Annotated in this window: 59 protein-coding genes, 1 pseudogene, 1 riboswitch and 1 other annotated feature (1 of these 62 running past the window's edge); of the genes and pseudogenes, 18 read left to right on the top strand and 42 right to left on the bottom strand. The window is 34.1% G+C overall.

Annotation, left to right across the window (positions count from 1 at the left end; genetic code table 11):
• Positions 1-121 precede the first annotated feature (121 nt).
• Positions 122-532, top strand: coding sequence for a CotY/CotZ family spore coat protein (locus tag JOC75_RS09845; RefSeq protein WP_204953883.1), 411 nt, complete (start codon positions 122-124; stop codon positions 530-532).
• Positions 533-702: 170 nt separating this feature from the next.
• Here JOC75_RS09845 and JOC75_RS09850 read toward each other — a convergent pair whose 3' ends face one another.
• A complete protein-coding gene (locus tag JOC75_RS09850) occupies positions 703-1,263 on the bottom strand; it encodes a CotO family spore coat protein (RefSeq protein ID WP_204953884.1) in 561 nt (186 codons plus the stop codon).
• Between the two features lie 276 nt (positions 1,264-1,539).
• Here JOC75_RS09850 and JOC75_RS09855 point away from each other — a divergent pair, with 276 nt between their 5' ends.
• Positions 1,540-2,487 carry an EAL domain-containing protein gene (locus JOC75_RS09855; protein WP_204953885.1) on the top strand — a complete coding sequence of 316 codons (948 nt, stop codon included), beginning with the start codon at positions 1,540-1,542 and terminating at the stop codon, positions 2,485-2,487.
• A 123-nt stretch (positions 2,488-2,610) separates the two neighbouring features.
• Here JOC75_RS09855 and fabI read toward each other — a convergent pair whose 3' ends face one another.
• The 7 genes from fabI to tenI form a co-directional block, all read right to left on the bottom strand.
• Positions 2,611-3,384: an enoyl-ACP reductase FabI gene (fabI, locus tag JOC75_RS09860; protein ID WP_204953886.1), complete on the bottom strand. Its 774-nt coding sequence runs from the start codon at positions 3,382-3,384 to the stop codon at positions 2,611-2,613.
• A 526-nt stretch (positions 3,385-3,910) separates the two neighbouring features.
• Positions 3,911-4,717 carry a bifunctional hydroxymethylpyrimidine kinase/phosphomethylpyrimidine kinase gene (thiD, locus tag JOC75_RS09865; RefSeq protein WP_204953887.1) on the bottom strand — a complete coding sequence of 269 codons (807 nt, stop codon included), beginning with the start codon at positions 4,715-4,717 and terminating at the stop codon, positions 3,911-3,913.
• A 17-nt stretch (positions 4,718-4,734) separates the two neighbouring features.
• Positions 4,735-5,751 carry a thiazole biosynthesis adenylyltransferase ThiF gene (locus JOC75_RS09870; RefSeq protein WP_204953888.1) on the bottom strand — a complete coding sequence of 339 codons (1,017 nt, stop codon included), beginning with the start codon at positions 5,749-5,751 and terminating at the stop codon, positions 4,735-4,737.
• Positions 5,751-6,524: a thiazole synthase gene (locus tag JOC75_RS09875; RefSeq protein WP_204954219.1), complete on the bottom strand. Its 774-nt coding sequence runs from the start codon at positions 6,522-6,524 to the stop codon at positions 5,751-5,753. The genes JOC75_RS09870 and JOC75_RS09875 overlap by 1 nt, the downstream gene beginning before the upstream one ends.
• Positions 6,521-6,721: a sulfur carrier protein ThiS gene (thiS, locus tag JOC75_RS09880; protein ID WP_204953889.1), complete on the bottom strand. Its 201-nt coding sequence runs from the start codon at positions 6,719-6,721 to the stop codon at positions 6,521-6,523. Before thiS ends, JOC75_RS09875 begins: the two co-directional genes overlap by 4 nt.
• A gap of 4 nt (positions 6,722-6,725) precedes the next feature.
• Positions 6,726-7,844 carry a glycine oxidase ThiO gene (gene thiO / locus JOC75_RS09885; RefSeq protein WP_204953890.1) on the bottom strand — a complete coding sequence of 373 codons (1,119 nt, stop codon included), beginning with the start codon at positions 7,842-7,844 and terminating at the stop codon, positions 6,726-6,728.
• 6 nt (positions 7,845-7,850) lie between these two features.
• The gene (tenI, locus tag JOC75_RS09890) at positions 7,851-8,450 is read right to left on the bottom strand and encodes a thiazole tautomerase TenI (protein ID WP_204953891.1); all 600 of its coding nucleotides are present in this window, start codon (positions 8,448-8,450) and stop codon (positions 7,851-7,853) included.
• A 157-nt stretch (positions 8,451-8,607) separates the two neighbouring features.
• Positions 8,608-8,719, bottom strand: a riboswitch (TPP riboswitch).
• A 163-nt stretch (positions 8,720-8,882) separates the two neighbouring features.
• Here tenI and JOC75_RS09895 point away from each other — a divergent pair.
• Positions 8,883-9,068, top strand: a pseudogene (locus tag JOC75_RS09895) (IS4 family transposase); the annotation flags it as partial.
• A gap of 133 nt (positions 9,069-9,201) precedes the next feature.
• Here the strand turns inward: JOC75_RS09895 and JOC75_RS09900 are convergent.
• Entirely contained in the window at positions 9,202-9,366 is a 165-nt protein-coding gene (locus tag JOC75_RS09900) for a hypothetical protein (protein ID WP_204953892.1), read from the bottom strand.
• A gap of 180 nt (positions 9,367-9,546) precedes the next feature.
• Here JOC75_RS09900 and JOC75_RS09905 point away from each other — a divergent pair, with 180 nt between their 5' ends.
• Positions 9,547-10,458: a collagen-like protein gene (locus tag JOC75_RS09905; RefSeq protein WP_239589393.1), complete on the top strand. Its 912-nt coding sequence runs from the start codon at positions 9,547-9,549 to the stop codon at positions 10,456-10,458.
• Between the two features lie 549 nt (positions 10,459-11,007).
• Here the strand turns inward: JOC75_RS09905 and JOC75_RS09910 are convergent.
• Together JOC75_RS09910 and JOC75_RS24245 are read right to left on the bottom strand one after the other, a co-directional pair.
• Positions 11,008-11,223: a DNA cytosine methyltransferase gene (locus JOC75_RS09910; protein WP_239589394.1), complete on the bottom strand. Its 216-nt coding sequence runs from the start codon at positions 11,221-11,223 to the stop codon at positions 11,008-11,010.
• A 15-nt stretch (positions 11,224-11,238) separates the two neighbouring features.
• Positions 11,239-11,364 (bottom strand): hypothetical protein, encoded by a 126-nt coding sequence (locus JOC75_RS24245; RefSeq protein ID WP_275580291.1) that lies wholly within the window; start codon positions 11,362-11,364, stop codon positions 11,239-11,241.
• Positions 11,365-11,757: 393 nt separating this feature from the next.
• Between JOC75_RS24245 and JOC75_RS09915 the strand changes: the two genes are divergently transcribed.
• Positions 11,758-12,246 carry a CBO0543 family protein gene (locus tag JOC75_RS09915; protein WP_204953895.1) on the top strand — a complete coding sequence of 163 codons (489 nt, stop codon included), beginning with the start codon at positions 11,758-11,760 and terminating at the stop codon, positions 12,244-12,246.
• Between the two features lie 214 nt (positions 12,247-12,460).
• Here JOC75_RS09915 and JOC75_RS09920 read toward each other — a convergent pair whose 3' ends face one another.
• Complete coding sequence (locus JOC75_RS09920) at positions 12,461-14,314, bottom strand: monovalent cation:proton antiporter family protein (protein ID WP_204953896.1); 1,854 nt, start codon at positions 14,312-14,314, stop codon at positions 12,461-12,463.
• 167 nt (positions 14,315-14,481) lie between these two features.
• Complete coding sequence (mgtE, locus tag JOC75_RS09925; protein WP_204953897.1) at positions 14,482-15,849, bottom strand: magnesium transporter; 1,368 nt, start codon at positions 15,847-15,849, stop codon at positions 14,482-14,484.
• A 271-nt stretch (positions 15,850-16,120) separates the two neighbouring features.
• On the opposite strand from mgtE, the gene JOC75_RS09930 reads away from it, so the two are divergent.
• Both JOC75_RS09930 and prpE read left to right on the top strand, forming a co-directional pair.
• A complete protein-coding gene (locus JOC75_RS09930) occupies positions 16,121-17,296 on the top strand; it encodes an FtsW/RodA/SpoVE family cell cycle protein (protein ID WP_204953898.1) in 1,176 nt (391 codons plus the stop codon).
• Between the two features lie 320 nt (positions 17,297-17,616).
• A complete protein-coding gene (gene prpE / locus JOC75_RS09935; RefSeq protein ID WP_204953899.1) occupies positions 17,617-18,345 on the top strand; it encodes a bis(5'-nucleosyl)-tetraphosphatase PrpE in 729 nt (242 codons plus the stop codon).
• Between the two features lie 89 nt (positions 18,346-18,434).
• Here the strand turns inward: prpE and JOC75_RS09940 are convergent, their stop codons facing one another.
• From JOC75_RS09940 to JOC75_RS09955, 4 genes are all read right to left on the bottom strand, one after another.
• Positions 18,435-19,325: an RluA family pseudouridine synthase gene (locus tag JOC75_RS09940; RefSeq protein ID WP_204953901.1), complete on the bottom strand. Its 891-nt coding sequence runs from the start codon at positions 19,323-19,325 to the stop codon at positions 18,435-18,437.
• 315 nt (positions 19,326-19,640) lie between these two features.
• Positions 19,641-20,438 carry an NAD kinase gene (locus JOC75_RS09945; protein WP_146948940.1) on the bottom strand — a complete coding sequence of 266 codons (798 nt, stop codon included), beginning with the start codon at positions 20,436-20,438 and terminating at the stop codon, positions 19,641-19,643.
• 66 nt (positions 20,439-20,504) lie between these two features.
• Positions 20,505-21,140, bottom strand: a complete 636-nt coding sequence (yjbM, locus tag JOC75_RS09950) for a GTP diphosphokinase (protein ID WP_204953902.1) — start codon at positions 21,138-21,140, stop codon at positions 20,505-20,507.
• 246 nt (positions 21,141-21,386) lie between these two features.
• Positions 21,387-21,764, bottom strand: a complete 378-nt coding sequence (locus JOC75_RS09955; protein ID WP_146948942.1) for a UPF0738 family protein — start codon at positions 21,762-21,764, stop codon at positions 21,387-21,389.
• A 129-nt stretch (positions 21,765-21,893) separates the two neighbouring features.
• Here JOC75_RS09955 and JOC75_RS09960 point away from each other — a divergent pair, with 129 nt between their 5' ends.
• The 4 genes from JOC75_RS09960 (at position 21,894) to JOC75_RS09975 (ending at position 24,879) form a co-directional block, all read left to right on the top strand.
• Complete coding sequence (locus JOC75_RS09960; RefSeq protein ID WP_204953903.1) at positions 21,894-22,478, top strand: CYTH domain-containing protein; 585 nt, start codon at positions 21,894-21,896, stop codon at positions 22,476-22,478.
• Positions 22,479-22,489: 11 nt separating this feature from the next.
• Positions 22,490-23,122, top strand: coding sequence for a lytic transglycosylase domain-containing protein (locus tag JOC75_RS09965; protein ID WP_338036578.1), 633 nt, complete (start codon positions 22,490-22,492; stop codon positions 23,120-23,122).
• A 457-nt stretch (positions 23,123-23,579) separates the two neighbouring features.
• Positions 23,580-24,011, top strand: coding sequence for a globin domain-containing protein (locus JOC75_RS09970; protein ID WP_146948944.1), 432 nt, complete (start codon positions 23,580-23,582; stop codon positions 24,009-24,011).
• Positions 23,995-24,879 (top strand): ClpXP adapter SpxH family protein, encoded by an 885-nt coding sequence (locus tag JOC75_RS09975; RefSeq protein ID WP_204953904.1) that lies wholly within the window; start codon positions 23,995-23,997, stop codon positions 24,877-24,879. Before JOC75_RS09970 ends, JOC75_RS09975 begins: the two co-directional genes overlap by 17 nt.
• An 83-nt stretch (positions 24,880-24,962) precedes the next feature.
• Here the strand turns inward: JOC75_RS09975 and JOC75_RS09980 are convergent, their stop codons facing one another.
• On the bottom strand, positions 24,963-25,400 hold the full coding sequence (locus tag JOC75_RS09980; protein WP_204953905.1) for an NUDIX domain-containing protein: 438 nt from the start codon (positions 25,398-25,400) through the stop codon (positions 24,963-24,965).
• Positions 25,401-26,175: 775 nt separating this feature from the next.
• Here JOC75_RS09980 and JOC75_RS09985 point away from each other — a divergent pair.
• Entirely contained in the window at positions 26,176-26,349 is a 174-nt protein-coding gene (locus tag JOC75_RS09985) for a hypothetical protein (protein ID WP_204953906.1), read from the top strand.
• Positions 26,350-26,414: 65 nt separating this feature from the next.
• Here JOC75_RS09985 and pepF read toward each other — a convergent pair whose 3' ends face one another.
• The 5 genes from pepF to mecA form a co-directional block, all read right to left on the bottom strand.
• Positions 26,415-28,241, bottom strand: coding sequence for an oligoendopeptidase F (pepF, locus tag JOC75_RS09990; RefSeq protein ID WP_204954221.1), 1,827 nt, complete (start codon positions 28,239-28,241; stop codon positions 26,415-26,417).
• Between the two features lie 137 nt (positions 28,242-28,378).
• On the bottom strand, positions 28,379-28,615 hold the full coding sequence (locus tag JOC75_RS09995; protein WP_204953907.1) for a hypothetical protein: 237 nt from the start codon (positions 28,613-28,615) through the stop codon (positions 28,379-28,381).
• Between the two features lie 4 nt (positions 28,616-28,619).
• Positions 28,620-29,816, bottom strand: coding sequence for a competence protein CoiA family protein (locus JOC75_RS10000; RefSeq protein ID WP_204953908.1), 1,197 nt, complete (start codon positions 29,814-29,816; stop codon positions 28,620-28,622).
• Positions 29,817-29,990: 174 nt separating this feature from the next.
• Positions 29,991-31,502, bottom strand: a complete 1,512-nt coding sequence (gene cls / locus JOC75_RS10005; RefSeq protein WP_204953909.1) for a cardiolipin synthase — start codon at positions 31,500-31,502, stop codon at positions 29,991-29,993.
• Positions 31,503-31,849: 347 nt separating this feature from the next.
• Positions 31,850-32,521 carry an adaptor protein MecA gene (mecA, locus tag JOC75_RS10010; protein ID WP_204953910.1) on the bottom strand — a complete coding sequence of 224 codons (672 nt, stop codon included), beginning with the start codon at positions 32,519-32,521 and terminating at the stop codon, positions 31,850-31,852.
• Positions 32,522-32,861: 340 nt separating this feature from the next.
• Here mecA and JOC75_RS10015 point away from each other — a divergent pair, with 340 nt between their 5' ends.
• Entirely contained in the window at positions 32,862-33,539 is a 678-nt protein-coding gene (locus tag JOC75_RS10015) for a TerC family protein (protein WP_204953911.1), read from the top strand.
• A 99-nt stretch (positions 33,540-33,638) separates the two neighbouring features.
• Here JOC75_RS10015 and spxA read toward each other — a convergent pair whose 3' ends face one another.
• From spxA to JOC75_RS10055, 8 genes are all read right to left on the bottom strand, one after another.
• On the bottom strand, positions 33,639-34,034 hold the full coding sequence (spxA, locus tag JOC75_RS10020) for a transcriptional regulator SpxA (RefSeq protein WP_146948952.1): 396 nt from the start codon (positions 34,032-34,034) through the stop codon (positions 33,639-33,641).
• Positions 34,035-34,313: 279 nt separating this feature from the next.
• Complete coding sequence (locus JOC75_RS10025; protein ID WP_204953912.1) at positions 34,314-34,898, bottom strand: GNAT family N-acetyltransferase; 585 nt, start codon at positions 34,896-34,898, stop codon at positions 34,314-34,316.
• 302 nt (positions 34,899-35,200) lie between these two features.
• Positions 35,201-36,418: a putative glycoside hydrolase gene (locus tag JOC75_RS10030; protein WP_204953913.1), complete on the bottom strand. Its 1,218-nt coding sequence runs from the start codon at positions 36,416-36,418 to the stop codon at positions 35,201-35,203.
• A gap of 250 nt (positions 36,419-36,668) precedes the next feature.
• Complete coding sequence (locus JOC75_RS10035) at positions 36,669-37,607, bottom strand: ABC transporter ATP-binding protein (RefSeq protein WP_146948955.1); 939 nt, start codon at positions 37,605-37,607, stop codon at positions 36,669-36,671.
• A 2-nt stretch (positions 37,608-37,609) separates the two neighbouring features.
• Positions 37,610-38,653 carry an ABC transporter ATP-binding protein gene (locus JOC75_RS10040; protein ID WP_204953914.1) on the bottom strand — a complete coding sequence of 348 codons (1,044 nt, stop codon included), beginning with the start codon at positions 38,651-38,653 and terminating at the stop codon, positions 37,610-37,612.
• Positions 38,654-38,672: 19 nt separating this feature from the next.
• Positions 38,673-39,704 (bottom strand): oligopeptide ABC transporter permease, encoded by a 1,032-nt coding sequence (opp3C, locus tag JOC75_RS10045; protein WP_204953915.1) that lies wholly within the window; start codon positions 39,702-39,704, stop codon positions 38,673-38,675.
• A complete protein-coding gene (opp3b, locus tag JOC75_RS10050) occupies positions 39,704-40,633 on the bottom strand; it encodes an oligopeptide ABC transporter permease (RefSeq protein ID WP_204953916.1) in 930 nt (309 codons plus the stop codon). The genes opp3C and opp3b overlap by 1 nt, the downstream gene beginning before the upstream one ends.
• Before the next feature lie 227 nt (positions 40,634-40,860).
• On the bottom strand, positions 40,861-42,543 hold the full coding sequence (locus JOC75_RS10055) for an ABC transporter substrate-binding protein (RefSeq protein WP_204953917.1): 1,683 nt from the start codon (positions 42,541-42,543) through the stop codon (positions 40,861-40,863).
• A 405-nt stretch (positions 42,544-42,948) separates the two neighbouring features.
• Between JOC75_RS10055 and JOC75_RS10060 the strand changes: the two genes are divergently transcribed.
• Both JOC75_RS10060 and trpS read left to right on the top strand, forming a co-directional pair.
• Complete coding sequence (locus JOC75_RS10060; protein ID WP_204953918.1) at positions 42,949-43,308, top strand: DUF3899 domain-containing protein; 360 nt, start codon at positions 42,949-42,951, stop codon at positions 43,306-43,308.
• 44 nt (positions 43,309-43,352) lie between these two features.
• Positions 43,353-43,559, top strand: a binding site (T-box leader).
• A gap of 76 nt (positions 43,560-43,635) precedes the next feature.
• On the top strand, positions 43,636-44,628 hold the full coding sequence (trpS, locus tag JOC75_RS10065; RefSeq protein WP_204953919.1) for a tryptophan--tRNA ligase: 993 nt from the start codon (positions 43,636-43,638) through the stop codon (positions 44,626-44,628).
• A gap of 53 nt (positions 44,629-44,681) precedes the next feature.
• Here trpS and JOC75_RS10070 read toward each other — a convergent pair whose 3' ends face one another.
• The 4 genes from JOC75_RS10070 to JOC75_RS10085 all read right to left on the bottom strand — a co-directional run bounded on the left by JOC75_RS10070 (position 44,682) and on the right by JOC75_RS10085 (position 48,998).
• Positions 44,682-45,437, bottom strand: a complete 756-nt coding sequence (locus JOC75_RS10070) for a YjbA family protein (RefSeq protein ID WP_204953920.1) — start codon at positions 45,435-45,437, stop codon at positions 44,682-44,684.
• Positions 45,438-45,651: 214 nt separating this feature from the next.
• Entirely contained in the window at positions 45,652-46,422 is a 771-nt protein-coding gene (locus JOC75_RS10075) for a DUF2268 domain-containing putative Zn-dependent protease (RefSeq protein WP_204953921.1), read from the bottom strand.
• Between the two features lie 308 nt (positions 46,423-46,730).
• Positions 46,731-47,972, bottom strand: coding sequence for a beta-ketoacyl-ACP synthase II (gene fabF, locus JOC75_RS10080; protein ID WP_204953922.1), 1,242 nt, complete (start codon positions 47,970-47,972; stop codon positions 46,731-46,733).
• Between the two features lie 93 nt (positions 47,973-48,065).
• Positions 48,066-48,998 (bottom strand): beta-ketoacyl-ACP synthase III, encoded by a 933-nt coding sequence (locus JOC75_RS10085; protein ID WP_204953923.1) that lies wholly within the window; start codon positions 48,996-48,998, stop codon positions 48,066-48,068.
• A 211-nt stretch (positions 48,999-49,209) separates the two neighbouring features.
• On the opposite strand from JOC75_RS10085, the gene JOC75_RS10090 reads away from it, so the two are divergent.
• Positions 49,210-49,518, top strand: coding sequence for a hypothetical protein (locus JOC75_RS10090; RefSeq protein ID WP_204953924.1), 309 nt, complete (start codon positions 49,210-49,212; stop codon positions 49,516-49,518).
• 62 nt (positions 49,519-49,580) lie between these two features.
• On the opposite strand, the gene JOC75_RS10095 is transcribed toward JOC75_RS10090, so the two are convergent.
• The 4 genes from JOC75_RS10095 to JOC75_RS10110 form a co-directional block, all read right to left on the bottom strand.
• Entirely contained in the window at positions 49,581-49,760 is a 180-nt protein-coding gene (locus tag JOC75_RS10095) for a ComZ family protein (RefSeq protein WP_146948967.1), read from the bottom strand.
• Positions 49,761-49,821: 61 nt separating this feature from the next.
• A complete protein-coding gene (locus JOC75_RS10100; RefSeq protein WP_204953925.1) occupies positions 49,822-50,775 on the bottom strand; it encodes a BMP family ABC transporter substrate-binding protein in 954 nt (317 codons plus the stop codon).
• A 78-nt stretch (positions 50,776-50,853) separates the two neighbouring features.
• Complete coding sequence (locus JOC75_RS10105; RefSeq protein WP_204953926.1) at positions 50,854-51,603, bottom strand: NAD(P)-dependent oxidoreductase; 750 nt, start codon at positions 51,601-51,603, stop codon at positions 50,854-50,856.
• 284 nt (positions 51,604-51,887) lie between these two features.
• On the bottom strand, positions 51,888-52,625 hold the full coding sequence (locus JOC75_RS10110) for a hypothetical protein (protein ID WP_204953927.1): 738 nt from the start codon (positions 52,623-52,625) through the stop codon (positions 51,888-51,890).
• A 524-nt stretch (positions 52,626-53,149) separates the two neighbouring features.
• On the opposite strand from JOC75_RS10110, the gene JOC75_RS10115 reads away from it, so the two are divergent.
• A complete protein-coding gene (locus JOC75_RS10115) occupies positions 53,150-53,341 on the top strand; it encodes a YjzD family protein (protein ID WP_204953928.1) in 192 nt (63 codons plus the stop codon).
• Positions 53,342-53,430: 89 nt separating this feature from the next.
• On the opposite strand, the gene JOC75_RS10120 is transcribed toward JOC75_RS10115, so the two are convergent.
• Positions 53,431-53,610: a YjzC family protein gene (locus JOC75_RS10120; RefSeq protein ID WP_204953929.1), complete on the bottom strand. Its 180-nt coding sequence runs from the start codon at positions 53,608-53,610 to the stop codon at positions 53,431-53,433.
• Positions 53,611-53,750: 140 nt separating this feature from the next.
• Here JOC75_RS10120 and JOC75_RS10125 point away from each other — a divergent pair, with 140 nt between their 5' ends.
• On the top strand, positions 53,751-54,560 hold the full coding sequence (locus JOC75_RS10125; RefSeq protein ID WP_420828020.1) for an undecaprenyl-diphosphate phosphatase: 810 nt from the start codon (positions 53,751-53,753) through the stop codon (positions 54,558-54,560).
• Between the two features lie 647 nt (positions 54,561-55,207).
• Here JOC75_RS10125 and argF read toward each other — a convergent pair.
• Positions 55,208-56,152: an ornithine carbamoyltransferase gene (gene argF / locus JOC75_RS10130; RefSeq protein WP_204953931.1), complete on the bottom strand. Its 945-nt coding sequence runs from the start codon at positions 56,150-56,152 to the stop codon at positions 55,208-55,210.
• Positions 56,149-57,671, bottom strand: partial view of a carbamoyl phosphate synthase large subunit gene (locus JOC75_RS10135; RefSeq protein ID WP_204953932.1) — the 3' portion only. The gene runs 1,567 nt beyond the window's last position; only the last 1,523 of its 3,090 coding nucleotides appear in the window; the start codon falls outside the window, past its right edge; its stop codon occupies positions 56,149-56,151. The genes argF and JOC75_RS10135 overlap by 4 nt, the downstream gene beginning before the upstream one ends.

The raw sequence follows: 57,671 nt of genomic DNA on the forward strand, positions 1-57,671 counted from the left end.
ATCTCCATTTATAAATTTTATTGGCACATATATCAATTCCACTAAAATAGGCTACTACCTAACACCATTTTAATAGTAATTTCTTATACTAATAGCAAGAACGTTAGTAGGAGGGAAAAATATGAAAGAAAAAGACTTGAATTGTGTATGTAGTGCTGTTGAAGATATTCTAGATCAACAAGAAGCGGTTAGTGAAAAATGCCCTACGAGTTGTTACAGTAATCTTCTTAATCCAGTGAAAACTTTAGGAGATACAATTCCCTTTATTTTGTTAACTGATAAAGGAGATCATTTTCATGCATTTGGAAATGTAGGATCAAAAAAATGCTTTAAAACAAGTTTCTTTAGAGTAGAAAACATCAATGACTGTTGTGCAACATTACGCCTATTACTACCATTAGATTGTCATGGTCATCATGCAGAAAAAATTTGTGATGTAGAAGAATTAGTAAAAACACAAAATTGTATTGAAGTTGATCTTACTTGCTTCTGTGCAATTCAATGCTTATCACCTTTGTTAGTAAGACAATAGCATCCACTGAATGAATTTTTCAGCTAGTAAAAAAAGTTAGGCACAAGAAATAGTGCCTAACTTTTTTAGTTATCACTTTCGCATACTTTTGTTGTAAGGTCGTTAATTTAAGCGGTAGCATTAAAAAAACATCAATATCCTCAAAAAAGAGCCTAGAAAAAAGACTCCTTTTAAAATCCTAATAAATTTATCGATTTAATGTTTTCAAATGGTACATCAATTGGTTTAGCATGCGTTAAAGATCTGATTGTAACAATTCGATCTTTTTCTGTCATAATAACGCCACGGTAAGTATCTTCGGTTGTTTCAATTTGACACAATGTTCTAGGCATATTTTTAGGAAGGTTTGTAAAGAACTCAATCTTTTCAGCAATATTCATTTGAGTAATAGGTTTTCTTTGTTTACGATATTGTTTAACAGTTTGCTCTTGATCTTGCTCTTCTTCACCTTGTAAGCTATTAGTTTCATTTAGTGCATTCACTTCAACATCATTTTCTTCCTCAGTTTCTGCTTCATTGTTGAGTATACTCATTTCTTCTTTGAAGGGCTCTTTTTCTAAGGTTCTAACCTGTGAATCCCCTTCAACCTGATTCGTGTCAATAACTGCTTTTGATTTTGATTTCTTAACTACAAAAGATTGCATATTCACATTAATATCTTGATTATCCGGCTGGACAATATACATTAGTGGCTTCATCTTATAATCTTTATTCTTCTGATTATTTCTCATCTCACTACCTCCAATGATAAAGATGTTCGCACACAGTATGTTATGCAGTAAAACTGGGTAATGTGCCTATTTTTTATAAGTTTCTTCTCTATAATACTTGTACTACTTTGTAGTCTGATTTTACTCAACATAATTTCGAAATAAGCTCACACATATTTGATGGCTAGTACAAAGCTAGTAATAGAATAATAAAAACTAAAATTTAACAATTAATTTACGCTACCTTAACAATTAATTGTTATTGTCGAATTACGCAGATTATTTAAGGAGATATATATGAACAATGTTAGTAGTGAACACAACAATTTAGATGCTCAATTACAAAAAGAATTCTTGAGCATACTTCATAATAGACACCTTTCCATTTACTTTCAGCCAATTGTTCATTTTCATAGCAAAAACGCAGTCTTCGGTTTTGAAGCTTTATCGAGAGGACCTGTTGATAGCTATTTTCATAGCCCCACTCGTTTGTTTCCATTTGCAGAAAATGAAGGCTTATTATACTCTCTAGAAAAGCTTGCTAGAGAACGTACCTTTGAGGAAAGTAAAGGAATACTAGAAGATAAGAAATTATTTATTAATCTAAACTCACAAGTTATTTACGATGATAAATTTAACCCTGGTCATACAATTTCTCTGTTAAAGCAATATGGACTCGATCCTAATAATGTAGTGTTTGAAATTACAGAACGGAATGCGATAAGTGACTTCGCTGCTTTTCGCAATGTGTTGCACCACTATCGTGAACAAGGATTCCAAATTGCGGTTGATGATGCTGGTGCTGGCTACTCTTCATTACAATCAATATCAGAATTGATGCCTGATTACATTAAAGTTGATCGATCTCTTGTAAGTGGAATCGATAACAATCCAGTTAAAGCCAATATATTAGAAGCATTTGTATCATTCGCCAAGAAAATGAATAGTAAAATTATTGCTGAAGGTATCGAAACAGAGGCTGAATTGAAGAAGGTCATGGATTTAGGTATTGAATATGGACAAGGCTTTTTTATTGCACGACCAAATAATCCGATTCCAACTATTAATGAAGTGGCAAAACAATGCATGAAATTAGTAAATTTAAAGCAAAGCCATAAATCAATTGTAGCTGATATTAATGATGAGATTATTATTACGCAAAATGGAATTGTCATTAGTCGTCAGCCTGCAAGCAAGTTCGTTAAAGTAAAAAAAGTACCCTTTCAATCACCAATATGTAAATGAAGGTAATATGATTTAATAAGGTAATGCTGACAGCCAAAATAAAAAGAGCGCTCGTTTTCACGTGATTTTCTAAACCACATGAAATGAGCGCTCGTTCAATTAAAAAGATTCAAGTAAAACTCATTATGCTAAAATATGATAACCAGAATCAACGTGAAGGTTTTCCCCTGTCATTCCTCTAGATAGATCACTAAATAGGAATAAAGCAGTATCTCCTACTTCTTCTGGTGTTGTTGTACGACGAAGTGGTGAGCGCTCTTCAATTTCTTTTAGAATTGAATTGAAATCACTAATACCCTTCGCTGAAAGTGTACGAATTGGACCTGCAGAAATAGAATTCACTCGGATACCGTCTTTACCAAGATCACTTGCCAAGTATCTTACACTTGCATCTAGTGAAGCTTTTGCAACACCCATAACATTGTAATTAGGTAATACACGCTCTCCACCAAGATATGTTAAGGTAACAATGCTTCCACCCTCAGTCATTAGAGATCTTGCTTCTTTAGCTACAGCTGTTAATGAGTATGAGCTAATATTATGCGCTAATAAAAAGCCATCACGTGTTGTGTTTAAATACTCTCCTTGAAGCTCTTCTTTATGAGCAAATGCGATACAATGAGCTATGCCATGTATAACACCTACTTCTTCTTTAATCTTCGTAAAGCATGTTTTAACTTCCTCATCATTTGTTACATCACAAGGTAAAACAAGTGAATCGTTTCGCTCTAGAGATTCCGCTAAATCACGAACAGATTTTTCTAATCGTTCTCCAGCATAAGTAAAGATTAACTTTGCTCCTGCATTATGTAAAGAACGTGCAATTCCCCATGCAATGCTACGTTTGTTTGCTACACCCATGACCACTATATTACGTCCACTAAGTGATAAATTCATATACAGCCTCCTAAAATTAATACATGTTATTAGTACCTGGTTATAATTATATCACTAAAAATCAAAAATCGCTATTTAGTTTATGGTACAGTTAATATTCCTTGTTTTCTCATTAATGCTAGGTACAGTGCTGTGAGTTCAATATCCATAATTGCCTTTAAATGGGTTCATATACTTAGTCTTAATATTAAATTTCAAAAAGAGGTTTTCGTTAATTTTGCTATTAAAATTTGAAGAAAAAACACAGATAAAGTCTGAAAAATTAATTATTTTAAAGTAATAAGTTCGTTTCATTTCGCTGCAGACAATTGCTTTTTTTCCGCGGGGAGGAAGTCAATTGTCTTCCGCTCCATTCCACTATAATGTATTCAATAGAGATTCCACTAAAGAAAGAAGTAAAAAAAGACTCCAATCCTTACAAATGAGGTTATGAGAAGATGCTGTCTTCTACCTATAACATTTGCACCTAGGATCAAGAGTCAGTATTATACTAGTTTAGTTTAAGTTTATTAATAATGCCCGAGAGTTACAAAGATAATTTTTTATTATATGCCCAATGATTTGTTGGGCCATGTCCATTGCCGATGCCTAATTGATCTTCAATTGCTGCTTGGATAAATGCTTTAGCTGTTGAAACAGCTTCTGATACTGATCTACCTTTACTTATTTCAGCAGTGATCGCAGCAGCATAGGTACAGCCTGTTCCATGTGTATGTTTTGTATCTTTTCTTGATCCTATAAACTCTTCAAAGTACTGCCCATCAAAAAGTAAATCAACAACTGTTTCTCTAGAAGAATCATGACCACCTTTAATGATGACATTTTTAGCACCAAGTGTATGGAGCTTTTTGGCAGCTGCTTTCCTTTGATCTAATGTCACGATCTCCATACTTGTTAAAACCTCTGCCTCAGGTATATTCGGAGTAATCACCTTAGCTAATGGTAATAATGAGGTAATTAACGCTTCTACCGCTTCTTCAAGTAGCAGAGACTGACCACCTTTAGCAACCATAACTGGATCAACGATAAGATTTTCCCAGTTATATTCTCTAACTTGCTCTGAAACTAACTGAATCATCTCTGCATTAAAAAGCATTCCTGTTTTGATTGCATGTGGATTTAAGTCTGTTGCGATTGATTGAATTTGGGTTTTTAAGGCTTCCACAGATAATGGATACACCCCTTGAACTCCTAGTGTATTTTGTGCTGTTACAGCAGTGATCGCTGTCATGCCAAATACACCAAGTTCCTGGAATGTCTTTAAATCGGCTTGAATACCTGCTCCCCCACCTGAATCAGATCCTGCTATTGTTAGTGCACGAGATACAGTCATTTATATTCCCTTCTTTCCTACCCTATATAACGATGATAAATTTTCTTTGCTTCCGCAATATCCTTTGTTCCATGAATTAATGCGCGACCATCCTTAAATAACACAATTCTATGCTCACCAAACGTAAACGACATTAAAAAAGGATTTTCTAAAAATGCGTCTGCTAGTGGCTTAACTCTTTCAGAAATTTTTTCAAAGGATATATTTTTGTTCTCACTTGGTCTAATTTGAACTGTATCTCTTCCACATAATACAGCTGCTTTTGTGCCCTTTTCAGCTGTTAAATAAGGATAAACAGGATCAGAGCCACAGGTTGGACATGCGTTATTTTTTAAACGTGTCATATTAATTGAAGAATATTGATTTTTCCATAAATCAAATGAAACAAGCTTACTTCTTCTATTTTCTTCATCACCTACAAGTAGCTTTAATACTTCTGTTGTTTGGTGTGAAGCAACCATGCTTACGATTGGCGAAATAACGCCAACTGTATCACATGTCATTCCATCAAATGGAATATGTTTCAGTAAGCAGTGTAGACAGGGTGTTTCATTTGGAATCACAGTGAAGGAAAGACCATAGCTACCAACGCAGCCACCATATATCCAAGGAATTTTATTTTTTAATGAAATATCATTTATTAGTAATCTTGTTTCAAAATTATCTGTTGCATCCACAATGACATCCACTTCTTGAACAAAATCTTCTATGTTTGTGGAAGTAACGTCTTCAACATATGCCTGTACTTCTACTTCTGAATTAATTTTTTGTAAATGTAGCTTAGCAGCAATCGCTTTTGGCATACGATTTTCTGCATCTTTTTCTATATATAGCTGTTGTCTTTGTAGGTTGCTCCATTCGACATAATCACGATCAACAAGCGTTAATTTACCAATACCTGCTCTTGCAATCATTTCTGCATTTGCTGTTCCTAATGCCCCTGCACCAACAACTAATACATGACTAGCTTTTATGTTATTTTGCCCATTTTCTCCGATTGGCGAAAAGAGCATTTGTCTTGAATAACGTTCCATTAAGTAGTAATCATTCCCTCTGTAGGACTGCTAGCAATTGCATAATCCTTTTTAGCTATTCTACCAGCTTCATAACCCATTCTTCCAGCTTCAATAGCTGTCTTCATCGCTATAGCCATTTTAACTGGATCATTTGCAGCAGAAACAGCTGTATTTAATAACACTCCATCTGCACCAAGCTCCATTGCAAGTGCGGCATCAGAAGGTGAGCCAATTCCAGCATCAATAATAACAGGTACCTTAGATTGTTCAATAATAAATGATAAGTTCAGCGGATTTAAAATGCCTTGGCCAGAACCAATTGGTGAAGCACCAGGCATTATCGCATGTACACCTAATTCTTCTAGCTTTCTAGCAAGTACTACATCATCAGAAGTATATGGCAAGACGATAAAGCCTTCTTCAAGTAGCATTTCACTTGCTTTTAGTGTTTCCACAGGATCAGGTAAGAGTGAGCGATCACAGCCAATCACCTCTACCTTTATCATGTCACACAAACCCGATGCTTTGGCAAGCTTAGCAATTCTTACTGCTTCCTCAGCTGTTTTAGCACCAGCAGTATTAGGCAGAAGCGTATATTTTGAAACATCTAGCTGTTCAAGGAAATTCGGTTGTGATTCCTCAAAAATATTCATTCGTCTTACAGCAAATGTTAGAATTTCAGATTCTGATTTTGCCACAGCTTCCTTTTGAATTTCAAATGATGGGTATTTACCTGTACCTAATAATAATCTAGACTGAAAAGTTTTGTTCGCAATTTTTAACATTGTTATCCTCCTCCTACAAAATGAACTAGCTCTATTTCATCACCATTGTTAATGATTGTTTCTTGGTATTGATCTTTTAAAATAATGTCTCGATTAAGTTCAACAATAACTAGTCGATCTTCTAGCTTGTAATAAGCTAAAAGCTGTTGAATTGTATTTACATCTGTTAATTCGATTGATTCACCATTTAATTTTATGGTCATGTTATCACCTCACTACCTTTGCTAGATTACGTGTGATGGAAAAAGCTTCTACATAGTCTTCATTTAGTTTTCTTTTTAAGATTAAATCTCTAACCAATGTCCCTGTTTTTGGTGCAAGTAAAATACCATTTCGATAATGCCCTGTTGCAAAATAAATATTTTCTCCATTTGGATGCTGACCAATATAAGGTTTACCATCATCCGTTTGTGGTCTTAATCCTGCCCATGTTTCAAGTAGCTTTGCAGATTTAATAGTTGGTAGAATCGGAGTTGTTTTTTCGATCAGCGACTGAATACCTCCAAGTGTTGGTGTTGTACTCCAATCATTTTCGACCATTGTAGCACCAACCACTAATCGACCATCACCTTTAGGAACAATATAGCAATGATCATAGAAAATCGTTTTTTCCAGACTAATATTTTCGCTAGATACAGCAAGACATTCTCCTTTAACAGGCTTGATCTTTATCTCTAAAGCAAGCTTTTTAAAGAAATAATCACTCCATACACCATTTGCAATCACAATATGACTACAATTATAAGTGCTTTGTGTTGTAGAAAGAATATACTCTTCTACACCAATTTTTTTTATCGAATGAACGGGAGAGTTTTCAACTATCACAGCACCTAGTAAACTAGCAGATTTTGAAAAAGCCGCACATACATGTTTTGGGGAAACGTGACCATCTTCTGGTATATAAAGTCCTCCCACAATTTCCTGAGAAAGATTAGGCTCCATAGCTAATACCTGCTGTTTTGAATGCCATTCTAGTGAATGATGTTCTTTATAAGCCGCTTTCAACTCATCGGCTTCTATCTCTGTAAAAGCAAGCTTATACATTCCTTTGTCAACATGCTGGATATTAATTTGTGATAAGTTAGTAAGTTCATCACTTAAGGCTTTATATTGCTGTTGACTTTCTTTAGCAAATTGAAAGAAAGCATCATTGCTTTCAAGCTCAGAATTTGCTCCTAACATACCAGCTGCAGCACTTGTTGCACCTGCTCCAACTTTATTACCTTCTAATACAACAACTGAGATATTTTCCTTAGCTAGCTGATAAGCAATAGATTGACCAATTATTCCTCCACCAATAATCCCAACATCAAATTTCGCATTCATTATGAATCACCCCTTTGCGATCGATTTTCTCAATTTCTTTAAAGCAGTATTTGGGTCATCGCTTTGCATAACATAAGACATAACTGCAATTCCCTTTAGCTTTAACCCTTTAAGTTCACTTATATTTGAAGGATCAATTCCTCCAATTGCAATAACAGGAATTTCAATTTTCTCAAGTATTTCACGTAATTGTTTTACACCTCTAGGCGCAAGATTTTGTTTTGAATTTGTCTCAAAAATATGACCAAAGATAACATAATCAGCACCAGCTTTTTCACAAATCAGAGCTTCTTCTACAGAATGAACAGAACTACCTACTCTTAATGTTGAATTAAATCTTTTCACATCCTCTATTGAGAAACTATGACCAGGTAAATGAACATTAGGGGTGTGATTTAGTATAGCAACATCAAGTCTATCATTTATGACTAATTTTTCTTTTGGAACACCTAGTGTGATTAATTTAGAAACAATATCCATCAGCTCTGATGCTGTTTTGTTTCTTTCTCGAATATGGATATAATCCACTTTTTCATGACAAATCATAATTCTCTTTACTAAATCATCGATTGATTGTTTGCCATCAGTTATTACATGTATTTCCATGATGCTCACCTAATTTATTTTATTTCAATATCTCAGCTCAAAAAACATAAACTAGTTTTAAAGCTAATAACAACATTCTTTTAGAAAAGAGTTAAGTTTTATAAATAAATGCAAAAAACCACTTTCATTGTAAGAAAGTGGTTTACATACATAAGTAATATGCCGTAATCCACTTCCCTACGCTGGTATAATCCAGATCAGGTTATGAGGGTCTTAAAGTAACACTTTAATCTCAGCCCTTGAAAATTAGGGCACCCCTAGCGGTTATCTTTATAATATTTAATTCTATCATACCAAATGATTTTTATCTTTCAAGGAAAAAGATAATTCTACAAGAAATATTATGGTTCTAATTTCAATTTTTGGTGAAAATAGCCTATAAATGTGTAGAATAAAATAATACTTTTAGTAGATATTTAACCTTTTAGCTTACAAAGCGAATGGGCGATTCAGAATCAAGTGTTTATCGTACTTTTTGTTTTTTGTCTTCATGTGCTCGTACAACTAGAAACAAAAAGCATTCGAAAAACCTTACAGATTAGTCGTTATTTAAGCGCTGCGTTATGGAAGCCATCGAATAACTGGCTTAGGAAGATTGAAGGGAAAGTCATCCCATAATGAGTAAACTGTCAATGTCATACTAGTCTAATTGTAAATTATTTTTTCTAAATGGATAGAGCCACTTTAGTTGAACATTTACTTTTTTGGCTCAAAACGTAGCAATAATTAAAACTGAAAATTCTGTAATTATTTATGCAACACTAGTGGCAAATAATACATTTATAATTTCATCTTCTTGATCTTCTATATGTTTTTCAACCCATTCTAGATTCCTAATAAGCGGTGACCAATTACCACTAGAGGTAAACCAACCCCATAGTTCTCTCACCTTTAAAGTTTCAGTTTGTGTTCTCATGGATCCAGCTGACTAAAACAAGTACTCCTCCAGATATGTTTTTTCCTTTTTAAATATAACCAAAATTATTTCTTCATAAAATAACTAATTATCTCATGTAAACTCACCCATTTAACTTATTAGCCCTGTCAGGTATGTTTTAAAAGCATATTCTATTTGTAGTGAAAGGAGTTGATAATTTTGAAAATTACTGAAAATAACTTCGGGAAAATAGGATGCTGTCCAAATTTTTCGAAAAAGAAAAAATCCTGCGATTGCCCTCCAGGACCACGAGGACCACGAGGACCACAGGGAGACATCGGACCTGCTGGGCCACGCGGGCCACGAGGAGCAAGGGGGGAAACGGGAGCTACTGGACCTCAAGGGCCTGTTGGACCTCAAGGGGAAACAGGGGCTACTGGACCTCAAGGACCTGCTGGACCTCAAGGGGAAACAGGGGCTACTGGACCTCAAGGGCCTGTTGGACCTCAAGGGGAAACAGGGGCTACTGGACCTCAAGGGCCTGTTGGACCTCAAGGGGAAACAGGGGCTACTGGACCTCAAGGGCCTGTTGGACCTCAAGGACCTGCTGGACCTCAAGGGGAAACAGGGGCTACTGGACCTCAAGGGCCTGTTGGACCTCAAGGGGAAACGGGGGCTACTGGACCTCAAGGGCCTGCTGGAGGAGTATTAGCGTTTGCAGATTTTTATGCTTTGATGCCTCCAGATAATGTAGCAACAGTTGCTATCGGTGGAGATGTAGATTTTCCGCAAGATGGACCTATTAGTGCTAATGGACTAATTGCCCGCGCTAGTGCTGATACATTTAACTTGGCTGAAATTGGCACTTATCAGGTTTTGTTTCAAGTAAGTGTCACCGAAGCTGGTCAGTTGGTCTTAACTATCAATGATGTTGAACTACCCTATACGGTGGTCGGGCGTGCAACTGGAACTTCTCAGATAGTTGGAATAGCTCTTGTGACAACTTCAACCATCAATTCAATACTAACTGTCCGAAATCCTGCTGACAATTCCACAGCACTAACCATCACTCCTCTCGCTGGAGGAACAGAGCCTGTTTCAGCACACCTTGTTATCACGCGACTCGAATAAAAATAACATGATGTAGTAGCGGGGTTATTTTGAGACCCCTAAGAAGTCTTTACCCTCGGAATAAATAAATACAATTTTGCTTTGCTTATTTTGTTCATATCCACACTTTCGCTTATAACATAGTTTATTTGTTAATTATATGTAATAGGCATTGAAAAAGGATCTTCATATTCGAAGATCCCCTCTTTTATTGATTATTAAATTGACGCACCCGTAATATATAACACGACAAAGAATTTAACCCTTTACATACACAGTGCAAAAGTAGTAGTGAAACAAAGCAGGATAAATGATAAAATACTTGATCCAGAATGGGTAAGATTGTTTTTAGATGTTATAATCATCTGAAACTGAATAATGACAGGTCTTTTTTATTACAAGTTTCCTTAGATTACGCAGCAAAGTATCTTTTAATTTCTTCGACAATTCCAAGAACATTCTCGACAATGTACACTTCCGGTTGTGCTAAAGCTACATGTCTAGAGAAGTGTAGGAATAAACATCACCTGTTCTTGTGCCAGAAATATCAGCAATACGACTGTATTTATTTCAAGGGAAAGTGCCGATATAAACATCTGCATCTTGTTGATCTAGCATAGTGATCTTTGTAATATCAGTTTCATCCACTTTATGGTTAAAGTTCATCCTTAACGTTTCCCATCCGACTTTATCTATTTCGAGGGATTCAAGAACATCTATCCCTGACTCGTTCATTCCTAGATCCATTCCTCCAGCACCACTAAGATAACTTTTTGCTGTTATCATTTTCCCTTCTCCTGTCTAACTCTTTCTGGGCGTATTCTTTTTCCCAATCACTGTATTTTTCTTTATAATTACCCATTGCAGCTGAGAATCATCCATAACAATTAGATTCTGAAGAAAAAGTTTACTGAGTCTGTCTTGCATCTTTTCCTCCTCCAGTTTTTAAGGAACTATGTATCAACTTCTAAACAATGATCACAACATCATTCGCAATAAAGCCAAACTTCATGATCAAATAAAAATACTTCTTTTCCACACCTACCACAGTTTCCTGTTCTGTGTTTTATTAATACTTCAGCGAATGAGGTATTATAAATAATCATAGCCATGCATTTTCACTCCTTCGTAATTTCCATCAATTCTATATATTCTTAAGTCAGAAATAAGCAACTTTCATTGTTCCAGAAAAACGCCCGATTACGGAAGATCCACTCTCTATTGAATAGTATTCTTGAAATACGACATAAACAGAGAATAATTTCTCCGAGATTAGGTAACATATTATTAACTTAAATAAGATTATCGGAAGGACAATTTATGAATAAATTTGAAAAATATACGCTTAGATTTTTGTTGATATTTGGTTTAGTTTCTTTTTTTAATTTAATGAGAAAAACTCCAGTTAAAGACTGGATGCTTATTTTTTTATTTAAAGGATATCTCTCCTCAATTCTAGATCAGTTACTTGCAAAAAAAGGCTATATTTCTTATCCAGTTAAGTTATTCAAGTTGTTTGATATTAGTTTTATATTCGATTACTTGCTCTACCCTATCGCCTGCGTATATTATAATCAAGTAACAAAATCATCCAATTTACTTGCAGTTTTTATGAAGTCACTTTACTTTAGTGTACCAATGACTTTAGTGGAACATTTTTTTGAAACTAGAACAAGTTTGATAAAATTTAAAAAAGGCTGGAGTTCCTTTACTAGTTTTTATACGATAACAATTACATTTTTGATATCTAGAACTTTTATAGCCATTATTAGAAAATCCCCGAATACACAAGTTCCTGAAAATAAATAGGAACTTGTTTTATGTCGTAATTATTGTCTACTACGTCATAAAAAAGTTACTCCACAATCACCTGTTTGTTGAATAAAAAAAATCCTGCATTTCAATGCAGGATTTTTAATTAATTTCACTTGAAACAATCAAACTACGTTCAAAATGACTTACTGTATATAAAAACAAATTCACTAATACTTTTAGTGCTAAGGTATATGTCAACACTAAAAATTTAATAATTAAACTCTAGCTCTTGGCGTAACTCATTCACATATTCTCTTGAACCTGTCACAATCAAACGATCCCCAAGCTTCAAGTCTGTGTCTCCATGTGGTACAAGTGAATCTTTCCCTCTAAAGATACGTACAAAGATAATATCTCCAGTAAACGGGAAATTACGTAATAGGATATTATCATATTTCGCATTATTTAAATTAATTTGGTAAAGTGTTGTTTCTTGATTTGTTAAAATTCTCATAACACTTGGTGCTTCAATGAGTGCGCGTAGCATTGTTTTTGTCGAAAGCAGTGTGGAGAAAATATCAATACCCTTATCCTTAAGCTTTGCTCCCAAATCTGGAGAAGCTACACTTGCAATCACGCGTTCAACTTCCTGCTCTTTAGCAAACAATGCAATCTCTGCATTTCTATCTTCATTTCCAGTCGCAACGACAATTAAATCTACATCAAATGCATTTTGTTCTTTTAAAGTATCTAAATTAAAGTCTATAACTTCTCGGATATCAAAAAGCGATTGTGATATTTGCTTATCTATTTTATCTTGATGTACATGATAAACTGTTGTTTCATAAAGCTCTGGATTTAACTCTCTTGTAACTGGTAATGACATTTGGTTTGCGCCAATAAAGGAAACCTTGATCTTCGTTTGCTCTGATTCACTTTTTGGAAAAAGCTTTTTAAAGAAGATTGGCGTGACTATACTTGTAATTACAGCTACTAAAATGAGCGCTCCTGACATTTCTGATGTAATAATCTCCATTCTTTCACCAATAGTCGCAGCAGCAATAACCAATGAAAGAGTCGAAGTTAGAAGGAAACCAGAAGCTAATGTTGTTTTTAAGTCATACCATCTTCTTAGATATAAGATTGGTACTATTTTCGAAATTAATAATGCTATAAATAATAACGGAATTAACAAGAAGATATTTGGGTCTTTAAACAATGCCCAAATGTCTAGCTCTACCCCTACCATTACAAAGAATATCGGAATAAGAAAACCATAACCGAAAGAATCAAGCTTCTGAACCATTTCTTTATTTGGTGATAATAATGAAACAAGTACACCTGCTAAGAAAGCACCTAGAATATTCTCTGCTCCAATTGTTTCAGAAATGGCTACTAAGAGGATGATTAATGTAAATACTGCTCTTGTACCGATTTGAATCGTTCCTTTAGACATCGTTTCAATAAAGGATCGATTTTTAAAGGTTTTACCTAAGAAGTACAGCGCTACACCAGCTCCAAAGAGAATTAATAATAGCCATGTATTATTATCTCCCCCGCCATATATCGATGCAAAAACGGCTAAAAGAATCATTGTTACTAAATCTGCTACTACCGCAACAAGTAAAATAATTTGCCCAATATTAGATTTCATTATTTGGGCATCTTTTAAGGTTGGTACAACAACACCTAGTGAAATTGTTGAAATGATTAGTGTCATTAAAAAGGCATTATCCATTAAACCTATCCAAACAAACCCATATGAAAGTAATAATGATAATGCAAATATGCCACTAAATACTACGAGAGATACTACAAACGCATTAGGGACATCTTTCCCTGAAGGCAGTTTTTCCTTCTTTTTACCTCCTGCAAATGCAGTAAAATCAATTTCTAATCCACTTAAAAACATAAGAAAAATAAATCCTAGTAGTGAAAGTGTTTCTAGCCACATATCTTGATGAACAACATCGAAACCACTTTTACCAATTATAAGTCCTACAATTATTTCAGCCACAACCACCGGCATAAAATTCATTTTCAAGCGGTGCAGTAAAATGGGTGTTAAAAATGCAGCTAAAATGACTATAACTAATGAAGTAACGGATGCTCCGTGCATCATATCCCTCCTTTATATAAATAAGTATTGATTATATTCATTTGTTTATTGATTTAGCTCTTGAGTATGCATAATCTATACAATAAGCATATATAAAATGCTTTGAATTTTGTATTTATATGCTTCAATATTGTCTATAATTTCTACATAAGTCAAATAGGATGTATTGTTTAAATTAAATATTGCATAAATAAAGTAGCTAAACCAAAATAAATTAAGATACTGAGAATATCATTGATTGTTGTGATAAATGGTCCAGAAGCAACAGCAGGGTCAACCTTTAAACGATGCATAATTAGTGGGATGAAGGCACCAGCTATTGTTGCTACGATTAATGTCGCTAGAATCGATATCCCAACAAGAGTACCTAAGAAAATATCTCCTTGCCATATAAACACAACTAAGGTTACGACAAACCCACAAATAGTTCCAGTAATTACCCCTGTTCCAGCTTCTCGAATAATTAACTTCCCTAGAGTTTGATCTTGCGTATCACCAACAGATATTCTTCTAACCGCTACTGCTAAAGCCTGTGTACCCGTATTTCCAGCCATACCAGCTATTAATGGAATAAAGACGGCAAGCATCGCAACCTTGTCTAATGTCTCTTCAAATCTTCCAATTAAACTCGCAGTGAACATCCCTAAAAATAACAAAATGATTAACCAAGGTAATCTAGATTTTGCTGCAGAAAATGGTCCACGATCCTGTGAATCGACATCTGAAACAGCCGCAAGCCTTGAGTAATCTTCACTTGCTTCTTCATCGATAACATCAACTATATCATCGACAGTAATAATTCCAAGTAAGTGATCTCTAAAATCAACAACAGGAAGTGCTAAGAAATTATAGTCCTTCATCTTTCTAGCTACTTCTTCTTGATCAACAGCAACAGTAACTGAATATACACGCTCGTTCATTATTTCGGAAATCATTGTATCAGGTTCATTTATGATTAAATCTCTCAATGATATGACCCCAACAAGTTTTTTATCCTCATCTATTACAAAAACATAATAAATGGTTTCTGCATTTGGAGCTTCATTCTTTAGAATTTGCATAGCAGAATGAACAGTTTGATTCGCATGTATTGCGATATACTCCGTCGTCATGATACTACCGGCAGTATATTCCTCATAATGAAGCAGCTCTCGGATTTCTTCAGCTGCATCATCGTCCATGATGGTTAAGTAATTAGCAACTTGATCTTTATCTAGTTCATTTAAAACATCAACAGCATCATCGGCATACATCTGTGCCAACATTTGTGCAGCAAAAGTGGGATCCATTTCAGATAAATATGTCTCATATTGATCATCTTCATCTTCAATATTCTCAAATACAGCAGCCATTTCTTCTGGAGATAAAAAATGATATACTATTAAGCGATCGTGATCTTCTAATCTCACAAAGAACTTTGCTTGGTCATATGGATGCTGTTCTAAAAAGATTTCCCGAAATTGATCCATATTATTTTCGGAAATTGCGGTTAATAATGTTCCTTCTTCAAGTTCAAGTTTTTCTCTCTCCTCTGACATGATAGCTCCTCCTCTCAGGTGCCATTTTAGTGAATAACCCAGACAATTCTATATATGTTTCGCCAATTTTATCTATAATTCATCATATTGTGCTACTTATCACAAATACTATAATATTCTATAAGTAATGAATGAAGCAATAAAATCGAAAGTGTTCTTCAAGAAAATTTCTTCTATATTCTTTGCAAATCGTTCACAATAAATTAAGATGGTTAATGATACAATGAGTTAGTACAAAATTTCAAGTTTCTAGATTAGAAAGGGATCTCCAATGACAAACGAAAAATCCCCTCAGCAGCAAATAGATTATACGTTAATATTCATCTTATTTTTATTGGCAATTGTTAGTACACTTGCTATAAATAGTGCAGAATCTACACTTCCTGAAGTGTTACAAGGTATTAACTTTTCAATGAAACAAATACAATGGTATATCATCGGTTCAATGGCCGTTGTTGTAACAATGCTAATTGATTATGATCGCTTTAGACAATTATCATGGTACTTATATGGCTTCGGATTGCTCTTATTATTAGGACTAGAAGTATTACCTGAAGGTATTGTTCAAACCATTAAAGGTGCAACAAGTTGGTATAGACTTGGACCACTTGGTAACTTCCAACCTTCAGAGTTAATGAAGATTATTATGATCATTGTGTTGAGTAAGGTTATTGCTGACCATCGTGAAAAGTATCCTAATAATACTGTTGGTGATGACTTTTTACTTATAGGTAAATTGGCTGCTACTGCTGCACCACCGGTACTTTTATTAGTGAGACAGCCAGATATGGGAATGACGATGGTGATATGTGCGATTATGGCCTCACTCATCTTAATATCTGGAATAAAATGGAAAATTATTTTACCAGCCCTTTTTACTGCATTGTTTTCTGTTGGCGCCTTTCTGCTTATCTTTTTCAAATTCCCTGACTTTTTCCTTAAATATATTTTACGAGGTGAAGTCTACCAGTTAAACAGATTTTACGGCTGGCTAAACCCCTATGAATATTCAGGAGAGCAAGGGTTTCAACTAGTAAAATCACTTATGGCAATTGGATCAGGGCAGCTCGATGGTAAAGGTTATCAAAACCTTGAGGTATATTTACCAGAAGCACACACTGATTTTATCTTTGCTGTTATCTCAGAACAATTCGGTTTTATCGGGGGAAGTGTTGTAATCTCACTTTTCTTCTTATTAATATACAGAATGATTCATATTGCATTAGAAAGCAATGATCCATTTGGTAGCTACTTATGTACAGGAGTTATTGGAATGATCACGTTTCAGGTGTTCCAAAATGTCGGTATGACAATTGGACTCCTACCTATTACTGGTTTACCACTACCATTTGTAAGCTATGGCGGGAGTTCATTGGCAACCTATATGGTCGCTATTGCTATTGTTCTTAATGTTCGATCACGAACACGAAAATATATGTTTGATTAAAAATGGTAATGCTTAAGTAAATAGAGATACAACAGTACTTGATCAAACAACATGCAGGAAAGAGTGAAATTTAACCGAATTGTGCTTAAATTTATACTTTGTCATTACAATGGGTACCTTATTTAAAATAGGGTACTTTTTTTGTTAATCTTTTTAAACCAATAATTACGGTCAGATTTACATAAACTATAAAGCTTCTTCATGATAGATAATCAACTATATAAGAAAAAATGAATATCAGACTTAAACAGTGTCTTATATCGTCAGTTTACTAACTGTAAAATAGCTAAAAACAAACCTTATAATAAGAGGTGAAAAAAATGAAAGTCGATGTGATAGGAGATATTCATGGTTGTTTTGATGAATTTGAAGAGTTAACACTGCAATTAGGATATGATTGGTCAACAGGGATCCCTTTGCACCCTAAAAATCGTATGCTTTCCTTTGTCGGTGATTTAACAGATCGTGGACCTAATTCTATAAAAGTAATTGAAATAGTTTGTCGTCTTATTAAAGAGAATAAAGCATTTTATTCTCCAGGAAACCATTGTAATAAGCTTTATCGTTACTTTCTTGGTAATAAGGTACAGATCACACATGGACTTGAAACAACTGTTGCTGAATTTGAACAGCTTCCTACTGATAAGCAAAAAGAGATCAAATCTGGATTTATTGCTCTTTATGAAAATTCTCCTTTGTATCAAAATCTAGATACTGGGAAGTTAATTGTTGCACATGCGGGGATTCGAGATGATTATATCGGGAAAAACAGTAATTCTGTTAAAACATTTGTTCTTTATGGTGATATTACTGGCGAGAAAAATCCTGATGGTACTCCGGAAAGACGTGATTGGGCTAAGCATTATAAAGGAAAAGCAATGATTGTTTATGGTCACACACCCGTTAAAACTCCAAAACGAACGAATAAAACAATTAATATTGATACAGGTGCTGTATTTGGAAACAAGCTTACAGCCTATCGCTATCCTGAGGATGAAGTTATATCTGTTGAATCTACATTACCTTATGTTACTGAGAGAATAAAGTAAAAAGGTACAAATAACGTAGCCTGCCTTTCAAGTTTTTTTTCATATGAACGTCAGGCTACATTTATTTTCTTTAGTAAATGTATCGCAAATCACTTTAAAAGTTGCTTCATATCATAAGGCATTTCTGAATGAAAGTCTAAGCTTTTTTCTAAGATAGGATGCCAAAAAGTAAGCTGTGAGCTATGAAGTGCTTGTCTATTTATTTCTGTATCATTTCCCCTATATAGTGTATCTCCACATAAAGGATGACCAATAGATGAAAGGTGAACACGAATTTGATGGGTTCTCCCTGTATCAAGAACTAATTGAATATGAGTTTTATCATTCATTGATTTTAGTATATGAAAATGTGTAATAGCTTCTTGACCTAATTCAGTAACTTCTCTTTCAATAATACTATCTTTTTTTCGACCAATGCGGCTTGATATTGTCCCTTGGTGCTCTGTCATAACTCCTTCTACAACAGCTTCATATGTACGGTGAATTTCCTTCTTCTTTTGCTGCTCTGAAAATAATGAATGAGCATATCTATGCTTTGCTACTAGCATTAATCCTGAAGTGTCTTTATCTAATCGATTCACAATATGTATCGTTGATAATATCTCCCTTTTTTCGTAGTAATGAATCAATCCATTTGCAAGAGTTCCTCTCTCAAGGTTTCTTGAAGGAATAGAGGGAACATGTGGTGGCTTATTTATAACAAGACAATGTTCATCTTCATAAACAATTGTAAAAGGAACTTGATCATCAGGCTCTAAGCCATGACCCTTTATTTCCTCTGGAAAAATAACAATCAGCTTGTCATGTTCTTTTAATTTATATCTAACGGTAATATGTTCGGAATTAACCAAAATATCACCACCATTAAATTTAATATCTGTTAATGCCCTTTTAGAAATTTTCTTTTCTTTTAAAAAATCCGATACAGCTATTCCTTCAAACTGCTTACCTATTTTCCACTCAAGTTGAAATGGTGACATGTTCTTTACCTACCTGTTTTAGCTTTTGTTATTTTTAATGTTCTATAATTTTTAGGGGTTACTTTGAGTTATTAGCAGGATCTAAAACTCAAGTCGAAGCAGTGGTGGATTCATTTCATCACTATGGTGTTTCTATGAACATAGGAGGATATCTTCATGTGCACTGAGGACGATTTGTTTTACATTGAAAAAATGATCCTAGAGCGGTAATGAACCGCTCACAGCACCATTTCTAAGATCCATAAGACCAACACAAGATTAAACACTAATTTAAATTGCTTTTTCTCATTATTGTGATAAATCACTCTATATCTTTTACATATCTCCGACAAAAGAATCACGTACTCTTTTCCAAAATGGAAAAGGCTTAAAGCGAGCAAAGCGAACATTTTCATTCGCGACACGACATTGAATGGATTTTACATCTTTATGCAAAAGAGTTAAATGGTCGATCGTTATTTGAAAATCAACATCATTTACTGGCTTCAGCATACATGTGTGATGCTCTGGCAAAATAAGTGGTGATCCTATTGTACGAAAAACTCGATTATTAATCGATGCCATTTCCGCCAGCTGAACCGCACGTAAAGAAGGATGTAATATCGCCCCACCTAATGCTTTGTTATATGCAGTACTTCCAGATGGGGTTGAAATACATAAGCCATCTCCACGAAATGTTTCAAACGCCTGTCCTTTAATTTCAACATCCATCACAAGAGTACCTTCAATACTTTTTACCGTACATTCATTTAATGCTAAATATCTTGCTTCTCTTCCACCATCATTATGGCGAATAATCACTTCTAATATTGGGTATTCAACAACTTGATAAGGTGTTTTTGCAATGGCAATAACAAGCTTCTCAATTTCATCAGGAACCCAATCCGCATAAAAACCCAGATGCCCAGTATGAACCCCTATAAAAGCAGTTTTATCTAACCTGCTTCTATATCGATGAAAAGCATATAAAAGGGTACCGTCACCTCCAACAGAAATGACAATATCTGGACAATCCTCATCATAATCTAGTTGAAAATCCAACAAATAGGTTTTCATTTTTTGCATTATAGAATTTGAAACTGGATCACCCTTTGATGAAATTGCGAATTTCATACAATATTACCCCTTTATAAAAGATTTCGTTCATGTTTAATTTGGATAATTACATTATATACGAAATTAAGGACGATTTTTATCTGTTTTTCTTGAAAAAATCACATGTGCTTCTTGGATCTCACCACGAATTTGAGACATTTCCTCATCCAAAGAATATGCTGCCTCTGCTGCACGTTTTAAACGGACCTTAATATTATCTGGTATTTTTCCACTATATTTGTAATTTAATGAATGTTCAATAGTTGCCCAGAAATTCATTGATAATGTTCTAATTTGTATCTCCACTAAAAGCTTTTGTTCACCTTTAATTGTTTGAACAGGATATTTTACAACAAGATGATATGACCGATAGCCACTATCTTTTTTGCTTGTGATATAATCACGTTCTTCAATTATTTCCAGGTCATTTCTGCTTCTCAGCATATCTACTACGACCTTTATATCGTCAACAAATTGACACATCATTCTTATTCCAGCAATATCCTGCATTTCTTCATCGATGGAATTCATGTTGATATTTTTTCTTTTAGCTTTATCTAAAATACTTGCTATCGGCTTAACACGACCTGTCACAAACTCAATTGGTGAGTGTGAGTGCTCTAATTCATACTGTGATCGTATTCCTCTTAATTTTACTTTTAATTCCTCTACAGCTTGATTATATGGAGCTAAAAATGATTTCCATTGTTCACTTTGCATTTACATCCCCCTTAAAAACCGTTAAGTAGGTATATTGACTAAAAAATGGAGGCAGGTAAAAACATTTTGAAAATTTCTTTTGAAAATAAAGGATTCTCACTGTTTTCAAAAGGCTTGCTTTTATTATTGGTCCAGTTTGAACAATAATTAACTCGCTGCATCCTAGTAAATTCACCTACGATTTACTTATGCTAGAAACTTGCTAAGATCATCTTCCAGCGGTAAAAGAATTATTTCTAGAATAAATTATGTTAATAGAAATGCCTCAACAACCTTATTTTCCATTTCTTCACCATAGTTTGCATTATCTTTTATATTGCCTAAAAGGTATGTTAATTCATCCGACAATTCAACTAGCTCTAATTCTTGATCACCAATTTTTGCTATAACAGGAAGGTTGTCTTCCTTAGCTGTTCTTAATTCTGACCATATCGAATGTGGTAAGCTTGCATAAACAAATGCATCACTCGAGTCGAGTATATAAATGAATGCTAAATGATCAGAATCAACAAGCATTTGACCTTTAGCTTTTAATTCACCAAATTCACTATGAGTACTTTCAGGTTCTAATACTAATGTTTTGTTGTTAATGTTTGCCTTTGTAAGTTCAATTCTTTTATTCATAGTAATCTCCTTCCATTACAGTCCATGATTATTTTACCATATTAAAAAGTTACTTGATAATATTGCGAGATATTAAAATAAAAGAGATAATAGAAAGAACGATTATACTAACTATGTGAGGTCTTAACTATGTCACAAGAAATTGAAATAGAGTTTAAAAATTTACTAACTCAAGAGGAATTTTTAAAAATAAGAGACTTTTTTAATATAAAAGAACATGAGTTTTTCTTTCAAGAAAATCATTATTTTGATACACCACAATTTTCATTAAAAGAATTGGGCTCTGCTCTCCGAATAAGAAAGAAGCAAGATAAGTATTGTTTAACATTGAAAGAGCCTGCTGCAATAGGCTTATTAGAAACACATCAATTCATTACAGAAGAAGTTGCTAATGAGATGATTCATTCAGGTCAGTTAATAGAAGGACAAATTGCAGAACGATTAAACGGACATGACATTGATTATAAAACCATTACGTATTTTGGGACACTGTCTACCACAAGAGCTGAAAAAGAATATAAAAATGGACTTATCGTTTTAGATCATAGTCAATATTTATCAGTTGAAGACTACGAACTAGAATATGAAGTCCAAGATGAAAACGAAGGTAAAGTGTTTTTTTCTGATTTATTGGATGAACTGAATATACCCATTCGTCATACTAAAAATAAAATTCGTCGCTTTTATGAGCAAAAATATAAAGAGATGGGGTAAATACCTTGGATATAAATATGAAATACTATAAAACAATGATGGAGCTTCAAGCATTACAGAGCTTTAATAACACATCAAAAAGCATGAGCAATCCTGGGTTCGATACAAATTTTCAGGATTTATTAAAGGCATTTATTGGTCAATCCGGGGGTACTACTGTTCCTGAAAAAACGACAGTCTCTTTATCATCTTTACCAAGCATGATGCTAAAAACTTCATCTCAACTACCTATAAACACTAGTCATACATCACCAATAAGTTCAGGATCAGGTACAATCGATGATATCATTGCCAAAGCATCAGCTAAATATGGAGTAGATGAAAAATTAATCCGAGCTGTTATTCAACAAGAATCAGGATTCAAGACAAATGCAAAAAGCCATGCTGGAGCAATGGGTCTTATGCAATTAATGCCTGCTACCGCACGTTCTCTTGGTGTAGATAACCCATTTGATGCGTCTCAAAACGTAGAGGGCGGTACAAAATATTTAAAGAAAATGCTTTCTAAATATAATGGAGATGTGTCACTAGCACTAGCTGCTTATAATGCAGGACCAGGAAACGTAGACAAATATGGTGGCATTCCCCCATTTAAAGAAACGCAAAACTATGTTCGCAAAATCACGTCTACCTATCAAGTATAATATGATTAATCACACACCTACTATTTTAGTAGGTGTTCTATTTTTATCATCGATTTTTTAAAAATAGCAACATGCAGAAATAAAAGGGCCTTTTACAATCATCTTCGAGCGATTTGTTTGAGATATATAAACTCACTTGATAAAATATAAATACGTCATAAAGACGTTGAATTACTTTCTTAATAAAAAAATGGATTTTATACAGCACAGTTTACAGACTCATGGTATCTTTTCTTAATAGGATAGGACCTTATAACTCCTTGTTTTAAGTCAATTAGCAATATGTCCCTAGAAAAGAGCCAATGTAAATGATTACTTTTTAAGGCTCAAGTTAAGATTTAAACATTGTTGATTAAAATTTCCGATAAGATCTGATCCTAACAAATATGGAAATCGACAACTAAATTAGGCCGAGTCCAAGGTTAAATAAATAGCAAACGTTAAAGGAGCTATCAACATGACAGATCAACAATTAACACCATATGAGGCGATTGGAGAGCAAACACTTTCGCAGCTTGTTGATTCCTTTTATGGAAATGTCCAAAATCACCCACTGCTAGCACCAATTTTCCCAGATGATTTAACTGAAACAGCTCGGAAACAAAAGCAGTTCCTTACACAATATTTAGGTGGTCCACAAATTTACACAGAAGAACATGGTCACCCTATGCTAAGAGCTAGACATCTTCCTTTTGAAATCACACCCTCTCGTGCAAATGCATGGATCTCATGTATGGAGAAAGCTATGAATGAGATTGAATTAGAAGAAAATGTGAAGGAATTTTTATTGCATCGTCTCACCCTTACTGCACATCATATGGTAAATAGTGCAGATAATGAAGATGACAATGTTCAGAAAGAGGTTAATAAAAATGAAGGGCAATCATGAGAAAAAAGATGTCTCCCTCTTTTTCTCTCAGTGTAGTGGGCATCCTGATAAACCTTTAGAAATTTATATGTTTGTAGATCCTTTATGTCCAGAATGCTGGGCTTTAGAACCGATTATAAAAAAGCTACAGATTGAGTACGGACGTCTGTTTACTTTAAAATATATAATAAGTGGACGACTAGCTACATTGAATGTTTCAAAGAGAATGAGACCTGAAAAATTAGCTGAAGCATGGGAGAAAACGGCAAGTCGAACCGGTATGTCATGCGACGGAAATGTATGGCTTGATAACCCACTTTCAAGTCCGTATATTGCATCACTCGCAATTAAATCGGCCGAGCTTCAAGGGAAAAAAGCTGGACTTCGTTATTTACGAAAGTTACGAGAACAATTATTCATTCAAAGTAAAAATGTTTCTGATGAGAGCCTTTTAGTTGAAATTGCTGACTATGTTGGTTTAGACGTTGATGAATTTCAAAAAGATTTACATTCTCAAAGCACCGCAAAAGCTTTACAATGTGATTTGAAAATCACATCAGAAATGGATGTCCAAGAAATACCTACACTTGCTTTTTTCAGTGAAGATGTTGATGAGGAAGGTTTAAAAATAACTGGCATTTATTCATACGATATGTATGTGCAAGTTCTTAAAGAAATGATTGGTGATGTAATCAAGCCTTCACATACACCACCATTAGAAGTCTTTTTACAGTACTATCAATTTGTGGCATCAGCAGAAATTGCTACCGTATACGATATGACATTAGCAGAAGTAGAAAAGGAATTAAAAAAACTTGTACTTTCTCAAAAAGTTGAAAAAGTTCAAGCTAAATACGGAACATTTTGGAAATACAATGATACTAATTAAAATAATAATAGAAATGACTCCAATAAATCAGTACTCACTTCTTTCTAGTGAGACCTGATCCATTGGGGTTATTTTTTTATGCCTTATCTAATAAAAGCTTTTTCTTCTGAGGACAGCGCATCCTCCAGCCACTTTGGATGCATTGTTACAAGGCCTTTGGGCAACTTATTAACTGGAAAGAATGCCACATCCAGTGATTCCACAGGATCTATACTAAGATGACCACCAGTAATCTTAGCAAGAAAATACGTTGTAATAAAATGAACCACTTTTCCATTTGGATAATGAAATATTTGTGAAGTAGGATCAGAATAGACTCCAATTAGTCTTTCAATGCTAATATCATAACCTGTTTCTTCAAACACTTCTCGTTTGGCCGCCTGTTCAACTGTCTCCCCCGGCTCAACATGTCCTGAAGGAATTCCCCATAACCCAACATCCGTTCTTTTTTGCAATAAAACTCTCCCATCTTCATCAAATATAATAACAGCTACACCTGGGTGTATTATTTTACATTCCACTGCACTTCCCCACCTTTTTCTTAAACAAATGACGTGAACTAGTGATCTATTATTTATAGCATAGCAAATAAGGGATAATATATGGGAGTTTACATTCTCTGATAGAGGTTTTATAGATAATCAATGACTTTCATTCTCTTATTCTAGGTAAAAAGAGGATAAATAAAAAACCCTATACAAGTATAGGGTCTTTTTTTATGTCTTAACGACAACAAAGGGGATGGGAGAAATTTTCACGGTCAAACAAAGGGGTAAATGTTTGTTTGTGATTAATTTCACATCTATAATATATCAAAAATTGTCGACAAATGACAAGTGCCGAGTTATCATTTCACAAAAATGTCACATAAGAGTAATAAGTTTAAGTAATTGATTTACTTCTAGACGTGTTGTTGAAGTGATATTCTGTTGACCTATAGTCTTGTTTTTCCATGGCTAAGGGACTCATCCACTACATTATGAACTGAACTTTTGCATCAGAAGGTATAAATGAACCTTTGACAACCCTTAGATTCACCTTTCCACCTGCTAATGTTCCTCACCCACTCTATGACGAACTTTAGCTTCATCTTTCCTCTAGCTAATGGCCCTCATCCACTCTATGACGACCTTTTAGCTTCATCTTTCCACAGGCTAATCTACTAAAAGTATCTAATTCACTGCAAAGCAAAAAATCATCTACACTTGCTTGTCTAAAAAATCACCTCAAATAAGGATAAAGACATCAGTAACATCATATAGAATATAAATAAGCACTGTTATAGGGAGGGCTATTATGAAGGTTACTGGATTAATTCTAGGAACAATTGTATTTATCGGATTATTATTTTTAAACGTATTAGGACTAATGAATCTTTTACCTTTGTATATTACTTCGCCTTTATTGTTTATTGCGATATTCATTATCCTTTATATAGTAAACCATCGAAAAACATTTAAAGGCTTTTAGCAGCCATCACACCTAAAAGGATACATAAAAGGGAATGCGATAGTAACTCCGCATTCCCTTTTACATTATGCATTTATTTTAGATAGCAATTCTTCCATTTCATTTAACTTTTCTTCAAATACTTTGCAAGCTTCTTCGATTGGTGTTGAAGATGTCATATCAACCCCAGCCTTCTTCAACACTTCGATTGGGTAGTCAGAGCTACCTGCTTTTAAGAATTCAAGATAACGATCAACAGCTGGTTGACCTTCTTCTAATATTTGATTACTTAGTGCTGTTGCTGCACTATAACCTGTTGCATATTGATAAACATAATAGTTGTAATAGAAATGAGGTATTCTTGCCCATTCTAGACCGATTTCTTCGTCTACAACAATATCTTCACCAAAATACTTCTTGTTTAAGTCATAATACGTTTTGGTTAATAACTCAGGTGTCAGAGGTTCACCGTCTTGTGCTTTTTGATGAATGATGTGCTCAAATTCAGCAAACATTGTTTGACGGAAAACTGTTCCTCTGAAGCCTTCAAGGAAATGATTTAAAAGATATAGGCGTTTTTTCTCATCTTCAATTGTATTCAATAAGTAGTGGTTTAATAGAGCTTCATTACAAGTTGAAGCTACTTCAGCCACAAATATTGAATAATTGCCATAAGGATATGGTTGTTCTTTACGTGTATAGTAGCTATGAACGGAATGACCGAATTCATGTGCTAATGTAAATAAATTATTCACATTATCCTGCCAGTTCATAAGGATATATGGATTTGTACCATAAGTACCAGATGAGTAGGCACCACTTCGTTTTCCTTTATTCTCATGAACATCTACCCAGCGATTTTCAAAGCCTTCTTTTAAAATGGAAATATAATCATCACCTAAAGGTTCGAGACCTTTTAAGATATAGTCTTTTGCTTCATCATAAGATACTTCCATTTTCACATCTTTAATTAGTGGAGTGTACAGATCATACATATGAACTTCATCAAGCTTTAAAACTTCTTTGCGAAGCTTTACATAACGTTGTAATAAATCAAGATTATCATGAACCGTACTGATTAGATTATCATAAACAGCTTCAGGGATATTATCACTACTTAGTGCTGCTTGTCTTGCAGAGTCATAATTACGTACCTTTGCACTGAAATTGTCTTTTTTAACAGTTCCACTTAGTGTACTTGCAAATGTATTTTTAAAGCTGCCATATTTGTCGTATACAGCTTTAAATGCTTCTTCACGCACTCTGCGATCTTCACTTTCTAAAAAGCGAACATAGCGGCCATGTGTGATTTCTACTTCTTCCCCATTTTCATCTTTTATTGTCGGAAATGTTAAGTCAGCATTATTCAGCATGCCAAATGTATTACTAGATGAACCTAGTACTTCTGAAGCTTCCGCTAGCAGCTCTTCTTTTTCTGCAGAAAGTACATGTGGTCTTTGACGGTTAATTTCATCAAGCGCATGCTCATAGAGCTTTAATCCTTCGTTTTCTTCTACGAAATTTTTAATCTTCGTTTCATCAATTGCTAAGATTTCTGGAACAATATATGAACTTAAGCTCGCTGCTTGGGTATATAAGTTTCTTGCACGATCATTTAATGCCTGATATGTAGAATTAGTTGTGTCTTGATCATATCTCATATGTGCATACGTATATAATTTGCCTAAACGCTCCATCACTTCATCTTGATAAGTAAGTGCGTCTAACAATGTGTTCGCACTTTCACCAAGCTTTCCTTTGTATTCAGCTAATTTAGGTAAAGAAGCTTTCACTTCTTCATATTCTTTCTCCCATGCTTCATCTGTTGAAAAAATATCTTCTAATCTCCAAGTATCCTCGGTTTTAATTTCATTTCTAGAAGGTAATTTTTTCACAGCAGTTTGTTCTGACATTTCTCTTCCCCCTTTTGAAATATTTGCAAATGCGGAGCTCGAATTCATTGATTGAAAAATTGTAAATACTGTGATGAGTAATAGAATTTTTTTGTTCTTCATATCCTTCCTCCTTGATTTCTTTCTCCGCATGAACATTAGAAATCTTGCTCGGTAAAATCAAATGGATTGATTGAAGGATATGAACTTTCATCACTACCTCTATCTTCACCCTGCACAGCTTCTTTTGTCAAATAGTAAGCAGTAGCACCTACGCCTAACATGGATGCAGTCAAAAGCAGAGTATTACGTTTACGTTTCTTATTAAACATATGATCACCTCTTGTTGTTAATATCTCCCTATTAATTTGTTCAAAAAAACATTTGTTATTCATTTGTCTATAACAACTTGAATTTAGACAATAATTCCTGATCACTTTTTAAAAGCTCTTCGGTTTTACTTTTCCAGACCATATGTTTTTCCTTAATAAATGTATTTGTTTCACTTCTTTTGATGATAGACATTTGACATAGCTTCAATAAATAGCTTTTGATCACATAGGAGTAATGAAGATTTTTATGCAGTAGACGTCTAATCGTTATTAGCCCTGCTTTAATTTTAGTATCGATAAAATAATACACATCGCGAAAGCTAAAATGAGCTCCTAACCTAAGTTGATCAATAAAAATCAATATCCAGCTCTGCCAAATAAAAACGGGTGACTCTATCAAGTAGTTTGTTGGCAGTGGAAGAAATGCCAGCGTTGGTAAAGAGGAAAGCGGGAGCTGCTTTGTTTTATACAAAAAGATATTTAATGCATTTGTTTGCTTTGTTTTAAGTTGTGAGGAGTGAAGACGGAAGCTCTTTATTTTATTAACCCATGCTTGGATAAGCTGTTCAGTAGGATACATGTCACGAAATAGCTGGGATAAAGAGAGTGAATACAGTGGAGTGTGTGTTGCTTGTGCAATGATTGATCTTTGGGAGAATGGGATAATATTTTGTAGCATAATAAGCATTTTCTGTTCAGAACAATATGCAATAATAGTAGGTGGTTTGTTTTGCTTATGAATATGTAGAAATAGCCACTGAAAGCCTGTTAATTGAAATGAGAGAGGTCCTGATCTTTTAATAGAACTGGCTCCTAGTATCCATAAATCATCAATCCCTGCTTTTTGAAATTCTCTTGATCTTTTTGTAATAACCTGATGATCTATTTTGGCACATTGAAATTCTATAGCCATTTGCTTTTGTTGATGTATGATCAAAAGATCTGGCCTTTGTTTTATGCTCTCTATAAAGTATTCTAGCTTAACTGAAGATATAGAGTCTTGTTTATCTAACCAATGAAACAAATCATATTTACCTTTACGGTGATACTCACTTTCAGCACCACCTTCCAATAAAGAACAACCAGTTAATTTCTTATGCGCAAAATGTGATGTGATCACCGTACCAATTTTTAAATCTAATTCACTAGAACATACTGGGCAAATAAACCGAGATCTTTCCCTCAGCTGTTTTAATATAGCATGTGACCATCTTTTCTCAGCAAGATTCACTTTGTTACCATCTTGATCGAGTGCAATAAACACATAATCTCCTCCCTTCATTTCTTTTATTATCTTGATTTTTTTCAATTAATCAAAACATTAAAAATGAAAGTTGAGCTGACTAAATTAAATTATAGTAAATAAAATCATTTCCTTTTTGAAAATCCATAAATGCAAATACCCCAACAAATGATATGTTGGGGTTACCACTCTCTTCTACAGCATTGGAGACATTAACCGGGCAGTTGATTCAAATAGCTTCTTCATTATTGACCTTTTGGAAAACTCATCCATAATTATTTCCCTAGATTCATCAATGTCCTTTATATACTCATTTACCAATGTTTGTGTACTTCCTGTTCGATACAGAAAAGCATTCACCTCGAAATTCAAATGAAAGCTTCTCATATCCATATTAGCGGTACCGATTGAAGCTAGCTCATAGTCTACAATTACAATTTTACTATGCATAAATCCCTTTTCATATTCATATACCTTTGCACCAGCATCAAGCAGCTCTGGAAAATATGATCTTGAAGCATAGTACACAATCTTTTTATCAGGTCTTTTTGGCACCATTAATCGAACATCGATTCCACTAAGTGCCGCAACCTTTAGTGCACTTAAGATATCTTCATCAGGAACAAAATAGGGAGATGCAATCCAGACTGACTCTTTAGCGGAAACAATCATTGAAAAGAATAAATTCTTAATCACATCCCACTTATTATCTGGACCTCCAGCAATTAGCTGAACACCTCCAGTTTCTTCTATTTCTACAGCTGGTGAAGATAAATATGTATCAGATAAAAGCTTCTTATCAGTCATATAGTACCAATCTTGTAAAAAGATCATTTGAAGAGTTCTTACTGCCTCACCTTTTACTAGTAAGTGGGTATCACGCCAATAACCAAAATAACTGTCCTTACCAAGATACTCATCACCAACATTTAAGCCGCCTACAAAGCCAACTGCCCCATCAATAACAATAATCTTCCGATGATTACGAAAGTTAATTTTATTATTTAAAAACGGGATTTTCACAGGTAAAAAAGATACTGTTTCAATTCCAGCATTTTTCATATCTTTTATAAAATCTTTAGAAAGCTTCCAACATCCAACAGCATCATATAAAAATCTAACCTCAACTCCGGCTTTTGCTTTTTCAATTAAGAGATTCTTCAGTTCTTGGCCAACTTCATCATTTCTAACAATGTAATATTCAAGATGAATATGCTGCTTCGCTCTCTTTAATTCCTGAAAAATATGCTCAAAAGTCTCATTCCCATCAGTGAGTGCTTTTGTTTTTGTAGCAAATGATATTGGACTATGTCCTAACCGATGTGCTAGCTTAAATAATAATTGCTGGTGGTTACCCATATGATTTATTTTATCTTGATATGAGCTTTGATTACCTTCAATTTCTAAAAAAGCTTTTTCATCTGTTAATGCTTTCTTTTCAAATAATCTTCTCTTCTTAATGTTTCTCCCAAAAAATAAATAAAAGAAAAAACCTACCAATGGAAATCCACCAAGTACAACCAACCATGTAATTGTATGTGAGGGATGACGATTTTCAAGAAAGATAACGATACAGATAAAGATAATAGACAGTGTGAAAAGCACACTGAATGTACCAACAATCCAATCTCCCCATAGGTTTTTTGTTATTAAAATAATGGAAGCAATTACTGTAATAAATAATAGTAAACGGAATGTATACCTCATACTTTTTCACCTTACTTTATTTTTAGTCTTACTTCCCTTTTTATCTCTTCCTTAAACTTTGTCGCATTTAACACATCAAAGTAGACAGCACGGTATAAAGCATGGTGATATTCTTTTTTCACATTCTTGGACAATTTATTCTAAATTTATTTTTTCCATCACATTAAGATTAGAAGTTAGATCTTTATTTATAAAAATTTGTCCTCAGATAGTAAATAACAATAACATCTCCCATGTTCAAAAAAAAATACCGATCCATTTAGAAATCGGCTATAGTATAAAGTATATTTATTTTAGTGAAAACGTTTCTCGTTTTTTAAATACTTTGTAAAAGTCTCACAAAGATATTATGAAAAATGCTTCTTAATTACGGTTAGTGCATGATCTTTTGCGATTAAATTACCATACTCCTCAAGACGGTGAATCGTTACTCTTGATTCCTGTCCGTATTCAAGGATTATACTTAATGTATTTTCAATTTCCTCATCACTAACTTCATCTTCAAACTCTACATAAACATAGTAGTTTTTATCTAGAGAATATAAATGATTCGTCATACCTGCTAACAACGAATATTTAGCTAGAGAAATAACATTTTCGAAATCATTAAATTTAATAACAAATTGAAGCTGCTGCTCTAACTCTTCTATTTGTTCATCCTTTGAATCACTGGACTTATTAAAATGGTGATCTAACAAGGATTCAATATTCTCATCTACTGGAAGCTCTTTCAACTTTTCATCTGAAATTGGAAGCTCGAGCTTTTGGCCATCCTTTGAAACCTGTGCCTTTGTTACAATAACTTCAAGACCTTTATCTAGTGCTTGAACTTGAATCCAGAGTGGACCTTCAACCATGAATTCTTCCTCTTCATGTACTTCATCCATCATTTCCCAGAAAAGTTCTTCACTACGATCTCGATTGTACCAAATTTCCTCACGATCAAATCCACGCTCTTCTATATCCATATACGAAATATAAAACTTTACAGTATTATCGTTAATACGTTCGATTTCCATTTCTCAACCTTCCCTTCTGTATAAGATGTTGAAGGGACAACCCCCCTCTAAAAGGTAGTTGTACTTTACTACACTTTACCCAATCATGTAAAGATTTAATCAATGGTAAAGTGAGTTTCAGCATCCCTAAATAGTAGATCATCTGCTGAGCTATAAAAAAACCTTCAAGTATGAAGCAATCTTGTACTCCTATTTTATGATAAAAAGGTCGTAAATGAAATAAAAAAACTCTGAATTTATAAAAACAGTTGTTTTACCTATATGATTTCTCCATCATAATTTATGATTACTCTCATATAATTGTACGAGCAGTGAAAAAGCTGAAAGAGGGTATAACTTTATGGAACAAGATTTTTTACTATCACTATTGGTTATAATAGGAATTGATCTCGTACTTGGCGCAGATAATGCAGTTGTAATCGCAATGGCATGTCGAAACTTACCTGTTATTCAGCGGAACAAAGCGATTATATTTGGTACTGTACTGGCAATTGTTATAAGAATACTCATTACTTTAATTGCTGTGTATTTATTAAATGTACCATTTCTACAGTTAATTGGAGGAATTTTCCTTCTATATATTGCTTTCCATCTCATTGTAGGAAAAGACGATGATTCTAATAAAATAAAAAGTCACTCTTCTTTATGGAAAGCTGTACAAACCATTGTTGTAGCAGATTTATTAATGGGCTTTGATAACGTAGTTGCCGTAGCTGGAGCTGCACAGGGGCACATGTTACTTGTTGCTATAGGTTTATTCATCTCAATTCCAATTATTATTTGGGGAAGTAAATTGATCCTTGTATTATTAACAAGATATTCTATTCTGATATATGTCGGAGGAGGATTATTATCATTTACTGCTGGAAAGATGATGGTAGGTGAGCATAAACTACAATCATTATTTATGACACATCAATACTTAGCATATAGTTTACCATTTTTAACAACAGCATTTGTGCTTTTTGCAGGTATCCTATATCAACAACTAATAAATCTACAAGCAACTAATAAATAAACACATATTACTTATTGACAATAGCCCTTTTCCCATTAAGAAACTATATAAAATATGAAAAAGGCAGACTCTTTTATAAGAATTTGCCTTTTCTACTAGTTAATTCACTAAACGTTGAGCTTCTCTTAATTGATAAGTACGAACACGACGTGGTAGGAAACGACGAATCTCATCTTCATTATATCCTACTTGTAGTCTTTTCTCGTCGATAATAATTGGACGACGTAGAAGACCAGGATTTTCTTGAATTAAGTTATATAAATCTTGTAAAGGTAATGTTTCTAAGTTTATATTTAACTTTTGGAAAATTTTTGAACGAGTCGAGATAATTTCATCTGTTCCATCTTCAGTCATTCTCAAAATTTCTTTTATTTCTTGAATTGTTAAAGGTTCAGAGAAGATATTTCGCTCAATATATGGAATGTCGTGTTCTTCTAACCAAGCTTTAGCTTTTCTACATGAAGTACAACTTGGTGACGTATATAGTGTAACCATTATCCTTCACTCCTCTAATTATAGAATGAGTTTTCATAAAGAAAAGTATATAAAATTGAAATTACTTTAAATAAGAAATCTCTAAATTGATTATACTATAAAAAAGTAAGTATGCATATAGATTTTATGTTAAAAGTATGACAAATCGATTACAATACTAATTCACTTAAGTAAATCAACGTTTGACTACATAGTCATTTTTTTGTCTTTTTAGTCAAAATTAAGGAAAATAGATCAAATTTTGTCTTTCCATTGTCAATTACCATCACATTTTCTCAATTAACTTAATCCTTTAAATAGGTCATTATTATCATTCTTAGAGTCAGTATTAATTGTTAATACATCATCAACTGGCTGATATGAATCGCCGTAAAGCTCTTTATCCTTAAAGGTATGGATGAGTTTATATGTTTGTTTCATTGCATCATAAACCTGTTCTTCTGATTCATTATTTGGGGCCCAATAAAGAATTTCCATTTTATTTACTTCATTTGTTGCAAGAGATCGACGTTCATAGCCTATCGAAGTAGCATGCTTAAAGCCTTCTCTTTGATAAAACTTCAATCGTTTTTCTGAGTCAGTATCTTCATAATTAACTGGTTCTACTTCTAAAATAATTGGCTTTCTCTTTTTCTTGAGCTTATCAATTAATTTGTTTCCTAGCCCTTCTCCACGTGCGTCTTTTGAGACAAAAATATAATCAATAAACACAAAGTCATCAAGTTCTACATACATCATTACATGATGCTTACCTTCATCTTTATGGTATATATCTCCCTTTTCCTTAAGTAAAACCTCTAAGTGTTCCTTAGACTTCATTTCTTCTATGGGAAAATACTGATTGAGTTTTTCATACCAATTCATTGATCTACTCCCTTTTTTGAATTTACACTACTAAGTTCTCCCACAATTATGTATACCCTGCTTTTTTAAGAATTAAACTTGGTAAATTTTTATTTTGGCTCTGTTTTATTGTGGTCAAGATTTTCATTACTGACATTACCATCCTATTTGACTAAGTAGGATAAACCTTTGTATATAATATTCTTCTATATAATTTTTGACACTAAGTCATATTAATTCTAAACACCAAGAAATGAAGATAAAAATAAAACGCTTGGGCTTTGAACGACCCAAACGCGTATATATATTCTTACTATTTATTTTTAATTAACTGGTGTGTAATCAACTCCAGCTGAATAGGTATTTCCTGCATTCCATAGTAAAAATTCTTTAATACCATGTTCATTCAAAGCCCTAATTTGATCTTGTACCTCTTCCTTGCCATATGACTGATAATTACCACTGCCTAAATATGATGCAGTAAAGTCTTGCAACCATGGTCTTGAGGTTGGTTTGTTTTTGAGTTCATTTAGCTTTTGATTTTCTAATTTTGCGTACTCGCTAACAAGTTTATATGGCTCTAGATCGGGCTTTGCAATACCAAAATATGAAGTCCAATGACTAGGATAAATCATTGAAGAAATAACATCAACATGCTCTGATATTTTTGAAAAATTTTGTCCAATCCCTGGTGCTTCCTTTAACGTTGCTGTATATCCAAATATATCTACAGACACTTCTACTCCATAAGGCTCTAATTTTTCCTTAGCATATGAAACAAAATCAGTCACAGCTGTTACACGTTTTTGTACATTATCTTGCTTATCGTCACCATATTTCCCTTTACTATAAACAAGCTTATCATCACGTCGTTCAAATCCCTCAGGAAACCGCACATAATCAAATTGAATTTCTTCAAAACCAAGTTTAGCTGCTTCAATCGCCATGTTAACGTTATAATCCCAGACTTCCTTCATAAAAGGATTGACGAATGATTCTCCTCTCCCATTCTTCCAAACTTCCGTTCCTTCTTTAAATGACCATTCTGGCTTTTGATTCGCCAACACTGTATCTTTAAATACAACAATCCTTGCTATAGGATAAATTTCTTCTTTTTCCATTTCCTTTAATAGCTCTTGCGGATCCTTTATGTAGTTTTTACCAATATTGTAGTAAGGTGAGGTTTTCTCAGGTAAATAGGTAAGGTTTCCATGATCATCTTTTACATCAATCACCATCGCATTAAGCTCTGTGCTCTTTATAAGCTTTTTAAGTTTTTGAAATTTCTCTCCGCCTGCAGAGTGTCCTGTCACATATATTCCTCTAACTGCATCTGGATAAGTAAAGGTATAACCCGAATCAAACACAAATCTAGGCATTGACTCCGGAATGCTTTTTATTTGTAGTCCTACTTTATTTTCCACATGATTTTTGCTATTAATTTCTTCTTTCGTATTTGCTTCAACATCAGTAGAAATAAATAGTATAGTCATTAGAAAAATAATGCTTAAAACAATATGTCGACTATGAAACCGCTGCATCTAATCTCCCCCATTATTATTATTGATATATTAAGTATAAAGAAAGAACACATGTGTTAAAACTGCAAATTTCGAGGCTATCCGCTACAGATATCTATTTTATATAGTATATGCAACATTCCCTTCGGAGATTAGGACAAAACATTATATATATTTGGAATATGGTAAAATACATGAAAAGCTGGTTAAATGCAAATGAGTTCACATAAAAAAAAGACCAAATCAAAATTGATTTGGTCTTTTTAAGCTATTAATTTGAGTATTGTTTTTTATATTGTTCAAACTCAGATAATGAGCACATAACAAAATGCCCTGGTTTTACTTCTCTGAAATCAACATCTTCATTTGGTTGGTAATTATGTTGACTAGGATCATATGTTTTTCTTACACGAGTACGCTCATAATCTGGATCTGGAAGTGGAATTGCTGATAATAATGACTGTGTATAAGGGTGAATAGGGTTATTATACAGTTCATTAGCATCTGCTAACTCAACTAACCTTCCAAAATACATAACACCGATACGATCACTAATATATTTAACCATCGAAAGGTCATGGGCAATAAATAAATATGTTAACCCTTTTTCCTTTTGAAGCTTTTTCATTAAGTTAACAACCTGTGCTTGAATAGATACGTCAAGTGCTGAAATTGGTTCATCAGCAATGATGAATTCAGGTTCTACTGCAAGTGCTCGTGCAATACCGATACGTTGACGTTGTCCACCACTAAATTCATGTGGGTAACGGTTAGCATGCTCACGGTTTAGACCTACTGTTTCTAATAATTCATACACTTTTTCTAGACGCTCTTTTTTCGTTTTTGCCAATCCATGTATATCAATTCCTTCTGCAATAACATCAGAAATTTTCATACGCGGATTTAAAGAAGCATAAGGATCTTGGAAGATCATTTGCATTTTGCGGTTAAATGCTTTTAAATCAGACTTAGATTTTTTTCCGTGTACATTGACGCCATCATAAATGACATCACCACCTGTAGCATCATATAACCTAATGATTGTACGTCCAGTTGTCGATTTACCACAACCTGACTCACCTACAAGTCCAAGTGTTTCACCTTTATAAATGTCAAATGAAATGTTGTCAACAGCCTTCACTTCATTAGGTTTACCAATATTAAAATGCTGCTTTAGGTTTTTTATTTCTAGTAATTTCTCTTTAGCCATAATTATTTCCCCTCCTTATTTTCAGGGAATTGACGTCTACGACGCTTTACAGCTTCTGGTGGCTCTACCTTTGGCGCATCAGGATGTAATAACCAAGTAGCTGCATAATGTGTATCAGAAACTTTATACATAGGTGGTTGCTTTTCATGATCTATTTTCATAGCAAATTCATTACGAGCAGCAAATGCATCACCAGCTGGTGGATTCAATAAATCTGGTGGTGTACCTGGGATTGCATATAACTCAATATCATCTGATTCTAAATCAGGCATTGAACTAATTAATCCCCAAGTATATGGATGTTGCGGATTGTAAAATACTTCATCAACAGTTCCGATTTCAACAATTTTACCACCATACATAACAGCTACACGATCAGCTACATTAGCCACAACCCCAAGGTCATGAGTAATGAAAATAATTGAGGTATCAATTTTCTTTTGCAAATCCTTCATTAATTCAAGAATTTGGGCTTGAATTGTAACATCCAAAGCAGTTGTTGGTTCATCTGCTATTAAGACCTTTGGATTACATGCAAGTGCAATCGCAATAACAACCCTTTGTCTCATACCACCAGAAAACTGGTGAGGATATTGATTGAAGCGTGCTTCAGGTTGTGGAATACCAACTAAACGTAATAAATCAATTGCACGATCTTTTGCAGCTGATTTACTTAAGTTTTGATGTTTCACAATTGGTTCCATAATTTGCTTACCAATTTTCATTGTTGGGTTTAAAGATGTCATTGGATCCTGAAAGATCATTGAAATATCTTTCCCACGAATTTTCTGCATAGCCTTATTATTTAGCTGTGCGAGATTTTTATCATCAAATAGGATTTCTCCTGCCTTAATTTCTGAATTAGATTCAGGTAAAAGGCGCATAATTGATTTAGTTGTTACAGATTTACCAGATCCTGACTCACCAACAATAGCAAGTGTTTCTCCTTTGTATAAGTCAAAGTTTACGCCACGGATAGCCTGTACTTCTCCTCCAAAAGTATGAAACGAAATGTGTAAATCCTTCACTTCTAATATTTTTTCCATGATCTATTCACCTACCTTTTTAGTCGCGCATTTTCGGATCTAGTGCATCACGAAGTCCATCAGCTATCATATTAAAACAAATCATAATTGTACTGATTATAATTGCTGGGAAAATCATTTGATAAGGATATAATCTCAGTGTTTTAAAACCATCATCAATTAATGTACCTAAAGATGCTAATGGATCTTGTAGACCTAAACCAATAAAGCTTAAAAACGCTTCGAAGAAGATAGCACTAGGTATTGTAAACATTGTATTGATTATGATTACACCTACTAAGTTAGGTAATAAATGTTTTATAATTATTTTTCGATCATTTGCACCAAGTGTTCTTGATGCTAATACGAATTCTTGGTTTTTATATTTAAGAACCTGACCACGTACAACCCTTGCCATACCAACCCATCCGGTAATTGTTAAGGCTATCGTGATCGATATAATACCAGGCTTTAATATGATAATCATTAATATAACAACAACCAAGTTTGGTATACCAACTAATATCTCAATGATACGTTGCATGATCGTATCAACACGACCTCCGTAATAACCGGAAATTGCACCATATGCTACACCGATAATCATATCAATAAAAGCTGCTAGTAGAGCAATATATAATGATACTTGTGTACCTTTCCAAACACGTGTAAAGATATCACGTCCTAAACTATCTGTCCCAAACCAATAGTAAGCATCAGATGCACCTTTCAGTTCATAAGCATCATATACTTCTCCATTTTTCTTCGTTAAAGTACCATCAAATGGAAGCCATGAAATATCTTGTAGCGCTTCAACCCTTGGTGGAAGATTTGAGTGCTTTGCATTTTGCTCTTTATAATCGTAATCGTTTAGAAATGGTCCAGCTATCGCAAGAATTGCTAAAAGAAATAAAACTACAATACTTACAATTGCCGCTTTGTTTTTCTTTACACGTAACCATGCATCTTGCCAGTAATTTAAGCTTGGCTTTGAAATTTTTTCACTTACTGAAGAATCTAAATCAGCGGGTTGAAACAAGTCTTTTGAGATTTTCTCCTCTTGCTGTGACATTATTTTTTACCTCCCGCTAAACGAATTCTTGGATCTATTAATCCATATAACAAGTCAACAACTAAAACAACAAATATAAATAGAGCTGCAAATAAAATAGTTGTTCCCATAATTACTGGATAATCATTAACATTTATTGACTTTACGAACTGTTCGCCAAGTCCTGGAATACCAAAGATTTTTTCAATAACTAGTGAACCAGTCATTAAACTAACTGTTAGTGGCCCTAATACTGTGATAACTGGGATTAATGCATTACGTAGTGCATGTTTGAATGCAACTTCAAATGAGCTAGCACCCTTTGCTCTTGCTAATGTAATGTAATCAGAACCCAACACTTCAATCATTTCTGTTCTCATAAAACGAGCTGCAATAGAGATAGGGAACATCGCTAGTGCAATAGTAGGCAGGATTGTATACTCTGGTCCTCTCCAGAAGGCAACTGGTAACCAACCTAATTTTACTCCAACATAATATTGAAGAAGTCCAGCAAATACAAAGGAAGGAATTGATTTACCGATAACAGCTATAAAGGTTGTCGAATAATCAACCCATGTATTTTGCCTCAGTGCACCAATTACGCCTAATATAATTCCTAGAATTGTTCCAAAGAACATTGCTTGGAATCCCAGTACTGCCGAAGGACCGATACGATCCATAAGGATGTCTGTTACACTTGCGTTATTAAACTGAAAGGATACCCCTAAATCTCCTTTAGCTAAGTTAACCATATAAGTTAAATATTGAATCGGTACTGGCTCATCCAATCCATACTTGTCTTTCATAATGGTTACCTGTTCTGGTGACAGCTTACTTATGTTAGTGAAAGGAGTACCAGGGATTAATTTCATGAGGAAAAAAGTAAATGTGGCTATTAATATTAAGGTAAGTAGCATATAAACGATACGTTGAGATATATACTTAACCATATGAAACGCACCTCCTAAAAAACTAAATTTTCTCCATTGTTCGACAATTCTGTTACAAGGGAAAAAGAGAGTATATCTCCTATACTCTCTTCAACCGGTTCAATTATACCGACTTTTGGTCAATCCGTAAACTATAAAGACTACCTATCATCAATGGTAAAACAAACCAAGATAATAGGTAATCTACATAACTAGACAATACAAGTTGTCAGGTAATGATGGATTAATTATTTAATTGTAACCCATTTATAGCTGTACTCAGGACCAATGAAGTGATATGTGAAGCCTTCTACTTTATCAGCAACCAATACGTTAGATGAACGTTGGTAAACTGGTGCTAAAGCAGCATCTTCTTCAAGTAGAATTTTTTCTGCTTGTTGTAATGCTTCAAAACGCTTAGCATTATCATCAGCATAAGTGTACTGAGCATCTTCTAACAATTTGTCATATTGCTCGTTAGAATATGCCATTTTGTTGTTTCCACCGTCTGTGATCCAAAGATCAGAGAAAGAGATTGGATCTTGGTAATCAGGACCCCAACCAGCGAATTGTAAATCATAATCCATTTTAACGTCACGATCTAAACGAACGCTGAATGGTACAGATTGTACATCGATAGTTAATCCTTCAAGATTTGTTTCTAATTGGTTTTTAATGTAAGAATCAGTTTTCTTAGAAGTTTCAGTGTCTCCACCAAGGTATACTAATTCAACAGAATCTGTACCTAATTCTTTAAGTCCAGCTTCCCAGAACTTTTTAGCTTCTTCTAAGTTATACTCTAACATATCTCCGTTAGCTTCACGGAAGTCTTTACCACTTGGATCAGTTACGAAGTTTTTCGGTACTGAGTAGTTAGCAGGAACAGATCCGTTATTTAAGATGCTGTCTGTTAAATCTTGTTTATTAAATGCAGTTGCAAGTGCGCGACGAATGTTTTCGTTAGCTAATGCTTCGTTTTGTTGATTCATTTTAATCCAGAAAATTGTAGGCTCTAACCATTTAACCATGTTAGGGTCACCTTCATATTGTGGAACGATATCAGATGCAAGTTTACCAGTGATATCTGCTTCACCAGTTTCGTATGCATTTGCTGCTGCTTGTGGATCTTTAAGTACGTTAAATTGGATGTTTTCTAAAGCTACAGCTTCAGCATCCCAATACTCAGTGTTTTTCTCCATAGTCCATTCAGTTGCAGTGTTGCCATCCCAAGTTGAAAGAACAAATGGTCCGTTATAAACTAAGTTTTCTGCAGATGATGCATATTTGTCGCCTTTTTCCTCAACAAACTTTTTGTTTTGAGGGTAGAAAGTTCCAAATGCCATTAATGATTCAAAATATGGAATTGGTTTTTCTAATGTAATTTCTAAAGTCTTTTCATCTTTAGCAACAACACCTAAAGTGTTAAGATCATATTCTTTCTTTTCAGAAGCCAATTTAGTGATTTCTTTTGCTCCTTTGATTTTACCTTCCATCATGTAAGGACCATAAGGAGAAGCTGTTGCTGGGTCAATCGCACGTTGCCATGCAAATACGAAGTCTTCTGCTGTTACAGTGTCTCCGTTAGACCATTTAGCATCTTTCAATTTCACAGTATATACTAAACCATCTTCGCTTACTTGAGGTTCTCCATCAGCCATACCAGGAACTGCTTCTTGGTTTTGGTCTAAACGGTATAAACCTTCCATTACGTTAGCTAATGCTGTAAAACTTGCTGAATCTTGCGCCATAACGCTATCCATAGATGGAATTTCAGATGTTTCTAATACTTTTAATTCTTGTGGTACTGATTCTGCAGCAGTATCGCCACCTTCGTCAGTTGTAGCGTCATCACCACCGCCATTACATGCTGCTAAGAACATGCTAAGCACTAATGATAAAGCTAAAAGTAGAAATAATTTCGACTTTTTCACAAGTAGACCTCCCTTTTTTTATACATGTTGTTTTTCTTACAAGGATTATTATACAAGTATTCAAACAATTGTGCATTTATTTTTTTAATAAAGTTTACACAAATGCAATAATATTAAAGAAATTCTCACATAAAATAGTTCTAAAGACCTATATATTTCGTTAGAATTTTCTTATAATTTTTGCCATATTTTTAGACATATGCTTTAACGCGTTGACTTGTAAAGGGTTACATAATCTAACATCCTTTTTTTCTTATTAATTAACATACACCCATTTTTTTGTATAAAACAACTAATTTTTTAGTTAAAATAATATTTTTAGAATAACTTTATACCTATTTTTAGCTCCTCCTTTCTTCTGCTATAATAAAATTTATGAACTTTTAGAAAAGAGTGATGAAACTTTTGCGTAATAAAAAGTCGTTTACGTTGTTTATTGTGTCTCTAATTGCTGTAATCTTACTCTCTTTTTTTATTTACCAAAAATTAACTTTGTTATCTTTTATTAATATTTCGTTCTACTTTGGAATCACCTTATTATTTATTGCTGCTTTTACGATGACGATAAAAGGTGGATTTTTTGACGGAATTACATACGGATTTCGAAGACTATTCGAATCTAAAGGAAAAGAACTTTCAAAGAAGGAAGTAGATGAAATGATTCCTGTTTCAGAATTATTGGATTTCGATCATACTCCCTTTTTACTTTCTGGACTAATGGTGACAGGTGTCATGTTAATAGCACTTTTCATTTACTACCTATAAACAGTTTGCAAATCAACTCCATCTTTTCTATAATAAGAAAAAAATAGTCGGCTATGATAAAGAGTAGTACATGTTAGTAGCATTTAAAGAGAGCCTGTGTTTGCTGTGAACAGGTAATGTCTAATGTGGAATGGACTTTTGAGCTTCTGTGCAGAATTTAGTATGTGCAGACGTGTTCTTGCGTTAAAGAATAAAGTTGATTTCTACTATTAGAAATAAGTAGGGTGGTACCGCGGTCCATCGCCCCTATATTTGGGGGCGTGTGGGCTATTTTTTATGGATTTTTTTAGATCATAGTGGCAATTTAATACTTATAATGGAGGAATTATGATGAAAACAATCTTTTCAGGCATACAGCCAAGTGGGTCAGTAACGTTAGGAAATTATATAGGAGCGTTAAAACAGTTTGTTGATTTACAGGATGAATACAATTGCTATTTTTGCATTGTAGATCAGCACGCAATAACGGTTTCTCAAGATCGTCTTGCTCTTCGTCAGAATATAAGAAGTCTTGCAGCCATGTATCTTGCAGTTGGAATTGATCCTGAGAAAGTAACACTTTTCATACAATCTGAAGTACCAGCACACGCTCAAGCTGGATGGATGTTACAATGTGTAGCATATATCGGTGAGCTAGAGAGAATGACACAGTTTAAAGATAAATCACATGGTAAAGAAGCAGTATCAGCAGGGTTACTTACCTACCCTCCTTTAATGGCTGGAGACATTCTTCTTTACAGTACAGATCTTGTTCCTGTTGGTGAAGACCAAAAGCAGCACTTGGAATTAACAAGAGATTTGGCAGAACGATTTAATAAAAAATACAATGACATCTTTACCATTCCAGAAGTACGAATCCCTAAGGTCGGTGCAAGAATTATGTCGCTTGCAGAGCCTACAAAAAAAATGAGTAAATCTGATGCAAACCAAAAAGCATTTATTACTCTCTTAGATGATCCTAAACAAATCGAGAAAAAGATTAAAAGTGCGGTGACCGACTCAGAAGGTATTGTGAGATACGATAAAGAAAATAAACCCGGTATTTCTAATCTATTATCCATTTATTCAATTCTTACTGGTGAAGCTATTGAGCAAATTGAAGCTAGGTATGAAGGAAAAGGCTATGGTGATTTCAAACAAGATGTCGCTGACGTACTGATAGAAACCCTATCACCTATACAAGAAAAATATCATCATCTTATGGCCTCAGATGAATTAGACAAGATTTTAGATCACGGAGCTAAAAAAGCAAATGCTGTAGCCCAAAAAATGCTTAAAAAAATGGAAAACGCGATGGGACTTGGTCGTAAGAGAAAATGATAAGTAAAAGGGTCAGACCCCTCTCAAAATTGAGTGGGGTCTGACCCTATCCTTTAATTTACTTTAGATTCATGCTCCATATCCCATAGCTTTTCAAAAAAGGGTTGTCCCTTTATAAGACGTTCACATAATTGAATATGCTTTGGAGACCATCCATATAAGGTTTCCTCATATAATTGATTCCAAACCTCGTTAAATTCTCTTTGCTGGATATCCTCATATTTCGTTGGATTCCACTCAGTGTACCAATATTTAACTTCGGCTGCATTTTTAGTAGCTTGTAATTGATCAAGAGCCATAAATAATAGCTGTTTTAATTGTCTTTCTTTTCTTGTTAATCCCCTCATATGCTCTGGAGATAAAGACAAGATATGGTATTCCTTTGCTGCTGATTCATCTTTCATGATTTCAGTAGAATATTCTTCAGGCTCAATATCCTTTACCATTTCAAACACTAATTGTTCCTGACGAGGTATAATTCTACTTTTACGTATTGGAATGGTATAGCCAATTGTATCTACGGCAATTATTCCAGTTCCATCAGTCACAACAAAACAATAGTCTAATTGAATTCTTTCATGGTTTTTTCTAATATAAGATTTTTGAAAAATATCCTTCATTAGACCAGGTGGTAACTCAGCTAAGTTATTTTCTATGTAGTCAAAAAGCAATGAATTAACCTTTAATAGTGGAACCTGATCAAGGAGTTCGACGCTGTCATCTTTTCTCCATTCATGGAAATGACATACATTGTACCCATTCTCTTCACCTTCAAACCAATTTACCCAAACATCATGAAGAAATAACATTTTTTTATCCCTCACTTCAGTACCATTTGTCAAACAGTATAGGCAAAAAATAGAAAGTCTATTCGCTTGAGACTATATAATCTAGTATTTTTTTTATCATTGAATACTTGTCCATATCTCATTTTATGTGGAATAAGAGTGAAATATTCAATGTATTAGTTGTATCTCTCTATTTAACATAATTGAATACCCCTTACTCTTTATTCCATAAAAGCTATGACAAAAATTCATCAGCATCAACTGCAAGTAGCTGTTTAGTATTCTTGTTTGTATGATCCATGTATTTTTTCACTAAATAATAACCCACTGAGTAACCCAACATAGAAGGATAAAGTCCTGTACCAAACATTAGCTGTGTAATCTTTGGGTTATCTCGAGTGATTTCTTTATTAGGGAGTATGATTCTATCTAAAAATCTCTCACATTGTTGATCTGTATATCGTTTTGTCCAGGACGCTAAAGCTTCTACATCACCAAGTTTCTCTCTTACAGCATTTTCTGCTAATCCCTCCATAATCATCGTATCAATAATTGTAAAGCTATTTTCTTTTTTTGATACAGCTGCTAATCGACTAACATGATGATATTCATGTATCAGAAGAGATTTTATATGAGTCTTTTTTACGTCCTTTGATAAAAACAGAAATAACTTGTTATGAAAAGCTAAACCTGTTCTACCATAATATTCGAATTCAATTTTGCGATTAGTTTGCTCACAAGGAAAAATGAAAATAGGCACATCAGGCCCTCCCCATTCTTCTTTCAATGTTTTCTCCAGCTGTTTAACATATCTTAAAATATGATCCTTCTCAACTCGTTCAATCCATTTATCAATATTGATGGAATGTTTATACATACCAAAAGTTTGTAAGTATTTAGCGATTTCACCCTCTGTCATGTTTGTGAAATATCGAGCTAGTTTTTTATAAATATCTTGATGAGACGATGCCTTTTTCAACCACTCTACTGTATCAATTACACTCATTATCAGCGCCCCTTCCACAGATATTGTATGAACTGATTTATATAGTTGTGTTGCTTAATTTTTAATGTGGAATTGTGATGAGCTTTTTGATGGGTGTTGATTGTTTTCTTGAATTATTCATTCGTTTGATGACGAACTTTAGAGTTCCTATTTCTAGTCACTTATGGGCTTCATTCGCTCGGTGGCGGACTTTAATGGTACATTTTCTCTTAAGGACGTCATTCCTTAAATGCCCCCTTTAGTACCCACTTTTCCTCGCACAAAAAAAGCATGAATTCACTAATTGAATTCATGCTTTTTTGAAATCTTTAAGCTTCAAACTTTTTAAATATAATCGTAGCGTTATGTCCACCAAATCCTAATGAGTTACTTAGAGCAGAATTAATTTCTCTTTTTCTAGCCTCATTTGGTACATAATCTAGATCACAATCTGGGTCAGGTGTTTCTAAATTAATAGTTGGTGGAATGATTCCTTCTTTTATTGCTAAAATACTTAGGATTGCTTCAACACCACCTGCAGCACCTAATAAATGACCAGTCATCGATTTTGTGGAACTGATCGCAAGGTTTTGTGCATGCTCGCCAAACACTTCTTTTATAGCAAGTGTTTCAAATTTATCATTATAAGGAGTACTTGTTCCATGAGCATTAATATAATCAATGTCAGCCGCTTTTAGTCCACTGCCATCAATGGCTTGTTTCATGGCTCTTGCTCCACCTTCACCATTTGGTGCTGGTGCTGTAATGTGGTGGGCGTCACCTGTAGCTCCGTATCCAACAATTTCAGCATAAATTTTCGCACCTCGAGCTAATGCATGTTCAAGCTCTTCTAAAACGATAATTCCCGCTCCTTCTCCCATAACAAATCCATCACGATTTTGATCAAATGGGCGGCTAGCTGTTTTCGGATCAGGATTTGTTGATAATGCCTTATTAGCTGAAAACCCTGCAAAAGACATTTCTGTTAAAGGTGCCTCTGCACCACCTGTTACCATCACATCTGCTTCACCGCGTTCAATAACTCGATATGCATCACCAATTGAATTTGTTCCTGTTGCACATGCTGTAACAGTACAAGAGTTAAACCCTTTAGCTCCTAAAGCAATTGATACTTGTCCTGTTGCCATATCTGGAATAAGCATAGGCACAAAGAATGGACTAACACGTCTTGGACCTTTTTCAAGTAATAATTTATATTGTTGTTCAAAGGTCTCCATTCCACCTATACCTGATCCAATCCATACTCCAACACGAGGAGCGTTTTCTTCTGTAATTTCTAAATTTGCATCCTTAGCAGCCATTAAAGCAGCTACAACAGCATATTGTGTAAAGCGATCCATTTTTCTCGCATCTTTTTTATCCATATATTGCTCAATATTAAAATCTTTAAGCTCTGCTGCTACTTTTGCTGGATATTGCTCAGCATCAACTCTTGTTAATGGACCAACACCTGATATACCTTTTATAGCATTTTCCCAAGTAGTTTGCACATCATTACCAATGGGAGTTAATGCACCTAATCCTGTAACGACAACTCGTTTTTTTTCCATGAATGACACCTCACCTTAAAGTTAGTTTCTCCTGCTTTAATAGCAACAGGGTTTCTACTCATTAGAATCAATTTTTATATAAAATAATTTATATTAGCGTCCCCAACGTAACGCAATAGCACCCCAAGTTAAGCCTCCGCCAAAACCTACCATTACAATTAGGTCGTCATCTTTAATCTTTCCTGCCTCTACCTCTTCTACTAAAGAAATCGGTATAGATGCGGCAGATGTATTTCCATATTTATGAACTGTTTTAGACATTTTTTCTACCGGTAAATCCAACCGTTCTCTAGAAGCTTCCATAATACGAATATTTGCTTGATGAGGTATTAAAAAGTCAACATCCTCTTTACTTAAACCCGCTTTTTCTAGAACATTTAAACTTGATTCACCCATTTGTCTTACCGCAAACTTAAAAACTTCTCGACCATTCATAATAATGTACTCATCTTGATAAAGATGTTTGCCACCTGTTCCATCAGCACCTAATTCAAATGAAAGAATTCCTCTTCCCTCACTAACTGGGCCGATTACAGCTGCGCCGGCTCCATCACCAAATAAAACAGCTGTGTTACGATCATTCCAATCTGTAACTTTTGATAACTTCTCAACGCCAATTACCAACACATTTTTGTAGGCACCAGTTTCAATGAATTGTTTTGCTGTTACAACTCCATACATAAACCCAGCACATGCTGCACTGATATCCATAGCTGCAGCCTTTGTAGCACCTAATTTCTCCTGAAGCATACAAGCAATCGATGGAAACGGTTGATCAGGTGTAACAGTTGCAACTAAAATCATATCTAATTCGTCAGCTGAAATTCCTGAATCAATAAGTGCTTTTTCTGCAGCAAAAAATGCCATATCTGAAGTATCGATTGAATCATCTGCAATGCGTCTTTCTTCAATTCCTGTTCTTGTTCTAATCCATTCATCTGAAGTGTCCATTACTTTTTCTAAATCTGCATTTGTTACAATTTTTTCAGGTGTGTATCGTCCAATACCAATAAATCCTGCATTCATATGTGCAACCCCTTTATTTATTCTCTATTTTTAAATGAAATATCTATAACAACATATAAGGCTAATTAATATCAATTATTATGACTTGGTACTAATATTATCCTATTCAAATATTTTTTTCAATATTAATGTTTTTGTACTATCGACTAGAACTAGAAATTATTTAAAACATAAGCTATATCAAAAAGAACTTTAGTAAGGAGGAACGATTATGGAGCCAGATGAGTTAAGTATCAATTCTAATGAAGATAATATAACTGAAGAAGAAGTGGTTGTTGAACAAGAAACAAATTCTTCGTCAAAGCCTGTTGACCGCTTTTCACAATTAATGTTCGGTTCAAGACGTGCTTCTCAAAATCCCAAGCAAGAGGAAATACAACCTAACCCGAGTGATAAACAACAAGAAATAAATTACTTTACTTTAATGGAGCAAATTGATGATATTATGTTATCAGTTGAAAACCTTAAACCTATGCTAAAACAATTCGCACCAATATTAGACTATATTAAAAAGAAATGATTTCTCTAATTTTCATCAAATGCAGCCGAAAAAAAAGCTGCCAATGGCAGCTTTTAGAAACCTTATGCGTCTTTTTTTCCTAACTCGTATGCTTCACCCATTACCTTAGTGAATAGCTCCATCATAGGCTGTAGCGTTTCCATAGACAATTCAATTCCTGATCCTTCAAGTTTTTCTTTCGCCTCAGGTAAATATTTCATTGCAATTTGCATAAACTCCATTGTTTTTGGATGCTGTTCCATAAAAACCACTCCATTTCATTATATATTTCTTTATCTTCATCATAAATAATATTTTGATTTTTTACAATTGATTAGGAAGTAAGCCGCTCTCGATATACTCTTCAATATCTTTTTCAATCTTTAGACGAAAATCATCTTCTACTAAAGGGCTAAATTTCCCTAATGAAATAACACCATCTTGAAAGTCATAATATAATTCACCACTTTCTAGATTTCCTTCATCAAAAGATCTTGCGACAACCTCATATAGTGTATCTACATGCTGAACAGTACTAGTCAAAACAGTACCTTTGCCTAAATCTGATTGATCTGATACGAAACCAATTGCATAAAGTCCTTCTTCTTTTAATTTCTCAATTACAGGGATATTATATCCATCACCGGCAACATATACGATATCATTTTCATTATCGATGAGTATATCGAGAAGGGTTAATGCGGTATTGGTATCATTCCAGTTCTGAACATATTGAATATCTACATGGACATTTTCATTTTGAAAATATGCTCCTTCAAAAAATCCATCAACTTCTGGTTGCCATTCAAAAGCAGCAAGAACAGCGACTTTATTTGTTTTAGTCATCTCTCCAGCAACCATCCCGCCGAAAAAGCCCATGGCATGTGCTTCAAAGTTCAAGCTAGTAACATTTTCTCCTACTGCTTTCCCATTAAATAAAACAAAGTGAATGTCAGGAAATTCCTTACTAACAGTATTGAAATAATTTGCATACTCACTGCCATGTCCAAAAATGAGATTCACATCTTCTTCTTGAAACTCTTCTATTGCGGAACGAATTTCTTCATCTTCATTCATTCCTTCTTTATAAAAAACATCAACCCCAAATTCTGATTGAATCTTCAACAGACCTTTGTATCCTTTAGATCCCCATACCTTATCATCAATTGTTTCAGGTACAAGTAATCCTACCTTTTGAAGATTTCCCGATGCTGCAGGTTGTCCACAACCAAAAAGCGCTAAAAGAATTATGAGGACAACACCTAGCTTTATATTCATGGGTAATCATTCCCTTGCATTTTTATCATTATATCTATATTTTATCTCTACAGTATTTATTTGTACAAGTATTTCCTACTAATCCTCATTCTTCTTTAAATAGGAAATCTGTTTTAGTAACCCTTCTTCTATTGAAACACTTGATTCTACCTCAATAGTACAAATTCCTTTTATTTTCTTTTTCAGATTTTCCTTATCTTCTACAAATCTTATTGGCAGGCTATTTTCAGGATTCAAACCTTTTTTCATGGAAAAAGTATAAAACTTCCTCTCAAGATTTTCCAATAAATTATAAGTAGCTTCAACTGCATCTATTATAGATAAAACATGATCCTCAATCACAATTTCTTGCTTCTCATTCTTCAGGTATTGAATTAATGCTTTATTTATCCTATTTGAACTTGATAGACTAGCTCCGTATATGGTTGGGAGAATAAGCATTGAATGTTCATTTAGGATTGCCACTAGTTCTTGATATCCATTATGTACATGGTGAGAGTTTATATAGAGAAAGCGGGAATTAAGAAGATTGGCAGTGTTAATGGAATCTTGAAGTAGTTCAAATTCATCTTGGTGTTCTTCTTCACCACAATATATAACGAGATCCGCTTCCCTATCTTCTTCTGATTCTCTGTAATAAGAATCATTAATTTCTAGTAATGCATTCCTACCAATGTATAATAACCGATCTTCAACTAAAGCTCTCGTTTCTGATATTTCCCGATCAAATAAAACAACCTTAACCTCAATTCCTTCTTCTAGTAACCGCTCACATAGACAAATACCAAAATATGTTTGTGCTCCAAAGATAATAACACGTTCTATCATCTTATACCTCCTAATCCTGACTGTTAGTTATTGTATACTATGCAAACACGATCTAGATTAGTCCTTATAAGAATGGTCTATGTAACAAGCTCAATCAAAATGAAGTGACATTTCAAACCATTAAACTTACTTTTTAGAAACAACCATATTATCTCATTAAATGATGTTCTTGAATGAATAAATTTGCGTACATATAACAAGAGGAAATTATAGAGCAAAGGGATCCATCGACTATCCCTTTGCTTATAAAAATCCCTGCCTAATTATCTCTGCACATCAATAATTTATAAAATTTTTTCAAATTCTCTATAAAACTTAATAACAGATTGATTTATTCTATAAGGATTTTCACCTAAGTGATAAATTAATTGGATTGGATGTTCTGAATGTTTTCTTAGTGCTTCAAATTTTTTCCCATGATCTTCTGGATCATATACGGTTCCATTCATTTTCTGCCAAATCCTAACAGGAAGTTCAGTTGCGTTTTTATGAGTTAAAGTCGGTAAAGCTAACGATAATATCTTTTTAGGTTCAATAAGATACGCTTCTGAAATTTCTTTTCTAAGCCTTTTATAAAAAAACTTATGCTCTTTTTCCTTTTCTAGATGTGCTTTTAGGTCAAGGCAAGGATTCAGCATTGCAACAGAGCGTATTTTTTCTGGTATTTCCTGCATCATTTGTAATGCTGTTAAACCACCCATTCCATCAACCAAAAGATGAATTCTAGGATTGAGAATTTCCTTCTTCATAGCTAGATGGTATAGCTGTTTAGCCATTGTTACCGCTCTAGGACTTCCCCAGTTATTTCCATATAAATTCGAATGCATTAAAGTGTAACCGTTATCGATTAGATCTTGCATTAGTTGATACCTTCCATAATGCTGATGCCAAAAGCTTGAAGAACTATCAACAAAGTCTGATCTGTCCCCAAGTATAAAGACTGCAAAGCCATTTGGTTTTGGCGGTATTTGTATGACATTCCATTCTGTTTCAATCTGAAAAAATCGCTCCATTATTTTCATCACTTGCCCACCACCTTTCTTTACTGAGACATTTCTTCTATATAATGTATGTACGCATATTAAAAAAGAATGGGAGCGTGTCACTATTTCGTTAAATATAGACGCCTTCACACTTTGTCAGTTATATGAAATCCATTGGTTTTATCATACAATGCAGTTTTAGTGTAGTTTATGAATGTTTTTAAGACTCTTTTAAAAAATGAATATGGATATCCGATGCAGTCAATAACTTCTCCGAAAAATATCAAATCAAGCATAAGCATAAATTAGGTACTGCTAATCAATTTCGCACTTTATTTATAAGGTATAAGTCCGATTCTGTAGAATTATCCTACCTATAACGTGATTAAGGCTCGAGTTACTGCCACATAATAAGGTGTCTTTTTATGGCGAAAAGATGCATCTTTCATTACTGCTTTTCTTTCGTTTTTTTATTCATTTAAGTTTACGAAAACAGCCTTTATAAAACAAAAAGTTTGTGATAATATATATTATAAGAACTCGTCTGGATAGAGGTGAATGCATTGCGTTTTTTATGGACATTTTTTTGGGGATTTTTATTAATACATATGGCATCATATGTTGTTAATTCTATGACAGGCGGCCACTATGACTTTATGGTAGCTTCAACAGTTGCTGTCATTGCAATCGTTGTCATTTTCTTAATAGCTGAAGTAATTCCAAATGAGCCTATGGCAAAACACGACCAACATTAAGCTTGTTATGTAAAGCCATAATAAATGATTCGATATAAAAAGAAAAAACCCTACACAAAAGTGGGTTTTTTCTTTTTTTATTTGATTAATTAAGGTTTTCTTTTATATGTCCACTGGCGATTATGGTTAGCTGTCTCAGGGAAACGATCTCCGGCTTTTAATCGAATTTGACCAGGGTTTTTAACATTATCCCCAGTTTCACCTATCTCTACATACATACCATTATTTGGTGCTTTTTGACCTGTTCGAAAACGATGTTGTTGACCCATTTTATTCCCTCCTCTCTACCTTATCTTTATTATCTCCAGACAGGCTTTTTTCATGAGTAACTATAAAGTTCTTTACAGAGTTCCAAACCTGTAGTTAAATGGAAAAGGATTGTAAAATTTTCAAGCGGAGGATACGTATATTGGATATTTTATTAATATTGAAATATTTACTTTTAGGGCTTTTTCAAGGATTTACTGAACCAATTCCTATTTCTTCTAGTGGACATTTAGTTTTTGCACAACATTTTCTTGGACTTAAAATTGAAGGACTTTCCTTTGAATTACTTGTTAATGCTGCTTCATTAATTGCCGTATTAATTATTTATCGAGAGGATTTAATTCGCTTAATTGTTAACGGGATAAAATACATAACAACAAAAGATGAAAGTGCAAAAAGTGATTTTCGCTTTATTGTTTATCTAATTGTAGCTACGATTCCAGCAGGTGTTATTGGTGTTTTATTTAATGACGTTATTTCAGAACATTTGAAGTATATTCAAGTAACAGCTATCACTCTTATTATTACTGGAATTGCTTTATGGACAATTCGAAATTTACGTGGTCGTAAAAATGATGGAGATTTATCAATGAAAGATGCAATCATTATCGGCCTTGCACAGGCTGTTGCCTTAATACCTGGAATTAGCCGTTCCGGAGCAACGATCGTTGCTGCTATGGCCCTTGGAATGAAACAGGAAACTGCATTAAAGTTTTCATTTCTGATGTTTATTCCTGTGAGCTTTGGTGGGATGATTTTAAGTGTAACCGACTTGATTGATGATCCTAATTTAGATACTTTCCTTATCCCATACATTGTTGCATTTATTGCAGCACTCATTACCTCTTATTTTTCTTTAAAATGGTTTATGAATATTATGGCTAAAGGAAATTTAAAATATTTCTCCTATTATTGCTTTATCGTTGGTATAGCTGTATTGGTATTTGTGTAAAGAAAGTTCATTTAGAACTAGCTGGTTTGGATAATAGAGGATTACTGGTCTTTTAACGGAGTAATCTTAAGAGCTGTTTCTTAAAAAGTCTGCTACAAAATTAATAAAAATAGCCTTAGCATAAAAAGAGCAGATCCTGACAATTACCAGTATCTGCTCTTTTCTTTAGGCTCTATTCTCAAAGATTGTTGTTTTACATTTTTTACATTGTGTTAAATTAGTGCAATGGAGCGGAAGAAACTTGACTCCTGCGGGTGTAGAGGGAAGGTCAAGACCCCACAGGCGAAGCCGAGGAGGCTTGACTTCCTCCCCGCGGAAAGCAAGTTTCTAGAGCGAAATGGAACATTTATTGTTACCTAACAATTTATTTAAAAGAATAAAAGTAATTACCAGTATCTGCACTTTTCTTTGGGCTCAATTCTCGAAGATCGTTGTTTTACATTTTTACATTGTGTTAAATATAGTGCAATGGAGCGGAAGAAACTTGACTCCTGCGGGTGTAGAGGAAAGGTCAAGACCCCACAGGCGGAGCCAAGGAGGCTTGACTTCCTCCCAGCGGAAAGCAAGTTTCTGAAGCGAAATGGAACGTTTATTGTTACCGAACAATTATTTATATCATTTAACAACAACAATCGTTGAGAAAGAGCCTATCCTAACAACTTTTTAAGTAACGCCTTCTGAACATGTAAGCGATTCTCCGCTTGCTCGAATACAGCCGAATGCTCTCCATCTATTATCGATGCTGTTACTTCTTCTTCACGATGTGCTGGTAAACAATGTAGGAAATGATAATCAGCTTTTGCGTGACTAGCTAATTCATCGTTAACTTGAAAATCCTTAAAAGCAATCAATCTTTGCTGTTGTTCACTTTCTTGCCCCATACTTGCCCAAACATCTGTATATATGATATCCGCATTTTGCACAGCTTCAATTGGATCATTTGTAATAACGATATTCGCTCCTGTTTCTTCAGCAAGTTTCTTTGCTTCTTCTACAATACTTGCATCAGGCTCATAGCCTACAGGACATCCTAATGAAAAATCCATGCCCACTTTAGCAGCCGCAATCATTAGTGAGTGAGCTACATTATTTCCATCACCTAAGTATGCTGTTTTCACACCGTTGAATTTCTCTTTTAGACGATAAATTGTTTTTAAATCAGCTAAAGCTTGGCATGGGTGAAATAAATCAGTTAAGCCATTTATAACAGGAATGCTCGCATGTTTTGCTAATTCTTCAATTTTATCATGACCAAACGTACGAATCATGATTGCATCAACATAACCTGACAATACTTTTGCAGTATCTGATACAGGTTCACCTCTACCTAGTTGAAGATCCTGACTGCTTAAAAATAAAGCATGACCTCCAAGATGAAGCATTCCGGTTTCAAAGGATACACGAGTTCTTGTCGATGATTTCTCAAAAATCATTGCTAGTGTTTTTCCCTTTAAAACAGGTTGAATTGGATTTTCTTCTAAAGCAAAAGCTTCATCAATCAGTTGAATAATTTCCTCTTTGCTATAATCAAGTAGTGTTAGAAAGTCTCTTTTTTCTACTTTTTCTTGTTTTTTAACTTTCACATTAATCATTGCTTGACCACTTCCTTTCCCGTTAACTGCTGTATCGACTCAACTGAATCATCAGAAGCTGTTATTCCTTGTAAACACGCATAATACGTATGAAGATTTGTAAAAAGAAGCATACCTTTTTCCAGGGCAAGCTGTCTTTGTAGTTTCGCTTCATCACTATCGTTTATTGAGACAAAAATTCCTTTATCTCCTTCAACCCATAACTGAAAATCACCTGCTATCACCTTAAGACCCGCTTCTTCAGTAGCTTTATTTGCTTCAACGTTTTCACAATCAAAGAAAATACTTGTTACATTTTCAAGATCTTTAGCAAATATTTTGCGGTAAACACTGTGTAAATTTGTTCCTACACACATACCTTCACCTGTTGCTTTCATTTCAGGACCTAACGTTATATCTACATCATGTAAAGCATGACTTGAGAAAACCGGATATTTAACTGCCACCATCCCATTATCAGGAAACGGTTTAATTGTCAGTTCACTTAGCGTTTTACCACAAAGTAAATAGGTTGCATGCTTAATGACAGGAATTCCAGTTACTTTACTTATCACTGGTGCTGTTCTACTTGCACGTGGATTAACTTCCACAACAAATATGTTATTAGCGTTAATAAGGAATTGAATATTCATAATGCCACGGTAATTCAATTTATTCACTAATTTATTTGCATATTCAGCGATTAGTGATTTCTGATTATCTGTTATATTTTGTGACGGTAAAATAGCTAAGCTATCACCAGAATGAACTCCTGCTGGTTCAACATGTTCAATAAATGTCGGAATAAACGCTTCTTTTCCATCAGATACAAGATCAATTTCACCTTCAAGTCCTTGTACAAATTGGTCAATTAATACCGGGTAAATCATATTTGTGCTACCAGATAATAATGATGTTAAATTCTCTTCATTTTGAACAACAACCATCCCTTTTCCACCAATAACATAAGATGGTCTTAATAAAACGGGATAACCAATTTCATTTGCTCCAGCAATTGCATCACTTGCATTATTAGCAGTTAAACCAACCGCATGTGGAATCGAAAGCTCATCTAATAAGTGATAAAATTTGTCACGATCCTCTAACCAATCTAATGTTTCTGTGTCTGTACCTAATAAAGACACACCAGCCGTTTCTAATTGCTCTGCAAGGTTAATCGCTGTTTGACCACCATACTGAACAATAACAGCATCAATATTTTCAGATTCAACTACATTTAACACATATTCAAGTGTAATTGGCTCAAAATATAGTCGATCTGCTGTTTCAAAATCAGTACTCACTGTTTCAGGGTTGTTATTAATCATGATCGCTTCATACCCTAATTCTTTTAATGCCTTAATTCCATGTACTGCACTATAATCAAATTCAATTCCTTGGCCAATTCGTATTGGTCCAGAACCGATAATAAGAATTTTTTTCTTATCATTTAATGGGGGTTGTTCATTTTCACCAAAATATGTTGAGTAAAAATAATTAGTACGAGCTTCAAATTCTGCTGCACATGTGTCAACATATT

Source organism: Metabacillus crassostreae (assembly GCF_016908395.1).
In the GTDB taxonomy this organism is placed as follows: Bacteria; Bacillota; Bacilli; order Bacillales; family Bacillaceae; genus Metabacillus; species Metabacillus crassostreae.

Bases quoted from the DNA above. Each gene is read 5' to 3' on its own strand.
- JOC75_RS09845 (WP_204953883.1), top strand. From the start codon at position 122: ATGAAAGAAAAAGACTTGAATTGTGTATGTAGTGCTGTTGAAGATATT.
- JOC75_RS09850 (WP_204953884.1), bottom strand. From the start codon at position 1,263: ATGAGAAATAATCAGAAGAATAAAGATTATAAGATGAAGCCACTAATG.
- JOC75_RS09855 (WP_204953885.1), top strand. From the start codon at position 1,540: ATGAACAATGTTAGTAGTGAACACAACAATTTAGATGCTCAATTACAA.
- fabI (WP_204953886.1), bottom strand. From the start codon at position 3,384: ATGAATTTATCACTTAGTGGACGTAATATAGTGGTCATGGGTGTAGCA.
- thiD (WP_204953887.1), bottom strand. From the start codon at position 4,717: ATGACTGTATCTCGTGCACTAACAATAGCAGGATCTGATTCAGGTGGG.
- JOC75_RS09870 (WP_204953888.1), bottom strand. From the start codon at position 5,751: ATGGAACGTTATTCAAGACAAATGCTCTTTTCGCCAATCGGAGAAAAT.
- thiS (WP_204953889.1), bottom strand. From the start codon at position 6,721: ATGACCATAAAATTAAATGGTGAATCAATCGAATTAACAGATGTAAAT.
- thiO (WP_204953890.1), bottom strand. From the start codon at position 7,844: ATGAATGCGAAATTTGATGTTGGGATTATTGGTGGAGGAATAATTGGT.
- tenI (WP_204953891.1), bottom strand. From the start codon at position 8,450: ATGGAAATACATGTAATAACTGATGGCAAACAATCAATCGATGATTTA.
- JOC75_RS09900 (WP_204953892.1), bottom strand. From the start codon at position 9,366: ATGAGAACACAAACTGAAACTTTAAAGGTGAGAGAACTATGGGGTTGG.
- JOC75_RS09910 (WP_239589394.1), bottom strand. From the start codon at position 11,223: ATGATAACAGCAAAAAGTTATCTTAGTGGTGCTGGAGGAATGGATCTA.
- JOC75_RS24245 (WP_275580291.1), bottom strand. From the start codon at position 11,364: ATGCAAGACAGACTCAGTAAACTTTTTCTTCAGAATCTAATTGTTATG.
- JOC75_RS09915 (WP_204953895.1), top strand. From the start codon at position 11,758: ATGAATAAATTTGAAAAATATACGCTTAGATTTTTGTTGATATTTGGT.
- JOC75_RS09920 (WP_204953896.1), bottom strand. From the start codon at position 14,314: ATGATGCACGGAGCATCCGTTACTTCATTAGTTATAGTCATTTTAGCT.
- mgtE (WP_204953897.1), bottom strand. From the start codon at position 15,849: ATGTCAGAGGAGAGAGAAAAACTTGAACTTGAAGAAGGAACATTATTA.
- JOC75_RS09930 (WP_204953898.1), top strand. From the start codon at position 16,121: ATGACAAACGAAAAATCCCCTCAGCAGCAAATAGATTATACGTTAATA.
- prpE (WP_204953899.1), top strand. From the start codon at position 17,617: ATGAAAGTCGATGTGATAGGAGATATTCATGGTTGTTTTGATGAATTT.
- JOC75_RS09940 (WP_204953901.1), bottom strand. From the start codon at position 19,325: ATGTCACCATTTCAACTTGAGTGGAAAATAGGTAAGCAGTTTGAAGGA.
- JOC75_RS09945 (WP_146948940.1), bottom strand. From the start codon at position 20,438: ATGAAATTCGCAATTTCATCAAAGGGTGATCCAGTTTCAAATTCTATA.
- yjbM (WP_204953902.1), bottom strand. From the start codon at position 21,140: ATGCAAAGTGAACAATGGAAATCATTTTTAGCTCCATATAATCAAGCT.
- JOC75_RS09955 (WP_146948942.1), bottom strand. From the start codon at position 21,764: ATGAATAAAAGAATTGAACTTACAAAGGCAAACATTAACAACAAAACA.
- JOC75_RS09960 (WP_204953903.1), top strand. From the start codon at position 21,894: ATGTCACAAGAAATTGAAATAGAGTTTAAAAATTTACTAACTCAAGAG.
- JOC75_RS09970 (WP_146948944.1), top strand. From the start codon at position 23,580: ATGACAGATCAACAATTAACACCATATGAGGCGATTGGAGAGCAAACA.
- JOC75_RS09975 (WP_204953904.1), top strand. From the start codon at position 23,995: ATGAAGGGCAATCATGAGAAAAAAGATGTCTCCCTCTTTTTCTCTCAG.
- JOC75_RS09985 (WP_204953906.1), top strand. From the start codon at position 26,176: ATGAAGGTTACTGGATTAATTCTAGGAACAATTGTATTTATCGGATTA.
- pepF (WP_204954221.1), bottom strand. From the start codon at position 28,241: ATGTCAGAACAAACTGCTGTGAAAAAATTACCTTCTAGAAATGAAATT.
- JOC75_RS09995 (WP_204953907.1), bottom strand. From the start codon at position 28,615: ATGAATAACAAATGTTTTTTTGAACAAATTAATAGGGAGATATTAACA.
- cls (WP_204953909.1), bottom strand. From the start codon at position 31,502: ATGAGGTATACATTCCGTTTACTATTATTTATTACAGTAATTGCTTCC.
- mecA (WP_204953910.1), bottom strand. From the start codon at position 32,521: ATGGAAATCGAACGTATTAACGATAATACTGTAAAGTTTTATATTTCG.
- JOC75_RS10015 (WP_204953911.1), top strand. From the start codon at position 32,862: ATGGAACAAGATTTTTTACTATCACTATTGGTTATAATAGGAATTGAT.
- spxA (WP_146948952.1), bottom strand. From the start codon at position 34,034: ATGGTTACACTATATACGTCACCAAGTTGTACTTCATGTAGAAAAGCT.
- JOC75_RS10025 (WP_204953912.1), bottom strand. From the start codon at position 34,898: ATGAATTGGTATGAAAAACTCAATCAGTATTTTCCCATAGAAGAAATG.
- JOC75_RS10030 (WP_204953913.1), bottom strand. From the start codon at position 36,418: ATGCAGCGGTTTCATAGTCGACATATTGTTTTAAGCATTATTTTTCTA.
- JOC75_RS10035 (WP_146948955.1), bottom strand. From the start codon at position 37,607: ATGGCTAAAGAGAAATTACTAGAAATAAAAAACCTAAAGCAGCATTTT.
- JOC75_RS10040 (WP_204953914.1), bottom strand. From the start codon at position 38,653: ATGGAAAAAATATTAGAAGTGAAGGATTTACACATTTCGTTTCATACT.
- opp3C (WP_204953915.1), bottom strand. From the start codon at position 39,704: ATGTCACAGCAAGAGGAGAAAATCTCAAAAGACTTGTTTCAACCCGCT.
- opp3b (WP_204953916.1), bottom strand. From the start codon at position 40,633: ATGGTTAAGTATATATCTCAACGTATCGTTTATATGCTACTTACCTTA.
- trpS (WP_204953919.1), top strand. From the start codon at position 43,636: ATGATGAAAACAATCTTTTCAGGCATACAGCCAAGTGGGTCAGTAACG.
- JOC75_RS10070 (WP_204953920.1), bottom strand. From the start codon at position 45,437: ATGTTATTTCTTCATGATGTTTGGGTAAATTGGTTTGAAGGTGAAGAG.
- JOC75_RS10075 (WP_204953921.1), bottom strand. From the start codon at position 46,422: ATGAGTGTAATTGATACAGTAGAGTGGTTGAAAAAGGCATCGTCTCAT.
- fabF (WP_204953922.1), bottom strand. From the start codon at position 47,972: ATGGAAAAAAAACGAGTTGTCGTTACAGGATTAGGTGCATTAACTCCC.
- JOC75_RS10085 (WP_204953923.1), bottom strand. From the start codon at position 48,998: ATGAATGCAGGATTTATTGGTATTGGACGATACACACCTGAAAAAATT.
- JOC75_RS10090 (WP_204953924.1), top strand. From the start codon at position 49,210: ATGGAGCCAGATGAGTTAAGTATCAATTCTAATGAAGATAATATAACT.
- JOC75_RS10095 (WP_146948967.1), bottom strand. From the start codon at position 49,760: ATGGAACAGCATCCAAAAACAATGGAGTTTATGCAAATTGCAATGAAA.
- JOC75_RS10100 (WP_204953925.1), bottom strand. From the start codon at position 50,775: ATGAATATAAAGCTAGGTGTTGTCCTCATAATTCTTTTAGCGCTTTTT.
- JOC75_RS10105 (WP_204953926.1), bottom strand. From the start codon at position 51,603: ATGATAGAACGTGTTATTATCTTTGGAGCACAAACATATTTTGGTATT.
- JOC75_RS10110 (WP_204953927.1), bottom strand. From the start codon at position 52,625: ATGAAAATAATGGAGCGATTTTTTCAGATTGAAACAGAATGGAATGTC.
- JOC75_RS10120 (WP_204953929.1), bottom strand. From the start codon at position 53,610: ATGGGTCAACAACATCGTTTTCGAACAGGTCAAAAAGCACCAAATAAT.
- argF (WP_204953931.1), bottom strand. From the start codon at position 56,152: ATGATTAATGTGAAAGTTAAAAAACAAGAAAAAGTAGAAAAAAGAGAC.